The following is a 54,135-nucleotide window of genomic DNA, read 5'->3' as shown; positions in this document are numbered from 1 at the left end:
TTTCCCCCATGGCCTCGTACTCCACGGCGTTGCGCGCTGAGCGCCGGAACTCAGCCCGTTGGGGAACACACGACCCGATGGCCCGGAGGGTGGTGGTCTCCAACCACGCGTCCCTCAGCTGCTCCTCGCGCAGGAGGCGCCACAGACCCGAGGAGTCGAGTAGGTAATGGATCACGCGCCACCCTGCTTGTCCTCGACGCGGCGCTGCTGCCAGCTCTCGTAGTCCCACTGCTGGGCGGCGAGGAAGTGCTTCGCTACGAGCGCGGCCCGCTCATGGCGTTCGGCGTACTCGCGAAGGGCGGCATTGACCACATCTTTCTTGGTGCCACCACCGGCGACACGCATGGCCTTCTCCAGCGCATCGTCATCAAGGTCGATCGTCGTCACGCTCATACTGGACTCCTTTATTCAAGGGCAATATCTAGTATATATATCCATGGGGGACGCCTGTCATCGGCGCGTTGGCCGACCCGGAGACGGTGGCCTGGTCAGGCAGGGGAGCGTGAGCGCTGCCGGGAATGGCGGTCAGCCGTCGGCAGGCCGTCCGGGAGGGTTGGCTGCACCGGGTCGCCGTGACGGTGTGCCGTGATGAGCGGGGGCGGATCCTCGTCCACCGGCGGTCGCAGCAGTTGTCGCGCTTCCCCGGGCTCCGCGACGTCGTGGTCGGTGGCGCGGTGAACGTCGGCGAGTCCTATGACCCCGATCCCGACGAGGTCGCCCGGCACGGCCGGCTGACCGAGCCGGAGCTGCGGTCGGCCCTGCCAGTGTGGCGTTTCACCCCCGACAGCCACGAGGCCTACAGCCGGTATCTCGCCTTCCGGACCGCGCGGTCCTGACAAGCGCCGATCGCGCGAGCGGGCGCACACATTCCGATATAGGCATACGATGGTTCCATGGCACGAGCCGCGACGACCTCGGACGCGTTCAACGCGATCGCCGAACCGCAGCGCCGGGAGATCCTGGTGCTGCTGCGGTTCGGTGAGCGACCGGTGACCGACCTGGCGCGGGACCTCGGGATGACCCAACCGCAGGCGTCCAAGCACCTGCGGGTCCTGAGGGAGGTAGGGCTGGTGCGGGTCCGCGGGGCGGGCAGGCAGCGGCTGTACGGCCTGGACGCCCGCGGGCTGCGGCCGTTGCACGAGTGGCTGGGCGGCTTCGAGCGGTTCTGGAGCGAGAGTTTCGACCGGCTGGACGAGTACGTGCAGGAGTTGCGGCAGGCGACGCAGGAGGGACCACACGATGGCGACGACCAGTAGCGGCGGCGAGGCCGCGCTCCCGACCGCGGACCGCGAGATCGTGATCTCCCGGACGATCAGCGCACCGCGGGAGGTGGTGTTCGAGGCGTTCACCCGGGTCCGGCACCTGTCGCGGTGGTGGGGACCGGAAGGGTTCACGACCACCACGCGGGCCTTCGAGTTCCGCGTCGGCGGGGCCTGGGACTTCGTGATGCACGGGCCGGACGGAACCGACTACCAGGAGTGGATCACCTGGCGGGAGATCGTCCCGCCGGAGCGGATCGCGCTGCTGCACGGCGAGTCCCGCGACGACCCGAACGCCTTCGAGTCGGTCCTGACCTTCGAGCCGGCCGGCGAGCGGACCCGGATCGTGATGCGCACGCTGTTTCCGAGCAAGGATCTCCGCGACGAGGCCGTGGAGAAGTACCACGCGATCGAGGGCGGCGAGCAGACCCTGCGCAACCTGGCGGCCTACGTCGCCGACCTCACCGGGAGCGACGCCGACGGGGACGAGACCGTCCCGAAGGGAGCGGAGAGCTGATGGCCGGGAAGGTGTTCTTCAGTGTGACGATGTCGCTGGACGGCTTCATGGCGCCCGAGGCCGTACCCGTCGAGTACGTGTTCTCGCCCGAAGGCCACCACGACCCGAGGGCCCAGCGCTGGTTGGCGAAGTGGTCGGAGCTGCAGGCGTGGCTGTTCCCGCAGCGCTGGTTCCGGGAGAACCTCAAGCTCGGCGAGGGCGGCGAGGAAGGCCTCGACAACGACATCGCACGGTCCACGTACGAGCGCACCGGCGCGAGCGTCATGGGCAGGCGGATGTTCGACGCCGGCGAGCTGGCCTGGCCTGAGGAGGCGCCGTTCCACACCCCGGTGTTCGTCGTCACCCACACCGGGCGCGATCCGTGGGAGCGGCCGGGCGGCACCACCTTCCACTTCGTCGACGACGGCATCGAGAGCGCGCTGCTCCGGGCCCGCGAGGCCGCCGGCGACCGGGACGTGCGCATCGCCGGCGGCGCCGAGACGATCCAGCAGTACCTGGGCAGCGGACTGATCGACGAGTTCTCGATCACCCTCGCACCCGTCCTGTTCGGCACCGGCATCCGCCTGTTCGACCACGTGGACCCCGACCGCCTCACCCTCGACCAGACCCGCTCGGACGGCTCGTCCCGGGTGACGCACCTGACGTACACCGTCGCGAAACGCCGGCCGGCGGCGACTGCCTAGGATCACCGCCATGGCGCTGCGACCTGTTCAGGTGAACATCAAGGCTGTTGACGCGTTGGCGGTCGGCCGGTTCTGGGCACAGGCGCTCGGGTGGACCGCTTACCGTCCCGGTGTGACCACCTACGTCGGCCCCGCGGGCGGCCTCGTGTGGCCGGACCCGGTCGCCTTGGGTATCGACGTCGTCCCCGTCCCGGAACTCAAATCGGCGACGAAGAACCGGGTCCACCTCGATCTCGCCACCACCTCCGCGGCCCACCAGACGGAGTTGGTCGCACGTCTGAAGGCCACCGGCGCGACGCCCGTCGACGTGGGCCAGGGCGAGGTGCCGTGGACGGTCCTCGCCGACCCCGAGGGCAACGAGTTCTGCGTGCTGGAGCCGCGGGAGGTCTACCGGGGCACCGGGCCGATCGCCGCCGTGGTCGTGGACTGTGCGGATCCGCGGGCCATGGCCCGGTTCTGGGGCGAGGCCACGGACTGGACCCCGCGCGAGGTGACCGACGATCTGGCGGTGTTGCGGTCCGCCGAGGCGGTCGGCCCCCATCTTGAGTTCCTCCGTACGCCCGACGCGAAGACCGTGCCGGACCGCGTCCATCTCGACCTGCTGCCGTACCCGGGTGACGACAAGACCGCGGAGGTGGACCGGCTGCGTGCCCTCGGCGCCACCGACCTCGACCTCGGCCAGGGGGACGTCCCGTGGACGTGCCTGTCCGATCCGGAGGGCCACGAGTTCTGCGTCCTCGCCCCGTCCTGACGCGGAGCCCCGACGACATCCGCGGGGCATTGTCAGTGCCGTGTGCGACGCTCGGCGCACGGGGTTCTTCGGCGATCTGGCGCTTGCTGAGGAACCGGCCGTCGAGCCTTCTTCAGCCATGCGGGCGACCGTAGGGGGAGCGGGGTTCGGCCGGCCACACGCTATCTCCGGTCACCGGCCTCCTCCCGTCAGCCACTCCTCCAGCACCGCGAAGTCCCCTTCGGTGAGCCCCACTTGGTGATCCACTCGGTGAAGGAGAGCCCGTTCGGGGTGACGGGCCGCCACCCAGGCCCGGTCGGTGTCGGGGATCTCGTCGTCGACCCAGACGAACGGCCGTCCGGCCGCCCAGGAGACGAGGGAGCGGGTCTTCCAGTGCAGGCCGGACCGCTCCTCGTCGTCCGAGTCCGGCCAGTCCACGAGCGGCAACCGGGGCAGTCCGAGCCAGGGCGCCAGGACGGTGTTGGCATCGACACCCCAGGTCGTGGCCCACACCAGTTCACAGCCGAGCGACGTCAGACGCGCACCGAGCGCTGGGTCCACGCGCGCCAGCAGCGGATGACCGGTGACGGCCCCGGGCAGCGAATGACCGGTGACGGGCCCGGTCGGCGGAAAGGCCGGTTCGTACAGCGGATACGGCCCCGCCGCCCCGAACGGCAGCAATGTCCCGTCGACGTCCAGAAAGAGAAGCACCCTCAGCCCTCAGCCCTCAGCCCTCGGCCTCAGCCCTCGAACCCGCCCTGCGCGAGGATCTCGTCGATACGGGCCCGGTGCGCCGCCTCCCAGTCGTCGAGCGTCTCGGCCGCCTCCTTCGCCAGCTTGACGCGGGCACCGGCGAGGACGTCGGCCCGCCGCGCGGCGGGGACCGCCACCACCCCCTCCTCGTCGGCGACCACCACGTCCCCGGCCTCGACCCGCACCCCGCCGCACCGCACGCCCCCGCCCAGCGGCGCCACGGCGTTCTTCGCGCCCGGGATCGGGATGACCCCCCGCGCGAAGACGGGGAAACGGGCCTCCCGCACCTCGGCCAGGTCGCGGATCAGCCCGTCGAGGACGAACCCGGCAACCCCCCGCCGTTGCGCGACCGCACACACGTTCCCGCCGGCCAGGGCGTGGTCGAGGTCTCCCGACTCGACCACGATCACCGAGCCGGCCGGCGCCCGGTGGATCGCCGCGTGCAGCATGAGGTTGTCGCCGGGAGGGCACCGTACGGTGAACGCGGGCCCCGCCACCCTCGGCACCGGCCCCCACAACGGCCGTATCCCGATGTCCATGACCCGGTCGCGGCCGAGCAGATCGGCCAGAGTGGTCGTGGGAATGTCCGCAAACTCGGTGGTCTCGATCATGCCCCGGACGTTACCGTGCGGGGCATGACTGCCGGGTCGGCCTTGTGCCGTGAGCGAGTTGGGTGCCCGGCCTCTGAATGAGGCCAGGGCGGGCCAGGAGCCCGCCCCTTTCTCTCCGCCTTCGCCTCCATGAAGACCAGCGAGAGAGAGAAGAGAGAGTGCCCCACCCCGTCCAGGACTTCAACCAGCGGATCATCGACGAGTTCCGCGCGCACCACGGCCGGGTCGGCGGCCCCTTCGAGGGCGGCCGCCTGATCCTCCTCACGACCACCGGCGCCCGCACCGGCACCCCGCACACCACTCCCGTCGGCTACCTCCCCGACGGCGGCGACCGCATCCTCGTGATCGCCTCGGCGGGCGGCTCGCCCCGCCACCCCGACTGGTACCGCAACCTCGTCGCGCACCCCCAGGTCACCGTGGAGAGCGGGGTGTTCACCTACAAGGCGAAGGCGGTCGTCCTGGCCGGCGAGGAACGGGACCGAGCCTTCGCGCGGGCCGTGGAGGCGGACCGCGGCTGGGCCGAGTACCAGGAGAAGACCGACCGGGTCCTCCCCGTGGTCGCCCTGCACGAGATCGCCCGCCCGGGCCCGCCGAACATCAACGCCTCCTCACCGGGCGAGGCCATCAAGCTCGTCCACGACGTCTTCCGCCGCGAACTGGCCCTCATCCGAAAGGAATTGGCGGCAGGCGGCGGCACCTCCACGCTCGGCGCCCAACTCCGCGTCAACTGCCTGACGTTCTGCCAGGGCCTGCACAACCACCACACCGGTGAGGACATGGCGATGTTCCCGTTCCTGGCCGACCGCCACCCGGAGGCCGCCCCGGCCCTCGACCGGCTGCGCGCCGAGCACGAACACATCGCCGCGCTGGTCGAGGAGTTGCGGCAGACCCTATCCGGCACGGACCTCGACTCCGTCCGCACGGAGGTCGACCGCCTGACGACCGAGCTGGAGGCCCATCTGACGTACGAGGAGGACCAGTTGATCCCACTGCTGGCACACCCCTGACCTGATCGCGGGCGGCCGCCACGCTCTCCCGGGCGGCCGCCACCGCGCTAGAACGGCAGCGGCCGCCCGTGCACCACCACCAGCCGTGACACCGCCCGGGTCAGCACGACATACAGCCGGTGCAGCCCCCGTTCCTCCGCCTCCGCGATCGCGGCCGGCTCGACGGCCACGACATGGTCGTACTCAAGGCCCTTGACCACACTTGCCGGTACGACGCTCACCCGCGCTCCCAGCTCGTCCGGCCCCGCGGCGGCGATCCCGGCCGCGTCGAGGGCCTGCCGTACGCGTGCCACGTCGGCGTCGGCCGCGACGACCCCCACGGACCCTTCGTGCGCGAGCGAGTCCCGTACGGCGTCCACGACCGCGTCCGGCAAGGCGTCCGACGAGGTGGGCCGGATGGCCAACTCCCCGTCCCCGCGCAGCGAACGCCCCTCCGGCACCTCCACATCCAGGTGCCCGAGCAGCCGGTTGGCGAGCCCTACGACGGCCTGCGGCACCCGGAACCCGATGGTCAGCAGCACGACGGCAGCGTCCGGCTTGCCGAGGTGCCGCAGGACGGTCTCCCACGAGCGGGCCGCCCAGGGCGTGGTCCCCTGCGCCAGGTCACCGAGCACGGTGACCGACCCGAACCGGGCCCGGCGGGCGATCGCCCGGCACTCCATCGGCGACAGATCCTGCGCCTCGTCGACGACGAGATGGCCGTACCCCTCAGGATGCTCCACCAACCCGGCGGCCTCGTCGAGCAGCACCAGATCGGCCGCCGACCACCGCGCCGACTTCCATGACCGCGGCGGCCTGGCCCACAGCAGGTTCTTCTGCTCCTCGGCATCGAGAACCCCGTCGGCAGCCGTCTCCAGTTCCCCCCGATCACCCAGCAGTTCGGCTACCACCTCCTCGGGACGCACCTTGGGCCACACGGCGTCGAGGAACGCCCCGATCACCCGCGACCGCGAAACCCGCTGCACCCAGGCGCCGTTCTGCGGCCCGGCCCGCCGCTCGGCCTGCAACTGCACGCTCCGCACCACCCGGCTGCGCACCCGCTCCCGCCCGATCCCGTAGGGCGGTTCCTCCTCCCGTACGTCCGCCACGATCCGCGCGAGTTCACCGGCCCCGACCCGCCAGCTGTACGAACCGTCCCTGATCTCCAGGGAGTTGATCTCCCTGGAGTTGATCTGTGCGGTCGACACACGTGCGTACAGCGCCCGGCGCAGCACCTCCGCCATCCGGGGATCGTGCTTGAGGACGGCGGTGGCGTGGGCGTCGGTGGCGGTGACCGGATGGCGGGCGATCTCGTCCTGGAGCGTGGACTGCCGCACCCCGCTCTCGCCGAGCGCGGGCAGCACCTGGGAGATGTAGGACAGGAAGGTCCGGTTGGGCCCCAGGACGAGGAGCCCGCCGCGTCGCATGCGCTGCGGGTGGGTGTAGAGGAGGTAGGCGGCCCGGTGCAGCCCGACGGCGGTCTTGCCGGTCCCGGGGGCGCCCTGGACGCACACGGAAACGGCGAGGTCGCTTCGTACGAGATCGTCCTGCTCGGGCTGGATGGTCGCGGCGATGTCCCGCATGGGCCCGACGCGGGGCCGTTCGATCTCCCGGGCGACGATGGCGCTTGGCCCCGACTCCCCTTTGCCCAGGTGCTCGTCCTCCAGCCCGCTGAGGTCGGCGGAGTCCCCCTTGCTGCCCGCCGCCCACCCGAACCGCCGCCGCACGGCGACCCCCTGGGGATCGCGGGCGCTCGCCTGGTAGAAGGCGCGGGAGACGGGCGCACGCCAGTCGACGACGAGGGGCGGGGCGGCCGGATGCTCGGTGATCCGCAGCCGGCCCAGGTGATAGGCCTGCCCGGCATGGTCGCCGCGGTCGAACTCCAGCTTCCCGAAGAACAGGGGCCCTTCGGGAAGCTCCCGCATCTCCTTGGCCTGACTTCGCAACCGATACCCGAGGACTTCGGCATCGGCCCCGGAGGCGGAGACGTCCTCCCCTACGACGACCTGCTCCTGCGCCCCGTCGACCATGGCGGCCAGGGCGGTACGGCAACGGTCGTGGTGGACGCGCTCGAGATGCAGGGACTCTTTCAGGGCGAGACGGGGAGCGGGATCGGCTGACGTCATGGGGACGAGCGTACGCGAGAAAACGTGACCGAGTTAAATTTTTTACGCGCTCTCACTCACGCGAGCCACGGCAACCCGTCCGCCAGGACCCGAAACGCCCGCTCAGCCGCGGCCACGGCGTCCCCGCGTACCTCCTCGACCGGCTCCCCCTTGGCGATCCGCCCCCAGTTCTCCATCGCGAGAATCCGCCGCACGGCGATGATCTGCCCAGCGGCCAGCCGCGCGTCGAGATCACCCCCGAGCACCTCGGCGAGCGCGGCCTCCTGCCGTTCCAGGTGCCCGTGGGCCCGGGCGACGAGAGCGGGGGTGCCGTAGAGCAGCGAGTGAAAGGCGAGAACGTCCGGGTGATCACTGAGCCCGGTGACGGGATCCTCCCGCTCCAGCCCGTCGAGGAAGTGCCGCCGCAGGGCCACGAGCGGCGCCTCGTCCGACTGCTCCACAACCCGCGCGGCCTCGTCCTCGTGATCGGCGATCCGGTGGAGGACGAGGTCCTCCTTGGCCGGGAAGTACCGGAAGAGGGTGGGCTTGGAGATCTCCGCGGCGGCAGCGATCTCGGCGACGGAGACGGCATCGAAGCCCTTCTCCAGGAACAGGCGGACGGCGATCTCGGACACGTTCGCGTACATCTGCTGCTTCTTGCGCTCGCGGAGGCCGGGGGCGGTCATGGGGTGAGCCTACGCACCACGCCGGTCACAGCGCTGGGCCCGGTGAGCCGGACCGACCGGGCACCAAGCTGCCCGTTGGTGCTGGATGCCCGAGCGGCCAGGTCTCAGCCGTAGGCGTGAAGGCCGTGCGCAGCCCACGTCTCCGCGAGATGCCACCGGACAAGCGCCGCCATGATCTGCGAGTAATTCGGCACGGCGTCCAGCCCCAGAGGCTCGGCGGCGTTCGCCAGCGCTCTCCGCAACGTCCGCCCGGCCCGGGGAAGGCCCGCCCAGTCGAACCCCGCGCCCTCGCACAGGGACAGGGAAACCCGGATGACGTCGGTGAACACGGACTGCGCCTTCTTGAAGTCCCGGATCCGCGGCAGGTCCTCTTCCCATCCAAACGAGCCGCCCGGACAGACCCGCTCCACGGCCTCGCACCACGCTCGGATCATGCGGCGTTCCTGGGCCGCCGGATAGCGCATCAGGTAAAGATGGGTCGCCAGGTCGTACAGGGGATCGCCCAGCATCGCCAGCTCCCAGTCGATGGCCCAGAGTCGGCCCCGTTCGTCGACGACGAGGTTCTTGCGGTGCAGATCGGCGTGCAGCAGACAAAAGGGGCGGTCCTTCAGCCCGGACACATACTTTCTGAGCCGGTCGAACGAGTCTCCGTCCACGCCCAACTCACTGAAAAGCCCGCCGAACCGCGCGGAGTTCCTCTTGAAGACCTGCTCCTCACTGAACGTGATGAGACGCTCCATGAAACCCCCGCAGTCGCCGTCCTCCGAACGGTCCTTGTTCTCGCAACGCCGTTGCACGGGCAGTATGTACGGGGTGATCCCCGCCATCTCCCGGAACAGTCCGACGAGCTGGTCGAAGACCGCGTCGGGTACTCGTCGATTCAACAAGGGGTGCTGCCGGACCGTCCGGCCCTCGATGAAGCTCTGCAGCCCCACGCCGCTCACGTCGATGATGTCGGGGATGCAACTGACGTGCCCCTGCAGGGCGCGCAGCAGCTCCTCCTCCGACGCGAAGCACCTGCGGTCAAACCAGAGGATCTCGGCGCGCGGCTCCCGGACCTTGACCGCCCCCGTCCCGCCCGGCAGCCGCAACACATAGGTCTCGTGGTGATAGCCCTTCAGCGGACCCTTGATGACCTCGCCGACGTCAGACATCTCATCGGCGCGCCGCCTCGCCGACGAAACGAGCTGCGGAGCCACGGGCATCTCTCTCCCCCACCTCACCGAGCAATGGAGCGTACGCCTCAATCACAACCTCCGCCCCCGCACGTTGGGACGGATCCATGTCATACCCGATGAACCGGACACCCATCCCCCGCGCCGCCCCGACGTCAGCGTCCGTGTCTCCGATCATCACAGCGTCCGCCGGCTGAAGGCCCAGGCTCCGCAGGGCCCGCCGAAGGACGTCGGGATGCGGTTTCATCAGGCCGGGGTCGGTGGTGCGGCCGTGGACGGCCCTGAAGTGCCGGCGCAGCCCGTGAAGCTCCAGATAACGGTCGGCCACGCGCGGCGAGTTGTTGGTGACAACAGCCAGGCGCAGCCCGCGCCCGGCCAGACCGCTGACGAAGTCCGTTGTGTCCGGCGACGGCGGCTCCGCGATCAGCGCGGCGGCCATCTCGCCCTCGGTCAGGCGCCGTTCCAGTCGCGTCACCAGGTCCTGGAGGTCTCCGTCCTTGACGCCGAGGGCGTGCAGATCCGTCTCCCACCGGACACGGTGCATGGCGCGCAGCACCAAGTGCGGATCCTTGCTGGTCCGTTCGGCCTCCGACAGCAGATCCACGAGGCCGGAGTCGGAGACGATACGGCGGAGTGCGTCGGCCACGCTCCTGGAGGAGCCCTGGGGGAACAGCCGGCAGAGCGGACCGTCGAAGTCGAAGAGGACACAGCGAGCTCGGGCGAGGAGTGCCCGCGCGGCGGCTACCAAGGCGTCACCACCGTCCAGGTCAGCGAGGCCGTGACCACTCCGCCCAGCCTGACGCTCACCGCTCCTCCGACCCGGCGCCCGCTCTTGCGCAAGTCCTTCCATCCGCGCCCTTCCTCTCCTTGCCCGCAGGCATGCGCCACTCGGCGCTCCGACTCGTGCCACTGCCGTAGCGCCGCCCCGACCGTGGGCAGATCTGCCGGGGACTCCCCGAGATCCAGCGCTTCCCTGGCCAGCCGAACAGCGCGGCACACCTTGTCGGCGGCGACGGCGAAGTCCTGATCGGTGGGCCGGGTTGGCAGCTTGAGCGCGGCCCGCATCACGTCGGGGAACACCGACTGGACGTGCTCGAAGGCCAGGTAGACGGGCAGGTCCTTCTCCAGGCCCTCGGTCGCCTCCGGGTGCCTGGGCCGCATCGCCCGCAACCACTCGTTGATCATGGCGTCCCGCTCCGCGTCGATGTAGCCCATACGGACCAGATGGGTCGCCAGGTCGTGCAGCGGGTCACCGTACATTGCGGACTCCCAGTCGATGACCACGGGCCGCGTCCCGTCCTTCCGCGGTGAGAGCACGATGTTGCCCGGGTGGACATCCGTGTGCAGGAGGCTGAAAGGACGCGGGGTGAGGCCGGGTGTGATGGCCAGGAACCGCTCCGCGGCATCCTCCGGAACACCGACCGCGTCGAACAGCGTGCCGAAGCGAGCCAGATTGGCCCCGTACACCGCGTCGTTGGTGAACTGAACCTGGCACCGCAAGAAGCCCTGACTGTCCCAGTCGCGGGGCCAGTAGGCCGGCAACTGCGGGAGTTCGTCCTTGGACACATCGGCGAGGGCCGCGAAGACGTCTGCCAGCTTCGACATCAGGGGCGTGCCGTAGGTCCCTCCCTTCGGCACCTCCTTCTCCAGCAGACGCCCCGGCACATAGCTGCTCAAGGTCCAGGGGCCGGTGTCCACGAGACAGCGGGGCACGTCCGGCAGCCGGGAGTTCACGGCACGCAGGACCTCGGCCTCACGAGGCCAGATCCGCGGGATCGATTCGATCGCATCCCTCTTAGGGGTGCGGAACACGCCCAGGAGGCTGACGGGCCACTTCCCCAGCAAGAGGGCCAGCGGCAGCCGGAGTTCCCTGATGCGGGTCGTGTTGTGGTAACCCTCGCCCACGAACCCGTCCTCGGCCGCGTGGCGAATCTGGGCGAAGAGCCGCACCAGCGACTGGTGGGCCCGGTGGAGCAGTTGGAGCGCCATGGCGGCAGAGGTTAGCCCTCCAAAAGGAGCCACATCACACGATGTCAGCATATGGACACCGGGCCTCCGTCACCCGCGCCCCGACCTCACTCGGTGAGGAAGTCCCACGCCGACTCGAACCACATGCGCCAGTTGTCGACCTTCTCGGAGGCCTGCGACTGCGGGTCGTGGTCTTTGACGTCGTAGGTGAGCGGGGCGCCGACACCCAGCACGTCGATCGCGTCCACGGGATCGTCGTGCCCCTCCAAGTAGATCGGGCGCTTGACCGACACATACGGCGCGGACAGCATCGCCGAGCCGTTCACCAGATACAGCTTGAGCAGCGGGGGGAACCTCACGTAGCGGATCTCGAGACTCACGGACGGCACCAGCTTCGCGACCCTGAGGTCATGGAGCTTCTGCTTGATCGAGGTCGTACTGCTACGCATGGTGACCAGGTGGCGTTCCCACACCGCCGGCTTGTCGACGTCGTCCACGGCGGTCGGATACGGCGGGTGCTGCAGGTCCGCGACAGGCAGCAGCATGCGCAGGGCGATCCGCTGGAGCTCCGGACGCTCGCCGAGTCGGATCTGCTCGTCCTGGCGACGGATCTGGAAGGCCAGCGACTCGGAACTGAGAGTGAAGACGTCGAGGGTGACCTCGGGCTGCTTGAAGGCATCGTCCATGAGCTCGCCCAACGTGACCCTTCGCCCCCCGGCGGACGAGATAGGCGCCTGACTCTTGAGCACCTTGATCACTCTGGTCCCGCTGCCCTGCCGTGAGGAGATCCACCCCTCACCGGCCAGCTCCCGCAGCACCTTCTGCACGGTGTCTCGCGACACGTCGAACTGTTCCGACAACTCACGCTGTGACGGCAGCCGCGAGTCGAGGGCGTACGTCCCGTCGAGCAGACGGTTCAGCAGTTCGCCTCTGACTCGCTGATAGGTCGCCCCGCCTTCACCCTCACTCCGCTCATCACCCACGTCTTCGTTCACGCCGCGATGGTACTCCCATCAGCCCAGAAGCAACCCGCTTCCAGTCAGACAAGCAATCCTATTGGACTGGAGGTTAAGCGATCAGTCCAGTTGGGAAGTAACTGGTCAGGCAGGCAAGCCAATTGGACGGGAAGTTGTAGGGATGGCGCAGGTGAAAGGAGTGATGAGCATGGCAACGACCTCCGGTGCGAACCGCTCAGCCCTTGAGCAGCCGTACCACCTCCAGCAAGGAGTACACGATGTTCTCGGCACCCGCCTCGCGCAGCTCCTTCTCCTTCCTGTCGTTGCGCGCGTAGCCGAGGAAGGCGACACCGGCTCGCCGGGCCGCCTCGACGTCCGGAGGCGAGTCGCCGAGCATCAGCGCGTCCGAGGGGTCCGCGCGGAACGCGGTCAGCGCCTGCTGGAGACAGTGCGGATGCGGCTTGAGCAGACCCGGGTCCCGGGTGCGTCCATACACATGCGCGAAGCGGTCGTCCAGCTTCCGTCCCTTCAGGTACTTCCATACGGCCTGCGCGGAGTTGTTGGTGGTGATCGCCAGCTGCGCTCCGTACGCCCGCCAGCTCTGGATCAGCGGATCGGCGTGGGCCGTGGGCATGGCGGACGCGATCGCATCGAGCTCCTCCGCGGTGAGCCGCCCCTCCAGTTCGGCCGTCAGGTCGCTGCCCGGACGCCGGCGTCCGACCGCCCGCAACACGTCCCAGGGGTCGGTCGCCTGCCGCTCTTCGGGGGTCAGCAACCGCTGCTCTCCCAGGCCTTCGAGCCATTCGACGAGTCTGGCGGCCACGCCGTCCGCCGCGTGGCCCGCGAACACACGGCAGACCGGACCGTCGAAGTCGAAGAGTACATAACGCGCGCGGGTGATCAGGTCCTGGAGGTTCTCCGTGTGCGATGTCACCGACTCAGTCTGCGTCACGACGGGCGGACGCCGTGGCTAACTGAGGGTGAGATCCGTGGTGATGGTCTCCCACAAGGCGTCGAACCACTTCTGCGACTGCTCCACGAACGCGGCGTCACGCTGCCCGGTGCTCGTCTCGAAGGAGAAGAGGAGGGAGTGGGAGCCGAGGACGTCGTACATGTCGAGGGTTCCGCTGTCGGAGGTCTCCTCGCGGCGACTGAGCATGTAGTAGGCGATCAGCGCTTCCGTGCCGTTGAGGAGATACAGCTTCACCGGCGGGGTGAAGGGCAGGGCACGGAAGGTGACGCGGACGTCGATACCGTGGGAGGAGCGCAGGCTCAGGAGGTTGTGCCTCAGGACGTGCCCCTGGGCGTTGCGCTGGGCAAGCCAGCGCCCGTGGACCGGATCGTCGTCGCCGCGGCCCTCGACCGGGACCGGAAATGCAAGGTCGATGTCGCGCGAGGGCAGCAGGATGCGGAGATCGATCGACTCCGGGCGGATACGCCCTTCATGGATCTGGCGGAGCGGCTCCCCCAAGGCGAGCATCAGCGTCTCGGCGGTGAGGCAGGTGACGTCGACGCGGACGTTCCGGGCCGAAAACGCCTCCGTCAGCCGCGGCGCCAGCCCCACCATCGTGGGCTGAGGCTCGTTCTGATTCCGCGTCGGCTGCGCGATCCGCGGCGGACTCCCCTTGCTCACATTGCTGAGAAGACCGTCCTCCTGGAGGGCGCGCAGCGCCTCGCGCACCCTGCCCCGCTCCACCCCGAACTCCTCGGAGAGCTCGGCCTGGGTGGGCAGCCGGTCCCCCGCCCTGAGGTGGCCCCCGCGGATGCGCTCCCGCAGGATGTCGGCGATCTCCTGGGGCGAGAGCCTTCTGCTGCCGTTCACCGCGGCGTTCTCCTGAGTCACGTCCAAACGCTACAACTCCGACCCACCCGGACGGAGTTGTCCGGACGTTCCAAATTGGCCCAGTTGCCCGGTCGAGGAGGCACTGCCGTGCCCGTGATCGCCTTCTTGCTCTCCGTCTTCGTCGTGACCGTCGACCAGCTCACCCAGTGGCGGTACGGTCCGGTCGGCATCGTCGCGCTGATCCTGCTGGTCGTCGGGATCCGGACACGCAACCACACCTGCAGCACCATAGGCGCGGTGGCACTCGCCCTGCTCGTCACGAGGCCCGCGCTGTGACCCGGTCAGTCCGTCAGCGAGAGGTCGCTGCTGATGGTCTCCCACAGCGCGTTGAACCACAGGTGCGACTGCTCGACGAAGGTGGTGTCGCGCAGCCCGGCGCCCTGCCTGAAGGCGAACAGCATGGACTGCGTGCCTTCCGCGTCGTACATCTCCAGATGCTCGTGGTCGATCTCGGCCTCGCGCCGCGTGAGCGTGTAGTACGCGAAGAGCGCCTCCGTGCCGTTGAGCAGGTACAGCTTCATCGGCGGGGTGAAGGGCAGCGCGCGGAACGTGACGCGGACGTCGATGCCGTGCGTGGAACGCAGGGCCAGCAGGTTGTGTCTGAGTACCTGGCCCTGGGCGTTGCGCTGGGCCAGCCAACGGTGCTGCAGCCGGCCGTCCGCCGAGTCGCCCACCGGGACCGGAAAAGCGATGTTGATGTCCCGACTCGGCAGCAGGACGCGGACGTCGACCTTGGCCGGCGTCAGCACTCCGGCATGAATCCGGCGCAGCGGCTCCCCGATGGCGAGGGTGAGGGAGGCCGAGGTCAGGCACAGGGCGTCGATCTCGACGTGCGGTGCCGCGAAAGCGTCCGCGACACGGCTGGGCAGAGCCGCGGTTGTGGGCAGCGGCGAACCCTCGGAACCGTTCAGAGCCCTGCTGAGGCCCGAGTCCGGTGCGACTGTCGCGGGGCTTCCCTTGGACACGTTGGTGAGCAGTTGCTCCGCCTGCAGGGTACGCAACGCCTGACGCACGGCGCCGCGCTCGACGCCGAACTCGAGAGCCAGCGCCTTCTGAGTGGGCATGCGCTGGCCCGGCCTGAGCACGCCGGACCTGATCCGCCCGCGCAGTTCATCGGCCACTTCACGGTGCGACCACTGCGGCCTCTCTGCCCTCTTCCACCGGTTGAGGGGGGAGTCTTCCTTGTCCACATCGAAAGATTACAACTCTCGACCATCTCTGGGCAGTTGTTCAGAAGATGGCAACCAAGCACTTCCAACTACCCTTGAGTTGGAGTAAGTTGGTTACCAACTTACTCAACATGGCTACACCTTCCGGTAGTTGGCTGTTTTGGCACCTCGGCATCTCATAGCGGCGGAGCCCGCTCCACTGCTGGGAAGGATGGACCTCATGCCTCTCGTCACCCTCGCCGTGGCAGCCCTCGCCATCGGATTCGAGCAGCTCATCCAGTGGAAGTACGGCGCGATGGGCATCATCGCCTTCGTCGCCCTGTCCATCGGACTCAAGGCCAAGAACACCGTGATCAGCGGCCTGGGAGCGGTGATTCTCGTGATGCTGCTCGCCCCGTCGGGCTGATCCCAGTCCGGCTGGCCGGACTCCCTTCCGGAGGGGAGCCGGGAGCCCGGCCAGTCTGCACCAACCGCACAGCCACAACTGAACACCGACAACTGAAGAGCCTCACCAGTACAGCCACAACTGAAGAGCACAGCTACGGATGAACAGTCAGCCACCGTCGGCAAAGGAGACTTCGGATCAGCTCCGGGCACCAAAGCCGCCTGGACGTACGCAGCAGGGCGTCGGCCCCCGGCCGACGCCCTCTTGTTCTTCCCGCACACGCACGTCCGGGGCCGGTCAGGTGTCGCAGGACACGCACACCCCGCTCCAGGGAGGCGACCCCGTCCGTGCGCCTGCCTCGACCGCGGCGCGCCGCTCGGTCCGGCCGTAGAGATGTGAGGGGTGACGCAGGAGGTGAGGTCGCGGCTCAGGTACCTGCTGACCACGCGCGGCGAGTCGCGGTCACGATCGCCAACCGGGTCGGTTTCTCGTTCTCCGTCTCCGCTGCCACCGACTCAGCCTGCGCCGTATCCGAAGTCACCAGGAGAGTGTCAGCCCGGTCATGATGGTTTCCCGGAGGACGCCCTCACATCAGCAGATCGTCCACCTGCGCCTCCCCCTCCCGGTACCGACGTGCGATCTCCGCGCTGCAGTCGTCCGCGGTGCGCTGCAGTCGCTGTCGGCGGCGGGAGACCTGCTGCTCGTACCGCACGAGCCGCCCCATCGCGGTGTTCAGTTCCAGGTCGGTGCGCGCGTCCAGGTCGGACAGCTCGACCTCGGCCAGCATCTCGGCGGCCAGCAGCCGGTACTCCTCGCTGTACGGCGTGCCCAGCGTGACGTGGCGGGCGGAGGAGCGGTACCGGGCGGGCGCGTCGGTCAAGATCTCCGAGAGCCGGTCGACGACGGACGCGGCCCCCGCCGGGGACCGGCGCGCCAGTTCGGCCCGCAGGATGTCGATACGGCCCTGCAGCAGCCGCCGTACATAGCTGAGGTCGGCCTCGTCGCGCTGGGCGTCCCGGCGTAGCGTACGCAGCTCGGGCAGGCTCGGCGCGGTCAGGTCGTGCTTGGGCGGGTCCGGGGGCAGCTGCGGGCTGTCCATGCGCTGCACGGGCGGCCGGTGACACTCCGGATCGCCCGCGCGCGTCAACGGAACAGACCCCGAAGGCTGCCTGGTACTCGATGTGCTCATGGGCGTAGACCGTCCCCTCGACCGGCGTGTGGAAGCATCGTGCCACCCCAAGTGGCCGCTATGTGACCGAGTGCCCCCGAACGGCCCCAGATGGGGGCTTAAGGATCAAAAAAAGAGCAGGTGCGGGGCACCTTCGGCGGCCCGGCATGATGGTCATATGCGTGCAGTGGTGCAGAGAGTGGACGGCGCGAGCGTCGTCGTCGAAGGCGAGACGGTCGGGGCGATCGAGGGCGAGGGGCTGTGTGTCCTCGTCGGCGTGACCCATGAGGACACCAAGGAGAAGGCGGCCCAACTGGCCCGGAAACTCTGGTCGATCCGCATGCTGCGGGACGAGAGGTCATGCAGCGACATCAACGCCCCGCTGCTCGTCATCAGCCAGTTCACCCTGTACGGCGACGCCCGCAAGGGCCGTCGACCCACCTGGAACGCGGCCGCCCCCGGCGAGGTGGCCGAGCCCCTCGTCGACGAGGTCGTCGCTCAGCTGCGGGCGCTCGGTGCGACGGTGAAGACGGGTCGGTTCGGCGCGCAGATGCGGGTGTCATTGATGAACGACGGGCCGTTCACCGTCCTGCTGGAGTTGTAGGGAGGGTGGTTATAAGTCGCCTCCAAGTGGAGATAAGTACTGTGTAGTTGGCTGCCAACTTCAGCAAGTTGGCGGAGCCCTTCTCCCTGTCAGCCCAGGTGAGCGAGGTACATGGTTCCCCGGCAGCCGGCTCGCGGGGCTCGTAGCAGCGGGCTCCGGCGACTTGAGCGACCCCGGCCGGATGTTGATCCGGCCGGGGTCGCAGTCGTGCTTTCCGTACGGCGGACGGCGGAGCTCCGACTCCTGCATCCTCCTGCCCCAAATCCCGTACTCCTGCTCCGTGTTGGACGACCACGCCACCGGGCATCTCTCCGAGCACGGGCCATGCGGCTGCTACCGCCTCGTCCGTGGTTTGCCTCTCACCTGGGCTGACGAGATCGATGAGATGAAGGGAGAAGCGGCATGGAACATCACCCGCCTTCAGAACAGACCCCTGGTGGATCGTCTACGCCGCCTACGCCGCGGCCGTGGACCGGCGGCACCGGTGTCACGCGGCTTCCGATGCCGAACGCGATAGCAGCAGTGATCATCGCTGTCGCCGCGCTCGCCGGGGGCATCACCGTGCTGCTGGTGATGCCGGATGTACTGGAGGCGCTCGGCAGCGCCGTGACGATCACCGGTTCGGGCTTCACGCTGGCGGCGAAGGTCGCCGTCCCGCGCTGACCCCGGCTTGCCTACGGCTCCACGACGACTTCCTGGGCCGCGGCCGTCGTGTCGGCGACGAGGCGCGCGTCCAGCGGGACGTTGCGCTTGACCAGAGCGAGCGCGACCGGGCCGAGCTCGTGGTGCCGTACGGACGTCGTCACGAAACCGATCTTGCGGCCGTCGGGCCCCTCGTCCGCGAGCCGGATGTCGGTGCCCGCGGGCGGCAGGTGCACCTCGCTGCCGTCCAGGTGCAGGAAGACCAGGCGCCGCGGCGGCTTGCCGAGGTTCTGGACCCGGGCCACGGTCTCCTGGCCGCGGTAGCAGCCCTTCTGGAGGTGCACCGCGCTGCCGATCCAGCCCAGCTCGTGCGGGATGGTGCGGTGGTCGGTCTCGAAGCCCAGGCGGGGGCGGTGGTGCTCGACGCGCAGCGCCTCGTAGGCGAGCAGACCGACCGCGGGGCCGGACTTCTCCGCGAACGACTCCAGGTCCGCGCGGGGCAGGAACAGATCACGGCCGTACGGCGTCTCGCGTACGACGACCCCTTCCGGCACCTCGGCGATGGAACCGGCGGGAAGGTGGACGATCGCGAACTCGTCGGTGCGGTCGGCGACGTCGACCCGGTAGAAGAACTTCATCGACTCCAGGTAGGCGATCAGTGCCTCCTGGGTGCCGGGTTCGACGTGCGCCCACACCGTCGTGCCGTCGTCGACGAGATACAGCGCGTGCTCGATGTGGCCGTGCGCGGAGAGGATCAGCGCCTCGGTGGCCTGGCCCGTGGGGAGGTCGCTGACGTGCTGGGTGAGCAGCAGGTGCAGCCAGCTCAGGCGGTCGTCGCCGGTGACGGACACGACCCCGCGGTGCGAGAGGTCGACGAATCCGGTGCCGCCGGCGAGGGCGCGCTGTTCGCGGAACAGGTCGCCGTAGTGCGCGGCGACGCCTTCGTCCACGCCCTCGGCGGGGACGGCGCCGGGCAGGGACAGCAGGGGGCTCTTCATACGCATAAGCCTACGACTCGGTAGTTGAAGCCTTGAGAGAGCAGTCCTTGCAGCGGCCGAAGATCGCGAAGTGCTTCATGTCGGTCTCGAAGCCGAACTCCTGCCGGAGCTTCGCGGTGAAGTCGGCGGCCACCTTGATGTCCGCCTCGATGACGTTCTCGCAGTCGCGGCAGACCAGGTGGATGTGGTGATGGCGGTCGGCGAGGTGGTACGTCGGGGCCCCGTGCCCGAGATGGGCGTGGCTGACCAGGCCGAGCTCCTCCAGGAGCTCCAGGGTCCGGTAGACCGTGGAAATGTTGACCCCCGACGCCGTCTTCTTCACTTCCGTGAGGATGGCGTCGGGGGTCGCGTGCTCCAGGGTGTCCACGGCTTCGAGGACAAGCTGGCGCTGCGGCGTCAGCCGGTAGCCGCGCTGCCTCAGGTCGCTCTTCCAGTCGGTGCTCACCACACCCGGAAGTCTAGGACCTCTGGGTGCGGGACCTGCTGGAAGTGCGGGACCTGCTTGTGGTGCTGGACCTGCTTGGGGTGCGGGACCTACTTGAAGAAGGCGATCCCGTCGTCCGGCATGTCGTCGGGCAGGGCCTTGGCCCAGCGCTCGACGTCCTCCGGGGTGACGACCTTCTTCAGGTGGGCCGACATGTAGGGGCGCAGCTCGACCTCGGGGGTCTGCTTCTCGCCGACCCACATGAGGTCGCTCTTGACGTAGCCGTAGAGCCGCTTGCCACCGCTGTACGGCCCCGAGGCGGCCGTACGCGCGACGGCGTCGGTCACCAGGTCGATCTGCGGCTTCTGGGCGGCCATCTCGCCGTACCAGATCTCGACGACGCCGTCGTCTCGGACCATCGTCACCTCGACCTTGCGGTCGGCGTCGATGCGCCAGAAGCCGTGCTCGGACTCCAGCGGGCGGACCTTGTTGCCGTCGTTGTCCAGCACCCAGGTGTGGGAGTCGTACTCCAGGAAGTCCCGGCCGTCGTGGCCGAAGGTCACCTCCTGGCCGAAGTTGCACTTCTCCGAGCCGGGGAAGTCGTGCACGCCCGCGCCCGCCCAGTTGCCGAGCAGGAAGGCGAGCGGGACGAGGTCCTTGTGGAGGTCGGACGGGATCTCGATCATGAGTGGCGGTTCCTAGAGGGGGGTCAGCGCTGGCCCTGGTACAGCTTCTTCACGGTCAGACCGGCGAAGGCGAGAACGCCGACGCAGACCAGGACCAGCAGGGCTTCGAAGAAGATCTCCACGGGGTGCTCCTCGGATGAGCGGGGTGCGGTGCATGTACACAGGGCCGGGCCCCAGCTTACGCGGCCGGGGCCCGGGGGGCCGTGCGGGTCTCCTCAGCCCAGGAGCTGGCTCTGGAGGGCCACCGTCTGCTGGAAGGGGACGGGGTTGACGGTGCCCCTGCGGGACTGGACGACCAGGGCGAGTACGTCGCCGGCGCCGAGGTAGGCGTGGCGGGCCTACTCCTTGCCGTACGGCTTCGACTCGACGTAGACGGACGCGGTGATGTCGGGGATTCGGGCCGCGTCCGGGAACGCCTCGTCGGAGACGGAGTCGGGGGCGTCGCGCAGTTCGTAGCCGGGGCTGCCGTACGGGGCGATGTCCTCGCCGAACAGATCGTCCACGACGGCCGCGGTGTCGAACTGGAGCAGATAGATCCGGGTTGCGGGTGCCGTCGGGGGTGGTCCAGCCGCGGGCCGCGATGTGCCGCAGACCGTTCTCGGAGAGCTTCGTCCCGAGCTCGTCGCGGTCCTCCTTCTCGGCGTACTCCGGGAGCAGGTCCTTCGTCGGCAGCCAGCCGTCGGTACCGCTGAGCGCCTTGTCGAGGGTCGCCCCCCTGGGCGCGGGCAGCACGAGCGCCCGCAGATCGGCGTAGTGGCTGCCGGCCTTGTTCTCCTTGGCGAGCGGCCCCGGGCTCCCGGACGGCAACGGCGCCTTCGTCAACACCGGATAGACCCACCGCCCGTCCGACACGGTCCCCAGCCCCGGCACGTCCGTCCGCTCCATCCCGGCGATCCCGTACGCACTCCCGGCCCCGAACGCGGCGAAGGTGAGGAGGGCGGCGGTCCAGCGGAGCGTTGCTCGAAGGACTCGGCGGGTCTTGGGGGCGGGGTCTGGGGTGAGAGCGGGGTCTGGGGTGAGAGCGGGATCCGGGGCGGCTGCGGGCTCGGGCATGTGCGCGGCCTCGGGCGCGTGTGTGGGTTGCGGCTCGGGTGCGGGCTGTGGCTCGGGGGCGGGTGCGGCTTGCGGCGCGGGCGGGAGCACCGACGCCGAGGCGGGCGCGGCCACCGGGACCGGCGCGGGCTCGGACCGGAGCGGCGTCGCGGCCTCGGGCGCGGGTGCGGGTGCGGGCTCGGAGGCAGGCACGGCTTGCGGCGCGGGCGGGAGCACCGACGCCGAGGCGGGCGCAGGCGCCGGGACCGGCGCGGGCTCGGACCGGAGCGGCGTCGCGGCCTCGGGCGCGGGTGCGGGCTGCGGCTCGGAGGCAGGCACGGCTGGCGGCGCAGGCGCAAGCACCGACGCCGAGGCAGGCGCGGCCACCGGAACCGGCGCGGTCTCGGACCGGAGCGCCGCCGCGGGCTGCCGCTCGGACGTGGGCGGCTGAGAGCCCTGGTGCTCGGTCTGGTCCGTCCTACCGGGAACGGCCGTCTTCGGCGCCGCGCTGTAGGACTCGGCGACCGACGCCTGCTCGGTCTCGGCGCGCGGAACGGTCGCCTCGGGCTTCTCTTCCGTCTGCTCGGTCATACCGACTCCCCCGGTTCCGCGATGCGGTCGAGTTGTTCGCGCAGGAGCATCGCGATCGCTGTCTGCTGCATGGGCTTGGGGCTGTCCGCGGTGAGACCGACCAGGACGTTGCCCTGCTGGGCCCCGCAGAACATCGAGTCCAGCTTCTCGTCCTTGTCCGTGGGCAACAGGAAGCAGCGGGCGTCCTTGTGGCCCTCGATCCGGGGCCCCGCACGCAGGACGTCGCCGAGTGCGTCGAGGAACTCGTTCTGGTACTTGGTGATCCCGCGCGCCGCCGCCTTGTTGTCCAGCTGCGCGAGCTCGATGGTCACCGTGGAGGCCTTGTCCGTGTAGACGGAGGAGAGCTGGTCGGTGCTCAGGTAGCTGCGCATCGCGATACCCGTGAGCCGTTGCTTGTCGATCTGCTTCTCCAGCGCCTTGCGCTGACTACGGGGCAGCCCGGTCAGCGACTGCTTGCGCAGGGCCGTGGCCTCGGCACCGCTGAGCTGGGCGTCGTACCCGTACTCCCCGATGTCCGGCCCCCGGCTCCACCCGTCGGCGCCGTACGGCACGAGCATCGACGCCAGCCCCTTCGGCGCGGCCGCCTTCTCCTGGTCGGCGCCGCCCTTCGGGAACGTCCACACGGGCGCGCCCGCGTCACGGTCGGCGCCCTCGACGGTGATCACGGTGTAGCCGACCCCCGCGACGACCGCCACGGCCAGCACCGCGGACCCGATCACCACGGCGATACGGCCACGGCGCGCCGGCTTCTCGGCAGGCGCGGGAGTCACGGGTTCGCCGGCGACCGTGAGCTCCGCGGGGCCGACCTCGCCCACCTGCTGGTTCTCGCTCTCGTTCACAGCTTCTTCACCTGCCGCTCGGCCAGGTCCATGATCTTCGCCTTCGGGATCGGCTTGGTGTCCCAGACGAAGACCTTCATGACGATGTCCCCCCGCTGGGCGATGGCCGTGGCGTTGTACTGCGCCAGATAACCGGGCTTGGTGTCCGGCTTGGTGTGGACGTAGGCCATGCCGTTGTCGCTGCCCGGGACCGCCCAGCTCCTGGTGCCGCCCTCGGCGTCCTCGTAGTCGTTCTCGCCGTCGGCCATGTAGGAGGCCTGCAACTCCTGCTCCTGCCGGTACTGGATCAGGCGGATCTCGACACCGTAGGTACTGCCGACCTTCCAGCCCGTGTCAGCCGCGCGGCGGAACTCGCCGGAGACGAGTTCGCTGAACGCCCCGGCCGGCTTCTCGTACGTCTCCGCCATGTCGGCCAGCGTCATCCAGCCGTCGATGCCGGCCCACTCGGCGGCCTTGGCTCCGCTCGGCTTCTTCAGCAGCAGCTTGCGCAGGTCGCCGTCGGTCTTCACGCGGCGGTCCTGGGCCGCGGACAGCGGTTCGGGTGCCGGGCCCTTGGCCTGGACGAGCGTCGGCTGGGAGAGCGAGGACAGCTTCGTCGGCTCGCGGTCGGCCTGGATCAGGTAACCGGTACAGCTGCCGGCGACGACACCGAGCACGGCGGCGCCGGCGATCAGCATCGTGGTCCGTCCACGGCGGCGCGGCGACCGGCCCACCACCGGCGGGTCCGCCGCCAGGGCCGGTACCCCTGTTTCTTCTGCTACTTCGGGCACTTGCAAGACATCCCTCACACCCAACCTGAAGCGCGCATGCCATATACACGCGCACAGGTGACTCGTGATCGACGGCCGGAGTTGTAGCCGCGCTGGTTACGATTCGGCCATGGCGAAGAAGCTCGTGATCAAGGTGACCGCAGGGGCCGACGCCCCCGAGCGCTGTTCGCAGGCGTTCACCGTGGCGGCGGTGGCCGTGGCCAGCGGGGTGGACGTCTCGCTGTGGCTGACCGGGGAGTCGGCGTGGTTCGCGCTGCCGGGGCGGGCCGCCGAGTTCGAACTGCCGCACGCCGCCCCGCTGCCCGACCTGCTCGACTCGATCCTCGCGGGCGGCCGGCTCACCCTGTGCACCCAGTGCGCGGCCCGCCGGGACATCACGGAGAAGGACGTCATCGAGGGCGTACGGATCGCGGGGGCGCAGGTCTTCGTGCAGGAGGCGCTGGCCGACGGGACGCAGGCGCTCGTCTACTGAGTCCCGGGAGCGGCAGGCGGCAGGCGTCTGGATGCGTGCCCGTTCGTACTGCCGTGGAATACCGCCCGTTGGGCAGGGCACGAGAAGAACTCAGCGACAGCGCCCTCGTCCTGTCACAGGTGATCGACAATCTCGCGGTCCCCTGGCCCGACGGGGCTACTCTCACGCTCGACGGCCACCCGTCCGTCGACACCACCGCCGCTCTGGGGGAACCGACCGTATGCGCGCCCTGCGAATACTTCTGATCATCACCGTGATCCTCGGCGGGCTGTTCGTCGCCGCCGACCGTCTGGCGGTCCACTTCGCGGAGGGCGAGGTCGCGGACCGGCTGAAGACGCAGGAGGGGCTGACCACGACGCCGAGCGTGGACATCAAGGGCTTCCCGTTCCTGACCCAGGTGGCCGGCGGTGAGCTCGACGACGTCGAGGTCGGGATGAAGGACTACGCCGCGGACACCGGGACCAGCGGGGGCACGATCCGTATCGACGACCTGAACGCCGCCATGAAGGGCGTCGCGTTCTCCGGCGACTACAGTTCCGCCACCGCCACCGCGGCCGCCGGGACCGCGACCATCGCCTACGACCAGCTGCTGAAGGCCGCGGGGTCCGCGGAGGCCCGGCTTCCGCTCGGTGTCACCGCCAAGGTCGTCGGCCTCTCCGACGGCGGGAACGGCAAGATCAAGGTCGACATCAAGTTCAGCGCCCTGGAGAAGCCCGTCTCGGTGCTCAGCACCGTCAGCGTCGTCGACGGCGACACCGTGCGGGTGCACGCCGACTCGATCCCGAGCTTCGGGAACATCACCCTCGCCGATTCCGACTTCCGTTCGGTCGCCGACTTCGACCAGAAGATCGAGGGCCTGCCGGGCGGTATCAAGCTCGACCGGGTCGAAGCGGGTGCGAACGGTGTGGAGATCGCGGTGAAGGGTTCGGACGTCAAGCTGGCCGGGTAGGACGAGCCGGGCAGGACGAACGACAGGCCGGAGGCCGCGCGTCCGACAGGCGAGACGGTGACGTCCGTACCGTAGATGTGATGACGACTACACGCGCCCGGGAACCGTGGGACCACGGCCCGGGCGCCCTTCTGGTCCCACATCCCGGACGATCGCATCTCAGCATGCGACACACCGGTGACATGCCGGTATGTCCGTCCCTACGATCGACCACTATGAAGCGACAGGCGGATCTCACGAAGCGGCGGGCAGTAGACCTGTGCCGCGTCGCCGCCATGCTCTGTCGCCCCTTCTGAGCGGACGGCACCGACCTCCGCATCCCCCCTGCCCTGGACTCTCAGGCATCCGTGCGCCCCGCGCACCCTTCCGCACGCCCCGCCGCAACTGCCCCGGAGGAGAAAGAGCATGAGCCGCAGCGACGTCCTGGTCGATGCCGACTGGGTCGAGGCCAACCTCGACAACCCCGACATCGCGATCGTGGAGGTGGACGAGGACACGTCCGCCTACGAGAAGAACCACATCCGCAACGCGATCCGCATCGACTGGACCAAGGACCTGCAGGACCCGGTCCGCCGCGACTTCGTCGACCAGGAGGGCTTCGAGAAGCTCCTGTCGGCCAAGGGCATCGCCAACGACACCCTGGTGATCCTCTACGGCGGCAACAACAACTGGTTCGCGTCCTACGCCTACTGGTACTTCAAGCTGTACGGCCACGAGAACGTCAAGCTTCTCGACGGCGGCCGCAAGAAGTGGGAGCTGGACGCCCGCGAGCTGGTCGAGGAGGTCCCGGAGCGCCCCGAGACCACTTACACGGCCAAGCCGCAGAACAAGTCCATCCGCGCCTTCCGTGACGACGTCGTCGCCGCGATCGGCTCGCAGAACCTGGTGGACGTCCGGTCCCCCGACGAGTTCTCCGGCAAGCTGCTCGCCCCGGCCCACCTGCCGCAGGAGCAGTCGCAGCGTCCGGGCCACGTCCCGTCCGCGCGCAACATCCCGTGGTCGAAGAACGCCAACGACGACGGCACCTTCAAGTCGGACGACGAGCTCAAGGAGCTCTACGCCGACGAGCAGGTCGACCTCGCCAAGGACACCATCGCGTACTGCCGCATCGGTGAGCGCTCGGCCCTGACCTGGTTCGTGCTGCACGAGCTGCTCGGTGTCGAGAACGTCAAGAACTACGACGGCTCCTGGACCGAGTACGGCTCCCTGGTCGGCGTTCCGATCGAGCTCGGCGCCAACAAGTAAGACACCCCGTCCAACCCGACCGGCCTTCCTTCCGGTCAGACCCTTCTGAATCTGGAGAAAGACATGTGTGGAGCGAAGGCCGGCGGCCCCGACGCCTCGACGATCAAGCCCGGTGAGACCACGATCCAGGGCCAGGTGACGCGTGACGGCGAGCCTGTGGTGGGTTACGTCCGCCTCCTGGACTCGACCGGCGAGTTCACGGCGGAGGTCCCGACCTCCGCGACGGGCCAGTTCCGCTTCTACGCGGCCGAGGGCACCTGGACCGTCCGCGCCCTGGTTCCGGGCGCCACCGCCGACCGCACGGTCGTCGCCCAGCAGGGCGGCCTGGCCGAGGTCGCGATCGCCGTCTGAGGCAGCCGACCAGCTGATCGGCCGAAGGGCCGTACCCCGGATCACGGGGTACGGCCCTTCGGCCTTGCCGGGCCTACATTGGACGTATGTTGGCACGCCGACGTCATGTCTACTTCGCCATGATGGGCACCTGTATCGGGCTGTTCGTCCTGGCCTGGGGAGTCGTGCGGCTCTGGTCGATACCGGTGGCCGTGGGGATGTGCGTGGTCGCCATGGTGATCCCGCCGGTGGCCGCGATGGTCGCCAACCGGCGCGGACCCGACGACCGCTGGTGGGACGACCCCTCCGGCGACCCCAAGTCCGACGAGTGGTGGGACGAGCTGGACGGGAAGCGGCGGCGGCAGTAGGAAAGGCGGGCATGTCCTTCTCCGCGCGGCTGTCCACCGTGGTCCTCAAGGAGCCGACCTGTACGTCCCGCCGGTCTGGCCCACGCGCAAGCCAGGCGACCGGCAGATGATGCTGCACCTCGACGTCGAGGTGGACGATCCGGAGGCCGAGACCGCGCGGGCGGTGGCGCAGGGAGCGCGGCTCGCCGGGCACCAGCCCCAGGACGACATACGGGTGCTCTACGACCCGTCCGGGGCACCCGTTCTGCCCCTGGACCGAGACGCCCCCGCCGGCCTAGCCGATCGCCCGGCCCAGCACGTACACCGCCGGGGCCGACGCGGCCAGCGGCAGGGCCACGCCGGCCGTGAAGTGCACGAAGCGGGAGGGGTAGTCGTAGCTCGCGACCCGGTGGCCGATCAGCGCGCACACCGCCGCGCCCGCACCGAGCAGGGCGCCCTTCGCGCCGAGGCCCGTCATGCCGCCCACGGCGATGCCCGCGCCCGCCGCGGCGAGCAGCGAGACGACCACGGAGGCCGCGGTGGGCAGGGGCAGCGCGCGTGCCAGGACCGCCACGGCCACCGCGGCCGCGCCCACCGTCACCGCGTCCGGGTCCGCCGCGAGGTGGCCGGTGGCGACGATCGCCAGGGCCGCCGAGGCGACGGTCGCCATCAGGCCGTACATCCGCTCGTCGGGGTCGGCGTGCGAGCGGAGCTGCATGACCAGGCTGAGCAGGACCCAGACGCCGAGGGTGCCGAGGATCGCCGCGGGCGCGTTCTCCCGGCCGGCCGTCAGCACGGCCGCGTCCGCGACCAGCGCGCCGAGGAACGCCAGCGCGATGCCCTGCCGGGCGGGCCACATGCCGTTCAGCCGGAACCAGCCGGCCGCGGTGACGGCCTGGAGGACGACGAGCGGTACGAGGAGGGCGTACGACCCGACGGCCGCCGCACCGGAGAGCAGCAGGCCGAGCAGCGCGGTGAGCGCGGCGGGCTGGATGCCGGGTTCGATGATCGGGGACCGGCCTTCGAGCCGGGCACGCTGGGCGTCGGTGACGCGGGCGTTGCCGGCGACGGTGGCGGGGCCGTAGCCGGAGGTGTCGGCCCCGGGGGCGGCGGGTGCGGAAGCCGTCGGCGCGGGTCCGTAGGCGCCCGGACCGGGAGCACCTGCTGGGGAACCATAGGGGCCGGGCGAAGGTGCCGGGGAGCCGTACGCGCCGGGGCCCTGTCCGGGTGCGGCGGCCCCCTGCTGCCCCGCTCCGTATCCCTGGGCCTCCGCGTCGTACGTCTGCTGGGGCGGATACGCCGTCTCCGCGGCCCCCGCGGCCGGTGCCTGGACCTGGGTGTCCCAGGTCTGGCCCTGCCACTGCTGGGTGTACTGCTGCTGGGCGGCCTGCGGGTCGTCGTACTCCTGCTGGGCCGGCCAGCCCTGCTGCGAGTACGGGTCGTAACCCTCGTACGGCTGGTTCGTCATCGTCACCCTCCTGCGAACGGCGGAAGCACCTCGACCGTGCCGCCGTCGGCCAGCCGTACCGTCTCATGTCCGCGGGTGCCCACGGGGTCACCGTCGACGAGGAACGAGCATCGCCGCAGGACGCGCACGAGTTCACCGGGGTGTCGCTCGCGCGCCGCGTCCAGCGCCTCGGCGAGGGTGGCCGCGTCGAACGGCTCCTCGGCGATCCCGGCCGCGGCCTTCGCGGCGGCCCAGTAGCGCACCGTGACCTTTGGCATCCGCTTCCTCAATCGATCGGTGGTGTACGGGGCCAGGCTAGCCGCCCGCTGTGACAGCCCAGTCCCCGATACGGCCCAGCAGCTCGTCGCCGACCGCGTGCTCGGCGTGGCCCATGGGCTCGATCCACAGCTCGCCGTGGTCGCCGGCGGCCTCGGCGAGCATCCGCGGGTGGTCGAGGGGGAAGTAGCCGTCGCGGTCGCCATGGACGATGAGCAGGGGGGTGGGGGCGATCCTCGGGACCGCCTCGACCGGGGAGAGCGGGACGGGGTCCCAGTCGCGGTGGTGGATGCGCGTACGGAATCCGTAGCGGCTGACCAGGCGGCCCGAGGGGCGGGTCACCAGCCAGTGGAGTCTGCGCATGGGGGCTGTGCCGCGGTAGTACCAGCGGGCCGGTGCGCTGACCGAGACCACCACGTCCGTGTGCGCGTCCGGGTGCGCGTCCGTGCGGCCTCCGGTCTCCCGCCGGTACAGCGCCGCGTGCCGCAGCACCACCGAACCGCCCATGGAGAAGCCGACGGTCGCCACGCGCGCGTGGCCGAGTTCGCGGGCCCACGCCACTGCGGCGGCCAGATCCAGCACCTCGCGGTCGCCGACCGTCGAGCGCCCGCCGGAGGCTCCGTGGCCGCGGAAGGAGAACGTGACCACGCCGCCGTACCGCGTGAACGCCTCCACCACCCGGCGAACATGAGGGCGATCCACGTCGCCGGTGAAACCATGCGCGATCACGAACACCAGGTCACGCGCGGGTGGCCGGGAGGCGTCGTATACGAAGGAGGGCGGATCGTATACGGAATCGATCGTCACGCCGTCGTCGGTGTGCAGAAACGTCCGTATAGGTGCAGGTCTGCGCGTCTCAGAGTGCGGACTGACGGTGGAACGCACCACACGACCTGCCGGATCAATGCTCATGTGGGCTATTCTCGTCGGAACAGGACTCGGGCAATGCAGCCCCCGGGTCCTTTTGTGCTTTCGGATACCCCTGTATACGAAAGCCATGACCTCGCGGGACCGAGGAGGAACCAGACATATGAGTTCTCTGCTGCTCCTGACCAATGCCCTCCAGCCGTCGACGGAGGTGCTTCCGGCCCTCGGCCTGCTCCTGCACAACGTGCGCGTGGCTCCGGCGGAAGGCCCCGCACTCGTCGACACCCCCGGTGCCGACGTCATCCTCATCGACGGACGCCGCGACCTGCCCCAGGTCCGCAGCCTGTGCCAGCTGCTGCGCTCGACCGGGCCCGGCTGTCCGCTCATCCTCGTCGTGACCGAGGGCGGCCTGGCCGCCGTCACCGCCGACTGGGGCATCGACGACGTGCTCCTCGACACCGCCGGTCCGGCCGAGGTCGAGGCGCGGCTGCGGCTCGCCATGGGCCGGCAGCAGATCGTCAGCGACGACTCCCCCATGGAGATCCGCAACGGCGACCTGTCGGTGGACGAGGCGACCTACTCCGCCAAACTCAAGGGCCGGGTCCTCGACCTCACCTTCAAGGAGTTCGAGCTCCTGAAGTACCTCGCCCAGCACCCGGGCCGCGTCTTCACGCGCGCGCAGCTGCTCCAGGAGGTCTGGGGCTACGACTACTTCGGCGGCACCCGGACGGTCGACGTGCACGTACGACGGCTGCGCGCGAAGCTCGGCCCCGAGCACGAGTCGCTGATCGGAACCGTCCGGAACGTCGGTTATCGATTCGTTACGCCCGAGAAGGGCGACCGGGTCAGCGACGAGGCGAAGGCCAAGGCGGACCGGGCAAAGACGGAGGATGTGGACGAGAGCGTCGCCCTTGAGGACGTAGAGGCGTAGCGGGCCCCGCGCATGGGCATGGCTTCGGCACCGACGTACTCCCGCATGCCGCTCGGCGGGAGTACAGGGACCTCCTTCACGCCCTGCCCAGAGCGGGTTTATCCGCGTAGACTCCGCGCGTGGCCAAGGTAACCAGGGATGACGTGGCGCGGTTGGCGGGAACGTCCACCGCCGTAGTCAGCTATGTCATCAACAACGGACCCCGGCCGGTCGCCCCGGCCACGCGCGAGCGTGTCCTCGCCGCGATCAAGGAGCTGGGGTACCGGCCCGACCGGGTCGCCCAGGCGATGGCGTCCCGGCGCACCGATCTCATAGGCCTGATCGTGCCGGACGCGCGCCAGCCGTTCTTCGCGGAGATGGCGCACGCGGTCGAACAGGCCGCGTCCGAGCGCGGCAAGATGGTGCTCGTCGGGAACTCCGACTACATCGGCGAACGCGAGGTCCACTACCTGCGGGCGTTCCTCGGGATGCGGGTCTCCGGGCTGATCCTGGTCTCGCACGCGCTGAACGACAACGCCGCCGCCGAGATCGACGCGTGGGACGCCCGGGTCGTGCTGCTGCACGAGCGGCCCGAGGCGATCGACGACGTGGCCGTCGTCCTCGACGACCTCACCGGGGCCAAGACCGCCGTCGAGCACCTGCTGGGCCATGGCTACCCCTACGTCGCCTGTATGGGCGGTACGGCCGACACCCCCTCCGTCGGCGACCCGGTCTCCGACCACGTCGAGGGCTGGCGCCAGGCCATGGAGGAGGCCGGGCTGCCGACCGAGGGACGGCTCTTCGAGGCGCCGTACAACCGCTACGACGCGTACCAGGTGGCGCTCGGGGTGCTCGCCGGGCCCGATCGGCCGCCCGCCATCTTCTGCTCCACCGACGACCAGGCCATCGGCCTGCTGCGGGCCGCGCGCGAGCTGCGCATCGACGTGCCGGGGGAACTGGCGGTCATCGGGTTCGACGACATCAAGGAAGCCGCGCTCGCCGATCCGCCGATGACGACCATGGCGTCGGACCGGTCGGCGATGGCCCGGGCCGCGGTGGATCTGGTGCTCGACGACGGGCTCCGGGTCGCGGGGTCCCGGCGGGAGCGGCTGAAGGTGTTCCCGTCGAAGCTGGTCGTGCGGCGCTCCTGCGGCTGCGAGTGAGTTCCTGAAGACCGTCTGAGAACATCCGGCCGGAGGCCAGCGGCGGCTTTATATCGGGCATACGAGGTTCTGCCGGGCTTCTCAGCAAGCACTCAGGAAGCTCTCATGGTCGCGGGACAAGCTTTTTGTCATGACCGAGAGCTTCCGCCGCGACGGCGAGTACGAGCAGTACGACAACCCCCACCAGGGCGCCCAGCAGCAGCACGCTTCGTCGCCCGTGAACCCCGAGTGGCCGCCCCCGCCGGCCCAGCCGCCCGCGGCGCCCCCGCAGCCGGTCGTCGAGCCGGCCACCGTGTGGCCGGGACACCAGCAGCCTCAGGCGCAGCCCGCCGCCTTCGCCTCCGGGGGCGCCGGCTCCTACGGCGGCGACGGCAACGGCGGCGGAACCGCTCTCCTCACCGCGGAGCCCGGCGCACCCGCCCCCGCTCCGAAGCGGCGCACCCGCGGCCCCCTCGCCCTCCTCGCCGCCGTCGCGATCGTCGCCGCGGCGATAGGAGGCGGCACCGCCTACGGCATCCAGGAGCTGACCGGCAACGACACCGTCGCCTCCAGCAGCACCAGCACCAACGTGGTGCCGTCCTCCGCGAAGGGCACGGTCGCCGGGGTCGCCAAGGCGGTCAGCCCGAGCATCGTCGAGATCAACGCCACCTCGAACGCCGGGGAGTCCACCGGATCCGGTGTGATCATCACCAGCGACGGCGAGATCATCACCAACAACCATGTCGTCTCCGGCGCCTCCACCATCAAGGTGAGCACCAGCGACGGCAAGTCCTACACCGCGAAGGTCGTCGGCACCGACAGCAAGAAGGACCTCGCCCTCATCAAGCTGGAGAACGCCTCCGGTCTGACCCCGGCCACCCTCGGCAACTCCGCCGGCGTCCAGGTCGGCGACCAGGTCGTGGCGATCGGCTCCCCCGAGGGCCTGACCGGCACCGTGACCAGCGGTATCGTCTCCGCCCTCAACCGGGACGTCACCGTCTCCACGGACGAGGGCCAGAGCCAGGGCCAGGGGCAGGGCGGAGGCGGCCAGTGGCCGTTCGAGTTCGGCGGGCAGCAGTTCAACGGCGACACCGGCTCCTCGACGACGACGTACAAGGCGATCCAGACCGACGCGTCCTTGAACCCGGGCAACTCCGGCGGCGCGCTGATCGACATGAACGGCAACATCATCGGCATCAACTCGGCGATGTACTCGGCCACTTCGGACTCGTCCACGGCCGGAAGCGCGGGTCTCGGCTTCTCCATCCCGATCAACACCGTCAAGTCCGACCTGGCCACGCTGCGGGCCGGCGGCTCCGACAGCTGACCCCCCGACCCTCGCGAGGAGTACGTCATGATCAAGCAGGTTTCGCACACGGTGGCCGGTACCGACCCGGCCGGAATCGCCCTGGCCCTCGACGTGGCGTACGCACTGCACGCCCCGGCACCCCGGGCGCCCGAGGTGGCGTCCCCGGCGGTGGCCCGGCGCGGGGCGGCCGCCGCCCGCGGCCGCCGCCGTACCGTACGCGGCTGACCCCCCGCACAGCACGTCCTTCAGCGCCGGCGGGGAACCGTGCGAGGCTGAAAGCGCTCACTCCCTTCAGTCCCCCGTTCTCCGACCGCACCCGAGGAATCCCCAGCCATGAGCCCCGCCGAAGGCGACCGTGACCCCCAGCGCATCCTGATCGTCGACGACGAGCCGGCGGTGCGCGAAGCACTCCAGCGCAGCCTCGCCTTCGAGGGCTACGACACCGAGGTCGCCGTGGACGGAGCCGACGCGCTCGACAAGGCGACCGCGTACCGGCCCGACCTGGTCGTCCTCGACATCCAGATGCCCCGCATGGACGGGCTCACGGCCGCCCGGCGCATCCGCGGCGCGGGCGACACCACCCCCATCCTGATGCTGACGGCCCGCGACACGGTCGGCGACCGGGTCACCGGGCTCGACGCGGGCGCCGACGACTACCTGGTCAAGCCGTTCGAGCTGGACGAGCTGTTCGCCCGGGTCCGTGCGCTGCTGCGGCGCAGCTCCTACGCGGCGGCGGCCGGGGCGGCGGCCGTCGACGACGAGGCGCTCACCTTCGCCGATCTGCGGATGGACCTCGCGACGCGTGAGGTCACCCGGGCGGGGCGGCCGGTGGAGCTGACCCGGACGGAGTTCACCCTGCTGGAGATGTTCATGGCCCACCCGCGCCAGGTGCTGACGCGTGAGCAGATCCTGAAGGCGGTGTGGGGCTTCGACTTCGAGCCCTCATCCAACTCCCTGGACGTCTACGTCATGTACCTGCGTCGCAAGACGGAGGCGGGCGGTGAGCCGCGGCTCGTGCACACGGTGCGGGGCGTGGGCTACGTGCTGCGGCAGGGTGGCGCGGAGTGAAGAGGCTCCGACGGCGGTACCGCTCCCTTCCGATCCGGTCGCGGCTGGCGCTGCTGGTGGCGGCGGCGGTGGCGTTCGCGGTGGCGGCGGTTTCGGTGACGTGCTGGTTCATCGTGCAGGGGAAGCTGTACGACCAGGTCGACGGTGACCTGAAGGAGATGGCGAGCAGGCCCGGCACGGTCCAGTCGCTGATCGCGAGGTGCACGCAGACTCCGGAGAAGATCACGCAGGTCTTCCCCGGCCGGAACAACTACGTCCAGGCGATCAAGACGGAGGGCGCCCCCTGCGTCGACCCGAACTCCCCGGGCACGGTCGAGGTGACCGGCGCCGACAAGACCGTCATCGAGAGCGCGAACGACAGCACGATCTACTTCCGCAACGGCACCGACACGAACGGCAACTCCGTGCGGGTGCTGACCCGGTACCTGGGCGTCGACACGAACGACTCCCGGGGTGTCGCCCTGCTTCTCGCGACCCCCCTCAAGGGCACCCAGTCCACCCTCAACGAACTCGCCCTCATCCTCCTGCTCGTCTCCGGCATCGGAGTCCTCGGTGCCGGTGCCGCGGGTCTCTTCGTGGCCCGGGCCGGTCTCCGTCCCGTCGACAAGCTCACCGAGGCCGTCGAGCACGTGGCCCGGACGGAGGACCTCGGCATCCGCATCCCCGTCGAGGAGGACGCCGAGGACGAGGTCGCCCGGCTGTCCCGGTCCTTCAACTCGATGACGAGCTCCCTCGCCAACTCCCGCGAGCTCCAGCAGCAGCTCATCGCCGACGCGGGGCACGAGCTGCGCACCCCGCTCACCTCCCTGCGCACCAACATCGAACTCCTCACCCGCAGCGAGGAGACCGGCCGCCCCCTCCCCGAGGCCGACCGCAAGGCGCTGCTCGCCTCGGTGAAGGCACAGATGACCGAACTGGCGGCCCTGATAGGAGACTTGCAGGAGCTGTCCCGCTCGGAGGGCCAGCGCGGCGAACGGGTGCAGGTCGTCTCGCTGGAGGACACCGTCGAGGCGGCCCTGCGCCGGGCACGGCTGCGCGGACCCGAGCTGACCATCAACGCCTCGCTGGAGCCCTGGTACACCCGCGGGGAACCGGCCGCTCTGGAGCGCGCGGTGGTCAACGTCCTGGACAACGCGGTGAAGTTCAGCCCCGGGGCCGGCACCGTCGAGGTGCGGCTCAGCGACGGTGTGCTGACCGTCCGGGACCACGGCCCCGGCATCCCCGACGAGGAACTCCCGTACGTCTTCGACCGCTTCTGGCGCTCCCCCAGCGCCCGCGCCCTGCCCGGTTCCGGGCTCGGCCTGTCCATCGTGGCCCGCACGGTCCAGCAGTCCGGCGGCGAGGTCACCCTCGGTCACGCCGAGGGCGGCGGCACCATCGCGACCGTACGACTGCCGGGGGCGCCGACTCCGCCACCGGAGGCTCCCGCCGTCGCACTGTGACCGCGAAGCTGTCGATGTCCTGTCAACCCTCACGCGTTCTCGACCCTACTCACGGGTTCTCTGCCAGCTTCCTGAGTCGTCGAACAGGTGCCCCACGCATCTGTCCTCAGCACTCAGGAGTGAAGAACCCCCCATGCGTTCGTTTCGTACATCGACTCTGAAGAAGAGCCTCCTCGCCGCCGCGTCCGCGGCCCTCGCCGTCACCGGTCTGCTGGCCGGCGCGGGGGCCGCGCAGGCCGCCGGTCCCGGCGGGGCCCAGAACGTCCGGGGCGTCGACCCCGGGAACACCGACGTCATGCTGGACCGGCTGTGCGGCCAGGAATCCAGCCTCACCGGCGTCTACGGCGCGCTCAACGTCGACACCGGCGAGTTCAAGACGCGGGACGAGTACCTGCGGGACATCGTCGGGCTGTGGGTGCCCGCCGGGCCGTGGGAGCTGTTCCGCGGCTGGTGCGGGTACGCGCAGGCCTCGACCTGGTCCGTGAAGGGCGAGCCCGTCCGCACCTCCGAGTGGACCGGCAACCACGGCACGACCGAGGACAAGGTGACCTTCGTCAGCGGGTACAGCACCAAGACCTTCGCCAAGAAGAGCGTCGGCGCCAGCATCAGCCTCTCGCTGGCCAAGAGCATCTTCTCGGGCACCCTGGGCGGCAGCGCCGGCTACGAGTGGGGCTGGGAGAAGACCTCGTCCTTCGAGCGGCGCAGCGAGAAGTCCATACCGCCGTGCACCCAGGTGGCGACGACCTGGACGCCGTACCAGCGGGTGGTCCGCGTGAACCCGGTGTTCTACGTCGAGGACTACCAGTGGAACAAGGGCGACGGGGACGTCACCGCGCACACCTGGCGTGGCCGGGACGCGAGCTGGAAGACGATCTACTCGTACGGCTACTACATCGACGGCATCTCAGACAAGCTCCTGCCGAACGGTCAGCCGGACGGCCGTGAGGACAAGTGGCAGGAGAACCTCGACCCGAAGTCCTGCGCCAAGTAGGCGAATTCAGGCGGCAACCTTCCGTGCGGGAGCGGCGACTGCTCTGCGGTCCCTGCCCCCGCACGGAACGGATTCCCCCCATGACCCAGCATCGCCGACGCCGAACCACCTCTCTCGCCCTCGGTGTTCCGCTCGTCCTGACGGCCGCCGGAGGGCTCGTTCACGGCTTCCTGCCCGGCGCCCAGTCCCAGGCCTCCGCCGCCACCACCGCCGCCCCCGCCTGGGCCACCGCCACCGCGGACGGCTTCGCCTCCGTCGACGCGCTGGGCCAGAACGGCACCTACGGCGGCCAGGACGGTCGGCTCGTCACCGTGAAGACGCTCGCCGACCTGGAGAAATACGCGACGGCCGCCGAACCGTACGTCATCGTCGTCGCCGCGACGATCACCATGGACCCGGTCGGGAAAGAGATCAAGGTCCAGAGCAACAAGACCATCATCGGGTCCGGGACCTCCGGGCAGATCGTCGGCGGCGGCTTCTTCCTGGGCGCCGGCGTGCACAACGTCATCATCCGGAACCTGACCATCCGGGACGCCTACCAAGGTGTCTGGAACGACAAGGAACACGACTTCGACGCCATCCAGATGGACGGCGCCCACCACGTGTGGATCGACCACAACGACCTGCGGCACATGGCCGACGGGCTCATCGACGTCCGCAAGGACAGCACCTATGTGACCGTCTCCTGGAACAAACTCAGCCAGGACAACAAGGCGTTCGGCATCGGCTGGACGGAGAACGTCGTCACCGACATCACCATCCACCACAACTGGGTGCGGGAGACGGAGCAGCGCAACCCGTCCACCGACAACGCGGCCCACGCCCACCTCTACAACAACTTCCTTGAGGACGTGGCCGGGACGGACATCAGCTCCTCCTACGGCAACTACTCGCGGGGCGCGACCAGGATGGTCCTGGAGAACTCCTGGTTCCAGGGCTTCAAGAACCCCGTCATCAAGGACAGCACCGCGAGCATCGTGCAGAAGGGCAACACCTTCGTGGGCACGAGCGGCCGGAACGAGAGCGGGGGGACCGCCTTCGATCCGAAGACGTACTACGCCTACACGCTCGACAGGACGGCCGACGTGCCCGCGCTGCTCAAGTCCGGTGCCGGGCCACGCGGTTCCCTCGGTACGACGACGACCGCCACCACCAAGGCGGCGGCCACGACGCTCACCGTCGCCAAGGACGGCAGCGGCCAGTACTCGACCGTGCAGGCCGCGGTGAACGCCGTACCGTCGGGCAACTCCTCGCGGGTGGTGATCTCCGTGAAGCCGGGGACGTACCGCGAACTGGTCAAGGTGCCGTCCAACAAGCCGCACGTGACCATCCAGGGCACGGGTTCCAGCCGCGGTGACACGGTGATCGTCTACAACAACGCGTCCGGGACGCCCAAGCCCGACGGCTCGGGCACGTACGGCACCGGCGGCAGCGCCACCGTCGCCGTCGAGGCCGACGACTTCCAGGCCCGCAACCTGACCATCTCCAACGACTTCGACGAGGCCGGCCACCAGGACATCGCCAACCAGGCCGTTGCCCTGCGCACCGCCGCCGACAAGGTGTTCCTCGACGGGGTCATCGTCAGCGGCGACCAGGACACCCTGCTGGTGGACACCGCGGCCAAGGAGAAGCTGGGCCGTGTCTACATGAAGAACTCCTATGTCGTCGGCAACGTCGACTTCATCTTCGGCCGGGCCACCGCCGTGATCGACAAGTCCGTCATCACGCTGAAGAAGCGCTGGAACGGCACCTCGGCCGGCTACGTCACCGCGCCCAGCACCGCCGCGAACCGCAAGGGCATCCTCATCGCCAACTCGACGGTCAACGGGGACGTCTCCTCCGCGAGCTTCTACCTGGGCCGCCCCTGGCACGCCGGCGGCGACACGACCCTCGACCCGCAGACCACCGTCCGCAACACGTCGTTGAGCGCCGCGGTCAAGTCCACGCCGTGGACCGACATGAGCGGCTTCTCCTGGAAGGACGACCGGTTCGCGGAGTACAGGAACACCGGCGCGGGCTCGGGTGCGGCCTCCTCCGACCGGCCGCAGCTGACCGACGCGCAGGCCACCGGCGAGGAGGTCGCGGACTGGCTGGGCGACTGGACGCCGAGCGCGGCCTGATCTGCCCGGCTCCTCTGTCAGTGCCTCGACCTAGGCTGGTTGTCCGGATCGAGCAGGACTGACGGGGGAGCGGAAAAGTGATGCGTATCGAGAGGCATCGGGTCGGCGAGGCAGCCGTTTCGGCGGTGCGGAAGGACTTCGCGAACAGGATCGGTTCGCAGGTCCACTCCATGTCCAAGGCCGGCCCGGTGACGGCGTGGGAGTGGTGGCTGATCGCCCAGGAGTTCGTCGAGTACCTCGGCGCGCTCTCGGTGGAGACCCCCGACCTCCACTCCCCCGAGGCCAAGGCGGTCCTGGAGGACGCCGCCGAGGCGGCCGCCGGCGCGGTGGCGTACGCGGCGTACTTCCCGCGCGACCACTTCGAGGTCTTCCTCACCTACCCCGACTGGGGCCTGGTGTACGACCGCGAGCCCGGCGGCACCCCGGAGCCGGTCACGGCCGCCAAGTGGCTGGACGCCTTCTGCCTGGCGATCCTCGTCGAGAAGGCCCAATGGCACGGCGAGGCCTTCCACTTCGCGCGCGAGGTGCCCCAGCAGGGCCGCTCCGGACGCCCCGACACCGAACTGATCAACGGCTTCATGGCGTACGTCATCGGCGACACCGGCGACGACGACGCCGACTGTCCGCCCTCGCGGGAACAGAAGCTCAGCGCGCTCGACGCGGCGCTCGACCGGGTCCGGGCACTGGAGAAGGAGACCGGTGAGCGGCTCGCCGACCAGCCGTACGGCATCGGGCTGAAGGCGCTGCGCGCGCTGACCGCGGGCGACCGGGAGGGGTTCGGCGAGGCGGTCGTCCGCCTGCTGAGGCCGCTGACCGGCACCCCCGGACCGGGAGCGCGGCCGGGCAGTCTCCTCCCCCTCCTGCCGATCGCCCTGACGGCGCTGGCGCACCGCGACGAGGGCTGGCCGCCGGCCGTCGACAGCGACTATCTGCCGGACGCGCTGGTCACCGGGTTCAGGGCCACCCCGCCGCGGGTGGGGCCCTACGGCCGGGACCGCCGCCCGGACGCGGTGGCCGAACTCGCCGCGGGCGTGGTCGAGTTCGGGCGGGCCCTGGAGCCGCGCCCCCTGGACCCGGACAGCGAGGAGCAGTTCGAGCGGTACACCCGCGACGCCGTCACCCCGGTGCCGGGCAAGTCGCTCACCACCTTCGAGCTGGCCTACGCCGTCACCTATCAGGAGCTCCTCTTCCGCACCCGGGCCTCGCACACGCCCGACGCGAGCGACGCCCAGCTGCGGAACCTGCGGCTGGCCGCGGAGCTGGGGGCCGCGCTGTTCCGTACGACGCTGGCGGAGCCCGGCACCGACGTGCCGGTGACGATCGACGGCCGGACGGTCACGTACCCCGCCTGCCGGGACGAGGACGCCGGGCCGGGGGCGTGGCACCGGGCAGTGCACCTCGCGCTGATCACGGGCCGGCGGGAGCATCTGGCGCCGCTGGTCCTGGCGGGGCCGGAGCGGGTCGGCCAGGACCGCTCCGTGTCGGCCTCCTACCGGCGGGCCCTGCACGCCTATCTGCGCGGCGCGGACCCCGGACCGGCCACGGACCAGGCCCTGCGGGACGCCGGGAAGACCCGCGACCAGGGGTTCCTGCCGCCGCCCGCGGTGCTCTTCTCCCAGTTCGTCGAGGGCGACGAGGAGAGCTTCAACCTGGCTCTCCTGGACGCGCTCACGGCCCACCGCGACTACTACGCGATCGCCGACCGCCCTTCCGACCCCGACGCCGCCCTCAGCCTCGAGATCCTGGCCCTCGGCTGCCACGCGCGCCGGCGGGGCTGGGAGATCAGGGTGCGGTCGCCGTATCTGCCGGCGCGGATCGTGGGGGCGGCCGAGCCGTTCTGACGTGTACAGCCTGCGCGTCAGCGTCTGAGGGTCATCGTGTCGTCGGGCGGCTTCCTGAGGATCATCGTGTCCTCCGGGAGCGGGCCCAGCAGGCGGGCGTAGGCGCCCCGGCGGGCCATCAGTTCCGCGTGGGTGCCCGCTTCCACCAGGCGTCCGCCGTCGACGACCAGGATCCGGTCCGCGTCCGGGGCCAGGCTCAGATCGTGGGTGATCATGATGGTCGTACGGCCGGACATCAGGCGGCGCAAAGGCTGTACGACCTGGCGGGCGGCGACCGAGTCGAGGCCGGCGGTGGGTTCGTCGAGGACGAGGACGGGCGCGGCCCGGAGCATCGCGCGGGCGATGGTGATCCGCTTGAGCTGGCCGCCGGACAGGGCCGCCGTGCCGGGGGCGATCTCGGTGTCGTAGCCCTCGGGAAGAGCGGCGACGAAGTCGTGGGCCGCGGCCGCGCGGGCCGCGTGTTCGATCTCCGCGTCGCTCGCGCCCGGCCGGCCCGTGCCGATGTTCTCGCGGATCGTGCCGTTGAGGATCAGCGTCTCCTGCGGAAGCAGGGCGATCTGCTCGCGCAGGAACTCCAGGCCCAGGTGCGGGAGCGGGACGCCGTCCAGGGTGATCACGCCCGCGCAGGGGTCGTAGAAGCGGGTGATCAGCTTGGACAGGGTGGACTTGCCGGCGCCGCTCGGGCCCGTGATGATCACCAGCTCGCCGGGGGCGGCGGAGAAGGACACGTCGGTGAGGGAGTCGCGGTGCGCGGTCGGGTAGCGGAAGCGCACGCCGTGGAAGCCGACCCAGCCGTGGACCGGCCAGTCGGGGACGGGTTCTGCCGGGTCGCCGACCGACGGTTCGGCGTCCAGGATCTCGGTCAGGCGCTGGGCGCCCGCGGTGGCGGCCGTGAGGGTCAGACCCAGTTGCCCGAGGTTGCGGACCGGCGGGTACAGGTAGCCGATGAAGGCGGCGAAGGCGAGCAGTTGACCGAGGGTCATGCGGTCGGCGGAGATCTCCCAGACGCCCAGGCCGATCACGGCCAGCACGCACAGCGTCTCGACGACCTCGACGAACTGCTCGTACATCTCGCTCAGCCGGGCGCCGCGCACGGACGCCCGCATCCAGGCGCGGGCCTCGCGGTCCAGGCGCCGCTCCTCGTCGCGGCGGCGGTTGTAGGCCTGTGTGAGGACGACGTTGCCGAGCGACTCCGCCACCACGGAGGTGATCGCGCCGTCCGCGACCCGCTCGTCCTGCGAGGCCTGCCTGATCCGGCCGGAGAAGCGGCGGGCGGCGCACAGGAACAGGGGCGCGAGGACGAAGGTGGCGAGGGCCAGGTCCCAGCGCAGGTACAGGGCGGCGGCGGAGTAGAAGACGGCCGAGAAGGCGGCGGCGACCGTGCCGACGACACCGGAGACGACCATCTGCTCGATGGCCTCGACATCACCGGTGAGGCGTTCGACCAGGTCTCCCTGGCGGTGCTTCTGGAAGAAGTGCGGGGGCAGGTCCTGGAGGTGCCGGAAGACCTTCGCGCGCAACCGCAGCACGAATCTCTCCGCGGTCCAGGTGGCGAGGGAGTTGCCGAGGTAGCCGACGAGCGCGCCGAGTGCGGCCACGCCCAGCCAGGCGCCGGCCGGGCCCCAGAAGGCGCTGAGCGAACCGGCCTTCAGGGCGGTGTCGGTGAGCTCCGCGAACAGCAGGATCGCGGCCGTCTCGGCGAGCGCGGACATCACCACGCACGCGACGATCGCCGTCAGCCATCTGCGGTCGCCGCGGGTCAGCGGCCAGAAACGGCGGAAGGCCTCGCGGACTTCCCTCATGACGACTCCCTCTCAGGTACGGCGGCCCCGGGCGGCGGGGACGGCCGAGGCGGGGCCGCCGGCGCGAGACACGCTCGCCGACCGGTGACCCCGCCTCGTGGCGTGCTGTCTCAGCCCTGGTGGGCGACGGGGCGGCGCTTCGGCGTGTGCTTCTTCGGCTGCGCCTTCTTCGGGGCCGGGGCGGGCTTGCGGGTCTTCTTCACCGGGGCGATCTTGTGGAAGCTCATGTCTGCATCCTTCTCCGTCATGATTCTGCAACAGTTCCTCTACCGATCTGCTGCAATTACTTATGAATGAATTCGCTTTACTTCAGTGAATTCCGTGTCAGCCCTTGGGGGCGACGGGGCGGCGCTTCGGCGTGCGCTTCTTCGACTGCGCCTTCTTCGGAGCCGGGGCGGGCTTGCAGGCCTTCTTCACCGGGGCGATCTTGTGGAAGCTCATCAAGTTCTCCTTTGCGTTTGCGTGGTTCGCTCTCGACATGGAAAACACTACGGCATTCCTGCGACCGAAAAGGCCATTCCGCCTTAGACCTCAATAAGACTGGATGTGTATCGCCTGAGAATCGAAAGGCTGACACAGAATTTATGGGCGGACATCTACGGACCGACCGCCAGCCCGGAGCCCTCGACACGCACCCGGATGCCGTCCTTCACCACGCGCACGTCCCGCAGGCGCAGCTCGCCGCTCGGTGGCTCGGGCAGCCGGAAGCCGAGGGAGAGGCGGTCGGCGAGGACCGGGCGGGTCAGGCGGGAGAGCGCGCCCAGGAGCGCCGGGTCCAGGCCCAGGCGGTCCAGGAGTTCGGGGTGGGCCAGGGCGAGGTCGAGGAGGTTCAGGCGCATGACCTGTCGTACGAACTCCGGGCGGCCGGTCAGGCGGGACAGGGCGGTGTCGGAGCGCTGCGCCTCGCGCACGGTGGCGTCGGGCACGCCCAGCGCCCGCACCAAGGACGGGACCGCCAGCACGGCCCGGGCCCTGCGCGTCTGTCGGGCCAGGGCCGCGGCGGACCCGGGCGTCAGGTGCAGGCCCTCCGAGGCGCGGCTGCCCGGCCGGTAGGTCGCCAGGTCCCCGATGTCCAGGCGCATCCCGCCGATCCGGGTGTCGACACCCCGCTCCCCGTCGCGCGCCACGCGCACGTCGGCCCGCAGCCGCAGATCGTGCCCGGCGACCGGGAGCGTGCCGCGCACCGCGACCCGGTCACGGCCGGCTCCCCTGAACGTCACCTGGGACGCGCCGAGTTCGCGGTTCATGTCGGCGAAGGAGAGCAGGGCGTCACCGTGCAGCTCGGGAACGCGCGCCCCGCGCACGGAGGTCGGGCCGTCGCCGAGGAGCCGTATGTCCTGGGCGGTGGCCGACACCGCGGCCAGCGTGACCCGGTCGGCGGCCACGTCCGGGACGGTCACCTTCACCGAGTCCAGTCGCCCGCCCATGAGTTGGGGCAGGAAGGGGAAGCCGCCGATCTCCACCTCGGGCGCCGCGGTCAGCCGCAGCCGGTCCTTGAGGGTGTCCGCGGCCCGGTGCTCGGCGTAGAGGACGGCCCAGCGGTCGGCGAGGGTGAGGAAGGCGGCCAGGACCAGCAGGGCGGCGACCGTCTTCAGCGCGAAGGGCAGGCCCGTGAAGCGGCCCCGCCGACGCCTCCGCCCGGTGCGGCGGTGGGTGGTCGGCGGGGCCGGGGGTGCTTCGTACGGGACGTCGTACGGGTGGGGATGCGTGGGTATGGGGTGGGGGGAACGCATCGATCCATCCGATCATGCGCACGCCCCCCACCCGCAACCCGCTCCGGGCCGGTGCGACTCAGCTCACGATCTACTGAACGACCGTGATCCGGTTCGCGGCCGGCGGCGCGATCGGGCCGGCCGCCGACGAGTTGGCCGTCAGGTAGTCCACGAGCGCGGCGAGGTCGTCGCCGCCCACGAGGTCGTTGGTGCCCTGGCCCAGCGTGGTGAAGCCGTCGCCGCCGCCCGCGAGGAAGCTGTTGGTCGCGACGCGGTAGGTGGCCGCCAGGTCGACGGCCGTGCCGTTCAGCTTCACGGAGCCGAGGACAATGCGGTCCGCGCCGGTCTTCGTCAGGTCCAGCGTGTAGGTGAGGTTCGCCGACGGCTGCAGGATCTTCGGCGAGGCCGCGTTCGACCCGCTCACCTGCTCCTGGAGCACCCTGATCAGCTGGGCCCCGGTGAAGTCCTGGAGGTTCACGGTGTTGGAGAACGGCTGCACGGTGAAGCCCTCGGCGTACGTCACCACCCCGTCCCCTTCGGTCCCCTTGGCCGCGTAGGTCAGGCCGGCCCGGACCCCGCCCGGGTTCATCAGCGCGAGGTCGGTCCCGGCGTCGAGCGACTTCCCGTACGCGAGCTGCGCGTCGGCGATCAGGTCGCCCATCGGGGACTCGGTGCCGGTGTTCGGGACGTCGGCGGAGATGTAGCCGATCGCGCGGTTGCCGATGGGTGCCGCGAGGGTGTTCCACTTGCCGATCAGCTCGGTCATGTCCGGCGCCTTGGGGACGGTCCGGGTGACCACGTGGTTCGCCGACTTCACGGCGGTGCGGGCGATGTCGCCGGTGAAGCGGTCGTACGTCAGCGTCGTGTCCGTGTAGAGACGGCCGAAGGACGCGGCCGAGGTGACCATGCGGGGCCTGCCCGAGGGGTCGGGGATCGTGCAGACGTACGCCGCGTGGGTGTGGCCGGTGACCAACGCGTCCACGGACGGCGAGATGTTCTTGGCGATGTCGACGATCGGGCCGGAGATGCCGTCACCGGCGCCCGGGGAGTCGCAGTTGTAGTTGTACGAGCCCGAGGCGGGCTGCCCGCCCTCGTGGATGAGGGCCACGATCGACTTCACGCCCTGCTTCTGCAGCACCTTGGCGTACTTGTTGATCGTCTCGACCTCGTCCTTGAACTTCAGGCCCTTCACGCCCTCCGCGGAGACGACACCCGGGGTGTCCTCCAGGGTGACGCCGATGAAACCGACCTTGACGTCCTTCTTCTTCCACACCCAGTACGGCTTGAGGATCGGCCTGCCGGTCTTCTCGTCCAGGACGTTGGCCGCCAGGTACGGGAAGTCGGCGCCCTCGAACTCCTGGTCCGTGTAGCAGCCGGCAGTCGGGTGGCAGCCGCCGTTCTGCAGCCGGGCCAGTTCCCTCGCGCCCTCGTCGAACTCGTGGTTGCCGACGCTGGTCACATCGAGGTCGAGCTTGTTCAGCGCCTCGATGGTGGGCTCGTCGTGGAAGAGACCCGAGATCAGCGGCGAGGCACCGACCATGTCACCGCCCGCCGCGGTGATGGAGTACGGGTTCCCCTTGCGCGCCTCGCGCAGATGGGTCGCGAGGTACTCGACGCCCCCCGCGTCGATCGTCTTCGTCGTCCCGTCCGCCTGGAGCTCGGTGACCCGGCCGGAGGAGCCGGACGGCGGCTCCAGGTTGCCGTGCAGGTCGTTGAAGGACAGCAGCTGGACGTCCTGGTAGCGGCTCGGCAGCGGCTTGCCGTGCTGGTTGTCGTGCGCTCCCGCGGGCAGCGCGGCGGCGAGGGCACCGACGGTGGCGAGACCGGCGGCCGCGGCGACCAGACGGTACGTACGACGTCTGCGGCGCACCGTGTCCGACCGGTGCGGCTGGGATATGGCTGGCATACGCCCCCCTGGGCTTGTTACTGACTGGTGAGGAAGTGGCCCCGTTCGGGCGCAGCCTAGGGTCAACGCGCGTAGCGCGACAGGGGTTTCGCGGTTACATCCTGGTTGCTTCTTTGCCGCCGCTTTGCCCGTACCTCCCCTTACCCTCGTAGCCATGACCAGCGACGACATCGCACGCCCCGGCATCTCCCGCTCCATCGAGACCGTTTCGGCGCTCTCGCCGGACCAGACCGAGGCGGTCCTCGGGCTCCTCGCCGAGGCCGCGCACCAAGACGGGCAGCAAGCGGTGTCCGAACAGGGCCGGTTGCAGCTGCGGGGCGGGGCCCGCGAGGGCGTGTCCCACCTGCTCCTCTCCGTCGGCGACGAGCTGGCCGGTTACGCCCAGCTGGAGGACACCGACCCGGTGGAGGCGCCGGCCGCGGAACTGGTCGTCCACCCCTCTCACCGCGGCCACGGCCACGGCCGCGCCCTGGGCTCGGCGCTGCTCGCCGCCTCCGGCAAACGGCTGCGGGTGTGGGCCCACGGCGGCCACAGCGCCGCCCGCCATCTCGCCCAGGTCCTGGGCCTGACCCTCTTCCGTGAGCTACGGCAGATGCGGCGCCCCCTGACCGGCCTGGAGCTGCCCGACCCGGTGCTCCCGGCGGACGTGACGGTCCGCGCCTTCGTGCCCGGCGAGGACGACACCGCCTGGCTCGCGGTGAACGCGGCCGCGTTCGCCCACCACCCCGAGCAGGGCTCCCTGACCCAGCGCGACCTCGACGACCGCAAGTCCCAGTCCTGGTTCGACCCCCAGGGCTTCTTCCTGGCGTTCCGGGACGGCGAACTGGTCGGCTTCCACTGGACCAAGGTGCACGCGGCCGAACAGCTCGGCGAGGTGTACGTCCTCGGCGTCCGCCCCGGCACCCAGGGCGGCGGCCTCGGCAAGGCCCTCACCACGATCGGCCTGCGCCACCTCGCCGCCCAGGGGCTGCCGACCGCGATGCTCTACGTCGACGCCGACAACAAGGCGGCCGTCTCGGTCTACGAACGGCTCGGCTTCAGCACGTACGAGACGGACCTGATGTACCGCACGGAGACGTGAGGACCGATGGAACTGAGCGAGCTCGTCGCCCTGGTCCTCGCCGACCTGTCGGCCGGGACCTCCGCCGCCCCGAAGGTGTCGTACACCCCCCTCGACGAGGGCCGGGTGGAGGTGCTGCTCCGGGACGACGACGGTATGGGCATCGGCTTCGGGGTCGACCCGGCCCGCTCCGAGGCCGAGGTGCTGTGCACGCTCGCCGACCGGATTCCCGACGCCTACGTCGAGTTGTACGCCGTCGGCCTGCCGGTCGTCCCCGGCACCCCGCGCCCCGCCCGGGCCGACGTGGTGGACGGAACCGCGGTCTGGACGGACCCGGCGGGCGGCCCGTGGTCCTGCCCGGTGGGCCGGTACGGCGACGCCGGGAGGGCGGAACGCCGGGCCTGATCCGACACACCGCCCGCCGTTCCCGTCAGGACGCGGGACGGAGTCTGAGGCCGCGCACCGGTTCCACCGTGCAGGCCGCCGCCGACAGCACCGCGGCCGCCAGCAGCACGGCCCACCGCATGTGCGCCGCCTGCCAGTTCGGGTCTCCCACCGCGACGAACAGGTCCCAGCGGGTGGGGAGCAGGAGAGGGGCGAGGAGGCCGAGGGTCAGGAAGCCGGCCGCCACCGAGGGGCCGGGTTCGGGTTCGTCGGTGAAGCGGACCGCCACCGCCGCGGCGGCCACCGCGAGGACGGCCGTCGCCGCGGCCTCCAGGGTGACCGCGCCGACCGGGGGGCGGGCCGGTGCGGGGACGAGGGCCAGTGCCGCCGTCCACCACAGCGCGGCGACCGGCGCGACCAGCGCGACCCGCAGCCCGCTGCGGACCCAGCGCCGGGTGGGGACCGGGGTGGTGAGCCCGCGCGCCGGGTCGTCCAGGAGGAAGGCCAGGCCCAGGGCGAAGACGAGGGCGGCGGCCCGGAGCAGGGTGAGGCCGAGCCAGGCGTCGGGCGTGGCGGACAGCAGCCGTGGCAGACCCACGATCAGCAGCCCCACGACCGCTCCGGCACCGACCGCCCGCCACGGCACGGTCCGTGCCACGGCCGCCACCAGCGCCCCGCGGGCGCCCCCGTCACTCCTCCGCACAGTCCTTCGCCCCCTTCGGCACCTCGGTCCCCAGCACCCGCGCCACCCGGGCCGTCGAGACCCCCGACGCGGTCAGCTCGGCCCAGTGCCGCTTGACGGAAGCGGTCACCTCGCCGCGCGGGCGGTGCAGCAACTCCCTTACGACATCCGTCTGTCCGGCCGTCATGGACAGCCCGCTGGTCGGGGCGAGGACGTACGCCGACCCGGTCACGCTGTCGTCGAGGCGGACGTTCGCGAGGTCAGCCATCGGGTGCGGGTCCCCGCCCAGGGCCAGCCACATCGCCGTGACCACCCGGCCGTCGCACAGCTCGCCGCCCTTCGACTCGTCACCGGCGACCAGCACATAGGCGACGCCGACCGCGAACTCGGGAACACGGTTGCCGCCCCACCGCGTGCCGACGGTGACCTGGTACGGCGTGGTGAGCGGATCGATCGCCGAGTCGCCGCCCAGGCCGTATCGGGCCTCGACCCGCTGCCGTACGAGAAGGGGCTGCCGGGCGGCCGTACCGCCGGCCAGGGACTGGACGCGGTCCACGACCCCCGCCCAGTCGCCCGCCCGGCCGGTCCACTCGGGGAAGGCGCAGTACGTCGAGCCTCCCCCAGTCTCGGCTTCGCTCGACCGGGGGGACCCCCATCGCCGCACGCACGACTGGTCCCGCTGCGGGGTGACCGAGGCCTGTTCGCGGGCCGCGGTCAACTCCGGTGACACGCCCCCGGACTGGCCCACCGCGCCGCCCAGCGTCAGCGCGAGCGCGCCCGCCGCACCGACCTTCAGGGACAGTGTCCGGCCGCCGCTCGCCAGGACCGCGGCGAGGGCGAGCAGCAGGATCAGCCCGGTCAGGTACAGCGCGTGCCAGGCCGCCGGGCGGCCGATGAGGTTTGAGGGGAGGACCGTTTTGCCGCCGTCCTCGCCCACGATCGGGGGCAGCCACCGGGTCCACTCCGCGTCGCTGGTGCCCGCGGAGACGAACACGCTGAGGACGAAGAGCCCGATCACGCCGACCGGCGCCGCGAACGTGGACGGGACCAGCCGGGCGAGCAGCACCCCGAACGCGCCGCACAGCAGCACGTACAGGGGGCCGACGGCCAGTTCGGCCGGTGATCCGTGGCCCACCGCACCCGCCCTGAGGGCCTGCCGGGTGAACTCGCCGAGCACGACCAGCGCGGTGACGGCGGCGAACGGCACCACCGACAGCACGTGTGCGACCGTCCGCCGCCACGGCTCCATGACCAGCACGTCGAACTGCCGGTCGGTACCGCGCTTGCGGGAGCGCAGGGTGCACCGGTTGACGCACACGAACAGGGCGATCCCCAGCAGCAGGGGCCCGGGCTGGGTGGCGCGGTCGGCGTCCTGGAGGGCGGGGAAGGCGTCCATGCCGTCCTGCTGGTGGAACAGCGTCCAGGCGGTGTAGCCGACGTACAGCACGAGGGTCACCAGCACCGGGATGTACCGGAGCAGGTCACGCGCCTCGAAACGGGCGAGGGCGAACACGGCGGCCCAGGAACGTCGTTGATCGTCTTCGGGTACGGCGGTGGACTCGGCCACCGTCTTCGTCGCCAGGCTCATGCGGTCGCCACCTCCGCGTCCACGTCGTCCAGGGTGAGCAGGTAGCCGTCCTCCAGGGTGGGTTCGAGGAGATCGGCACCGGCGGGCGGATCGCCGACGTTGCGGAAGGAGCCGGTGCCGGTGCGCCAGCCCGCCTTGGCGCCCGGGGCGCGTTCCGTGCTGCTCCACACCCGGCCGGCCGCGCGGTCGGTCAGTTCGGCGGGGGTGCCCTCGAAGAGGATGCGGCCGCGGGCCATGACGAGGACGCGGTGGCAGAGCATGGCCACGTCCTCCGTCTGATGGGTGGACAGGAGCACGGTCCGCCCCTCCCCCGCCTGTGCGATCAACTCCCGGAACCGCATGCGCTGTTCGGGGTCGAGGCCGACGGTCGGCTCGTCGAGGACCAGGAAGCCGGGGTCGCCGACGAGGGCGGCGGCCAGCGCGACCCGCTGCCGCATCCCGCCGGACAGCTTCTTGATGCGCTTGGCGCGTACGTCCCCGAGGTCGACCTCCTCCAGCACCCGCCGCACCTCGCGGTGGCGTGCGGTGCGGTCGCTGAGCTCCTTGAGGATCGCCACGTAGTCGACGAACTCGAAGGCGCTGAAGTCCGGTTGGAAGCCCGGGCTCTGCGGCAGATAGCCGAGCGAGCGCCGGACCTCCTGCCGGCCGTGCGAGCTGCCCGGGTCATGACCGAGGACGGTGAAGGAACCCCGGTCGGCGGGCACGGCCGTGGCGAGCACCCTCAACAGGGTCGTCTTCCCGGCTCCGTTGGGCCCGAGCAGCCCGGTCACGCCCGGCGTGAGCCGCAGCGACACGTCGTCGAGGGCGCGGGTGCCGCCGTAGCGGAGATGAAGCCCGGTGGCGGAGACGGTGGCGGTCATTCGGCGCTCCCGTTGAAGAGGTCGAAGCGGTCACGGAGAAGGAGGAGCAGCCCGGCGGCCGAGCGCGGCGACGGCTCCGGCGACGCCCTGCCCGGCCGCGGTGAACGGCGCGAGCGGATCGGCGGCCGTCTGCTGCTCGGCATGCGCGGCCAGCAGTACGGCGATCCAGGCGCCGCCGACCAGGGACGGCGCGAGGACCGGGCCGAGCCTCGGGGTGAGGGCGAGGCCGGCCGCGGTGAGGGCGAGCGCGGGCAGCAGCCAGGCCAGGGCGCGCAGGCCGTACCCGGGCAGGGCGAGGGTGGCGAGTCCGTTGAGGCCGAGGCCCGCGACCAGCACGGCGAGCGTGCGGATCATCAGCAGCCGGAAGCCGTGCAGGGGCGCGACGACCGTCATCTCGTAGGTCGGGTCGAGCGCCGGGCCGTAGGACAGCGCCACGCCGGCCAGCGGCAGCAGCGGGGCGAGGGCGAGGAACAGGGTCGGCGAGTCGGTCGTGTGCACCGCGCCGACGGTCGCCAGCAGCAGGAACACCACGGCCGCCAGCCAGGAGCGCCTGAGCACCGGCGTGGCCGCGAGCAGCCGCGCGGTGTGGTCGGCGATCCCGGCCCGGGTCAGCAGCGACTCGAACCACCCCGTCCGGGGCGCGTCCAGCTCGGCGTCCAGCCGCTCCCACCCGGCGTCCAGCGCCACCGGGTCGGTGACACCGGCCAGCAGCCCCCGGCACTGTGCGCAGGCGGCGAGATGGGTGTCGGCGGACCAGAGCAGGGGGGCGGCCAACTCGCCCCGGGCATAAGCCCGCAGATCCTCTTCGGCCACATGCCAGGTCATGCCGCCACCTCCTCGACTCGTCCCTGTACCGGAGCACCGTGCGCCCCGGGCCCCGTTCGCCTCCGCGGTCGTCCGTCGCCACTCACGCGAGGGCCTCCCTCAGCTGCTTGCGGGCTCGCATCGCCCGGGTCTTGACCGTGCCGGGCGGGATGCCCAGGAGGACGGCGGCCTCGCGGGTGGTGAGGCCGTCGATGACCGTCGCCTGGAGCACCGCCCGCAGCTCCGGCGACAGCCGGACGAGGGCGCCCGCGAGGTCCCCGTGCTCCACCCCCGCGAGCACGCGTTCCTCCGCGGACACCTCGTCCCGGTGCCGCAGGTGGGACAGTGCCTGCCTGAGCCGCCCCCGCGCCCCGTCACCGCGCAGCGCGTCGATGAGCCGCCGCGAGCCGATCCGCCACAGCCATCCGGCCACATCGCCTTCCTCGCGGTAGCGCGCGGTCCCCCGCCACACCGCGAGGAACGTCTCCTGTACGACGTCGTCGACCACGCCCGCGTCCGCGCACCGTCCCCGCAGCCGGGCGAGCAGCCAGGGCGCGTACCGCCGGTACAGCTCCTCGAAGGCACGCCGGTCGCCGTCCGCCGCGATGGCCCGCAGCAGATCCCCGTCGCTTCTCGTTTCCCTCACGCCCCTTCATCGGACGACCCCCGCCGACCGGTTCACATGGCTCCGAAGAAACCACGCTTGACTTTCACGACCACCATCCACCACCCTTTCACTACTCAATTAGTGAAAGGGTGGTTGTCCGCGTGGTCGACTACCGCATCGACCGGCGCTCCGGCGTCGCCACCTACGTGCAGATCGTCCAGCAGACCAAGCAGGCCCTGCGACTGGGCCTCCTCGAACCCGGCGACAAGCTGCCCACGGCCCGCGAGGTCGTGGAGGCCACCGCCATCAACCCGAACACCGTGCTCAAGGCGTACCGCGAACTGGAGCGCGAGGGCCTCGTCGAGGCCCGCCGCGGTCTCGGCACCTTCGTCCGCCGCACCCTCGGCGCCGGTGTCCAGGCCGCCGACACCCCCCTGCGCGCCGAGCTCGACGACTGGGCCGCGCGCGCCCGGTCGGCAGGACTCGGCCGCGAGGACGTCGACGCGCTCTTCACCGCCGTACTCGACGAGCACTTCCCGAAGGGGGACCAGTGAGTTCCACCAGCACCACCCCGGCCGTCGCCCTGGAGGCGTCCGGCCTGGGCAAGCGGTACGGCAGACGGCCCGCCGCCCTCGACGGCTGCTCCTTCCGGCTGCCCACGGGCCGCATCAGCGCACTGGTCGGCCCCAACGGCGCCGGCAAGTCCACGCTCCTCGCCATCGCCGCCGGCCTGCTGCGACCCACCTCCGGCACGCTCACCGTCCTCGGCGGAGCACCCGGCGCGGCCCGCGACCGGACCGCCTACCTCGCCCAGAACAAGCCGCTGTACCCCCAGCTGACCGTTGCCGAGACCCTGCGCATGGGCGCCGAGCTCAACCCGGCCCGCTGGGACGCCGCCTGCGCCGCCCGGATCGTCGCGCGGGGCGACCTCGACCCGAAGTCCCGCATCCGCGGACTCTCCGGCGGCCAGCGCACCCGGGTCGCGCTCGCCCTCGCGCTCGGCAAGCGGCCCGAACTGATGCTCCTCGACGAGCCGATGGCCGACCTCGACCCGCTCGCGCGGCACGAACTGATGGGCACCCTGATGGCCGACGCCGCCGAACACGGCACCACCGTGCTGATGTCCTCGCACATCGTCGCCGAACTCGCCGACGCCTGCGACCACCTGCTGCTCCTGGGCGGCGGCCGGGTCCGGCTCGGCGGCGGCATCGACGACCTGCTCACCGCGCACACCCTGGTGACCGGCCGCGGCACCCCCGCCGACCTGGCCCAGCACACCGTGATCGAGTCCCGTACCGCGGGTCGCGGCCTGACCGCCCTGATCCGCCGCGACGGCCCCGTCGGCGAGGGCTGGGCGGTCGAGGAGCCCTCACTGGAGGAACTGCTGCTCGCCCATCTCCGCGCACCCGATGCCCCGGCCCTGCTCACCCCGGGCACCACCGCGACCGCCGAGGCGGTGACCGCATGAGCACCGCGACCCTGCGAGAGACTCCCGCCGCCTCCACGGTGACGACGGTACCGCGCGGCCTGGTCCGCACCGTCCTGCGCCTGCACCGCGGCGCCCTGTGGATCTGGCTCGCCTTCGTGGCCGGCACCACGGGTTTCCTGCTCTGGCTCCTCGGCCCCGGCGCCGACACCGCGCAGCGCGCGCTCGAGACCTACGGCTACTCCGGGCTCATCATGGCCACGGGCTCGGCGGACGAGTACAGCGACCAGTTCTACAACGCCGACACGCTGCTCACCGTGGCCTCCTTCGCCATCGCCCTGTTCGCCGGCGGCCCGCTGATCGCCCGTGAACTGGAGAGCGGCACCGCACAGCTCGCCTGGACCCAGTCGGTCTCCCCGGCCCGCTGGCTCGCCGTGAAGCTCGCCGTACCGGCCGCCTTCATCGTCGTGGGAACGGGCCTGCTCGCCCTGCTGTACCACCAGGTGTGGTCCGCCCACAGCAACCTGCTGATCGCCGGCATCGAACCCCGCGCCCTCTACTTCTCCCTCGGCCCGGCAACCGTCGCCGCCCCGCTGCTCGGACTCGCCCTCGGCACCCTGATCGGCCTCGCGGTCCGCCGCACCCTGCCGGCGCTGGCCTTCAGCGGGTTCGCGTACTTCCTCGTCTACGCCTTCCGCGGCAACCACTGGCCCTTCCAGGGCCGCTACCAGCAGCCGGAGCTGTACTCCCGCAGCCGGGCGTTCACCTCCGCCGGCGCCGAGATCCGCGATCCCGGGTGCTACGACGACAAGGCCTGCCTCGCGAAGCACGACGTCGTCCGCTTCACCCGCGAGTACCTGCCGTCCTCCGACTACTGGCCCCGCCAGCTCCTGGAGACCGGCGTCCTGCTCGCCCTCACCGCCGTGGCCGTCGCCCTCGCGTTCGCTCTCCTGCGCCGGCGGGCCGCC

60 protein-coding genes and 3 pseudogenes (2 of these 63 cut by a window edge) are annotated in these 54,135 nt (G+C 70.7%); 32 read left to right on the top strand and 31 right to left on the bottom strand.

Going from position 1 to position 54,135, the window contains the following annotated elements:
- Positions 1–175 carry the start of a PIN domain-containing protein gene (locus RKD20_RS24000; protein ID WP_424879507.1) on the bottom strand. Its footprint begins 245 nt before the window's first position, so the window shows 175 of its 420 coding nt (coding positions 1–175); it begins with the start codon at positions 173–175; the stop codon falls past the left edge of the window.
- On the bottom strand, positions 172–393 hold the full coding sequence (locus RKD20_RS23995; RefSeq protein ID WP_424879506.1) for a type II toxin-antitoxin system VapB family antitoxin: 222 nt from the start codon (positions 391–393) through the stop codon (positions 172–174). The genes RKD20_RS24000 and RKD20_RS23995 overlap by 4 nt, the downstream gene beginning before the upstream one ends.
- Positions 394–518: 125 nt before the next feature.
- Between RKD20_RS23995 and RKD20_RS23990 the strand changes: the two genes are divergently transcribed.
- Genes RKD20_RS23990 through RKD20_RS23970 form a run of 5 tightly spaced genes read left to right on the top strand, consistent with a single transcriptional unit; the run spans position 519 to position 3,210 of the window.
- Entirely contained in the window at positions 519–836 is a 318-nt protein-coding gene (locus RKD20_RS23990; protein ID WP_424879505.1) for a hypothetical protein, read from the top strand.
- Between the two features lie 57 nt (positions 837–893).
- Positions 894–1,256 (top strand): ArsR/SmtB family transcription factor, encoded by a 363-nt coding sequence (locus RKD20_RS23985; RefSeq protein WP_020122986.1) that lies wholly within the window; start codon positions 894–896, stop codon positions 1,254–1,256.
- Positions 1,240–1,776, top strand: a complete 537-nt coding sequence (locus RKD20_RS23980; protein ID WP_424879504.1) for an SRPBCC family protein — start codon at positions 1,240–1,242, stop codon at positions 1,774–1,776. The genes RKD20_RS23985 and RKD20_RS23980 overlap by 17 nt, the downstream gene beginning before the upstream one ends.
- Positions 1,776–2,459, top strand: coding sequence for a dihydrofolate reductase family protein (locus RKD20_RS23975; RefSeq protein WP_424879503.1), 684 nt, complete (start codon positions 1,776–1,778; stop codon positions 2,457–2,459). The genes RKD20_RS23980 and RKD20_RS23975 overlap by 1 nt, the downstream gene beginning before the upstream one ends.
- A 10-nt stretch (positions 2,460–2,469) precedes the next feature.
- Positions 2,470–3,210 carry a VOC family protein gene (locus tag RKD20_RS23970; protein ID WP_424879502.1) on the top strand — a complete coding sequence of 247 codons (741 nt, stop codon included), beginning with the start codon at positions 2,470–2,472 and terminating at the stop codon, positions 3,208–3,210.
- A 171-nt stretch (positions 3,211–3,381) separates the two neighbouring features.
- Here RKD20_RS23970 and RKD20_RS23965 read toward each other — a convergent pair whose 3' ends face one another.
- Together RKD20_RS23965 and RKD20_RS23960 are read right to left on the bottom strand one after the other, a co-directional pair.
- Positions 3,382–3,900 carry an HAD domain-containing protein gene (locus RKD20_RS23965; RefSeq protein WP_424879501.1) on the bottom strand — a complete coding sequence of 173 codons (519 nt, stop codon included), beginning with the start codon at positions 3,898–3,900 and terminating at the stop codon, positions 3,382–3,384.
- Between the two features lie 29 nt (positions 3,901–3,929).
- Positions 3,930–4,553: an RraA family protein gene (locus RKD20_RS23960; protein ID WP_424879500.1), complete on the bottom strand. Its 624-nt coding sequence runs from the start codon at positions 4,551–4,553 to the stop codon at positions 3,930–3,932.
- 158 nt (positions 4,554–4,711) lie between these two features.
- On the opposite strand from RKD20_RS23960, the gene RKD20_RS23955 reads away from it, so the two are divergent.
- Positions 4,712–5,560 (top strand): nitroreductase/quinone reductase family protein, encoded by an 849-nt coding sequence (locus RKD20_RS23955; RefSeq protein WP_424879499.1) that lies wholly within the window; start codon positions 4,712–4,714, stop codon positions 5,558–5,560.
- Between the two features lie 47 nt (positions 5,561–5,607).
- Here the strand turns inward: RKD20_RS23955 and RKD20_RS23950 are convergent, their stop codons facing one another.
- The 8 genes from RKD20_RS23950 to RKD20_RS23915 all read right to left on the bottom strand — a co-directional run bounded on the left by RKD20_RS23950 (position 5,608) and on the right by RKD20_RS23915 (position 14,278).
- A complete protein-coding gene (locus RKD20_RS23950; protein WP_424879498.1) occupies positions 5,608–7,665 on the bottom strand; it encodes a HelD family protein in 2,058 nt (685 codons plus the stop codon).
- Between the two features lie 56 nt (positions 7,666–7,721).
- Complete coding sequence (locus tag RKD20_RS23945; protein WP_424879497.1) at positions 7,722–8,330, bottom strand: TetR family transcriptional regulator; 609 nt, start codon at positions 8,328–8,330, stop codon at positions 7,722–7,724.
- Between the two features lie 104 nt (positions 8,331–8,434).
- Positions 8,435–9,484, bottom strand: coding sequence for a phosphotransferase (locus RKD20_RS23940; RefSeq protein WP_424879496.1), 1,050 nt, complete (start codon positions 9,482–9,484; stop codon positions 8,435–8,437).
- Position 9,485: 1 nt separating this feature from the next.
- Positions 9,486–10,253 (bottom strand): HAD family hydrolase, encoded by a 768-nt coding sequence (locus RKD20_RS23935; protein ID WP_424879495.1) that lies wholly within the window; start codon positions 10,251–10,253, stop codon positions 9,486–9,488.
- The gene (locus RKD20_RS23930; protein WP_424879494.1) at positions 10,247–11,494 is read right to left on the bottom strand and encodes a phosphotransferase family protein; all 1,248 of its coding nucleotides are present in this window, start codon (positions 11,492–11,494) and stop codon (positions 10,247–10,249) included. Before RKD20_RS23930 ends, RKD20_RS23935 begins: the two co-directional genes overlap by 7 nt.
- A gap of 86 nt (positions 11,495–11,580) precedes the next feature.
- A complete protein-coding gene (locus RKD20_RS23925) occupies positions 11,581–12,468 on the bottom strand; it encodes a GntR family transcriptional regulator (RefSeq protein ID WP_424879493.1) in 888 nt (295 codons plus the stop codon).
- 196 nt (positions 12,469–12,664) lie between these two features.
- The gene (locus RKD20_RS23920; RefSeq protein WP_424879492.1) at positions 12,665–13,363 is read right to left on the bottom strand and encodes an HAD family hydrolase; all 699 of its coding nucleotides are present in this window, start codon (positions 13,361–13,363) and stop codon (positions 12,665–12,667) included.
- Positions 13,364–13,399: 36 nt separating this feature from the next.
- Positions 13,400–14,278 (bottom strand): GntR family transcriptional regulator, encoded by an 879-nt coding sequence (locus RKD20_RS23915; RefSeq protein WP_424879491.1) that lies wholly within the window; start codon positions 14,276–14,278, stop codon positions 13,400–13,402.
- 81 nt (positions 14,279–14,359) lie between these two features.
- Here RKD20_RS23915 and RKD20_RS23910 point away from each other — a divergent pair, with 81 nt between their 5' ends.
- The gene (locus RKD20_RS23910; protein WP_424879490.1) at positions 14,360–14,548 is read left to right on the top strand and encodes a hypothetical protein; all 189 of its coding nucleotides are present in this window, start codon (positions 14,360–14,362) and stop codon (positions 14,546–14,548) included.
- Positions 14,549–14,553: 5 nt separating this feature from the next.
- Here RKD20_RS23910 and RKD20_RS23905 read toward each other — a convergent pair whose 3' ends face one another.
- Entirely contained in the window at positions 14,554–15,393 is an 840-nt protein-coding gene (locus RKD20_RS23905) for a GntR family transcriptional regulator (RefSeq protein ID WP_424883301.1), read from the bottom strand.
- Between the two features lie 268 nt (positions 15,394–15,661).
- Between RKD20_RS23905 and RKD20_RS23900 the strand changes: the two genes are divergently transcribed.
- Entirely contained in the window at positions 15,662–15,847 is a 186-nt protein-coding gene (locus tag RKD20_RS23900; protein WP_424879489.1) for a hypothetical protein, read from the top strand.
- Between the two features lie 565 nt (positions 15,848–16,412).
- Here the strand turns inward: RKD20_RS23900 and RKD20_RS23895 are convergent.
- Positions 16,413–17,015 carry an aerial mycelium formation protein gene (locus RKD20_RS23895; RefSeq protein ID WP_424879488.1) on the bottom strand — a complete coding sequence of 201 codons (603 nt, stop codon included), beginning with the start codon at positions 17,013–17,015 and terminating at the stop codon, positions 16,413–16,415.
- Between the two features lie 157 nt (positions 17,016–17,172).
- On the opposite strand from RKD20_RS23895, the gene dtd reads away from it, so the two are divergent.
- Both dtd and RKD20_RS23885 read left to right on the top strand, forming a co-directional pair.
- Positions 17,173–17,598: a D-aminoacyl-tRNA deacylase gene (gene dtd, locus RKD20_RS23890; protein ID WP_424879487.1), complete on the top strand. Its 426-nt coding sequence runs from the start codon at positions 17,173–17,175 to the stop codon at positions 17,596–17,598.
- 501 nt (positions 17,599–18,099) lie between these two features.
- A complete protein-coding gene (locus RKD20_RS23885; protein ID WP_424879486.1) occupies positions 18,100–18,261 on the top strand; it encodes a hypothetical protein in 162 nt (53 codons plus the stop codon).
- Positions 18,262–18,272: 11 nt separating this feature from the next.
- On the opposite strand, the gene RKD20_RS23880 is transcribed toward RKD20_RS23885, so the two are convergent.
- The 4 genes and pseudogenes from RKD20_RS23880 to RKD20_RS23865 form a co-directional block, all read right to left on the bottom strand.
- Entirely contained in the window at positions 18,273–19,238 is a 966-nt protein-coding gene (locus tag RKD20_RS23880) for a YgfZ/GcvT domain-containing protein (protein ID WP_424879485.1), read from the bottom strand.
- Positions 19,239–19,248: 10 nt separating this feature from the next.
- A complete protein-coding gene (locus RKD20_RS23875; protein ID WP_007382988.1) occupies positions 19,249–19,686 on the bottom strand; it encodes a Fur family transcriptional regulator in 438 nt (145 codons plus the stop codon).
- A gap of 86 nt (positions 19,687–19,772) precedes the next feature.
- Entirely contained in the window at positions 19,773–20,348 is a 576-nt protein-coding gene (locus tag RKD20_RS23870) for an FABP family protein (RefSeq protein WP_424879484.1), read from the bottom strand.
- Between the two features lie 215 nt (positions 20,349–20,563).
- A pseudogene (locus RKD20_RS23865) lies at positions 20,564–21,401 on the bottom strand (hypothetical protein).
- Between RKD20_RS23865 and RKD20_RS23860 the strand changes: the two are divergent.
- A complete protein-coding gene (locus RKD20_RS23860; RefSeq protein WP_424883505.1) occupies positions 21,364–21,831 on the top strand; it encodes a hypothetical protein in 468 nt (155 codons plus the stop codon). The pseudogene RKD20_RS23865 and the gene RKD20_RS23860 overlap by 38 nt on opposite strands.
- Positions 21,832–21,967: 136 nt before the next feature.
- Here RKD20_RS23860 and RKD20_RS23855 read toward each other — a convergent pair whose 3' ends face one another.
- Together RKD20_RS23855 and RKD20_RS23850 are read right to left on the bottom strand one after the other, a co-directional pair.
- Positions 21,968–22,810 carry a hypothetical protein gene (locus tag RKD20_RS23855; RefSeq protein ID WP_424879483.1) on the bottom strand — a complete coding sequence of 281 codons (843 nt, stop codon included), beginning with the start codon at positions 22,808–22,810 and terminating at the stop codon, positions 21,968–21,970.
- Positions 22,807–23,487: a hypothetical protein gene (locus tag RKD20_RS23850; RefSeq protein ID WP_424883300.1), complete on the bottom strand. Its 681-nt coding sequence runs from the start codon at positions 23,485–23,487 to the stop codon at positions 22,807–22,809. The genes RKD20_RS23855 and RKD20_RS23850 overlap by 4 nt, the downstream gene beginning before the upstream one ends.
- A 202-nt stretch (positions 23,488–23,689) precedes the next feature.
- Here RKD20_RS23850 and RKD20_RS23845 point away from each other — a divergent pair, with 202 nt between their 5' ends.
- From RKD20_RS23845 to RKD20_RS23815, 7 genes and pseudogenes are all read left to right on the top strand, one after another.
- Complete coding sequence (locus RKD20_RS23845) at positions 23,690–24,052, top strand: DsrE family protein (protein ID WP_123990152.1); 363 nt, start codon at positions 23,690–23,692, stop codon at positions 24,050–24,052.
- Between the two features lie 35 nt (positions 24,053–24,087).
- A complete protein-coding gene (locus RKD20_RS23840; RefSeq protein ID WP_424879482.1) occupies positions 24,088–24,297 on the top strand; it encodes a hypothetical protein in 210 nt (69 codons plus the stop codon).
- Positions 24,273–25,001, top strand: a complete 729-nt coding sequence (locus tag RKD20_RS23835; RefSeq protein WP_424879481.1) for a DUF2993 domain-containing protein — start codon at positions 24,273–24,275, stop codon at positions 24,999–25,001. Before RKD20_RS23840 ends, RKD20_RS23835 begins: the two co-directional genes overlap by 25 nt.
- A 405-nt stretch (positions 25,002–25,406) precedes the next feature.
- Complete coding sequence (locus RKD20_RS23830) at positions 25,407–26,246, top strand: sulfurtransferase (RefSeq protein WP_424879480.1); 840 nt, start codon at positions 25,407–25,409, stop codon at positions 26,244–26,246.
- A gap of 63 nt (positions 26,247–26,309) precedes the next feature.
- On the top strand, positions 26,310–26,597 hold the full coding sequence (locus RKD20_RS23825) for a DUF1416 domain-containing protein (protein WP_020122955.1): 288 nt from the start codon (positions 26,310–26,312) through the stop codon (positions 26,595–26,597).
- An 86-nt stretch (positions 26,598–26,683) separates the two neighbouring features.
- The gene (locus RKD20_RS23820; RefSeq protein ID WP_020122954.1) at positions 26,684–26,944 is read left to right on the top strand and encodes a DUF3099 domain-containing protein; all 261 of its coding nucleotides are present in this window, start codon (positions 26,684–26,686) and stop codon (positions 26,942–26,944) included.
- A 106-nt stretch (positions 26,945–27,050) separates the two neighbouring features.
- Positions 27,051–27,125 (top strand): annotated as a pseudogene (locus tag RKD20_RS23815) (VOC family protein); the annotation flags it as partial.
- A 93-nt stretch (positions 27,126–27,218) separates the two neighbouring features.
- Here RKD20_RS23815 and RKD20_RS23810 read toward each other — a convergent pair.
- From RKD20_RS23810 to RKD20_RS23800, 3 genes are read right to left on the bottom strand one after another with little or no spacing between them, the layout of a single operon-like run.
- Complete coding sequence (locus RKD20_RS23810) at positions 27,219–28,391, bottom strand: hypothetical protein (RefSeq protein ID WP_424879479.1); 1,173 nt, start codon at positions 28,389–28,391, stop codon at positions 27,219–27,221.
- Positions 28,392–28,393: 2 nt separating this feature from the next.
- Positions 28,394–28,648 carry a MoaD/ThiS family protein gene (locus RKD20_RS23805; protein ID WP_007382997.1) on the bottom strand — a complete coding sequence of 85 codons (255 nt, stop codon included), beginning with the start codon at positions 28,646–28,648 and terminating at the stop codon, positions 28,394–28,396.
- A gap of 37 nt (positions 28,649–28,685) precedes the next feature.
- Positions 28,686–29,558 (bottom strand): alpha/beta hydrolase, encoded by an 873-nt coding sequence (locus tag RKD20_RS23800; RefSeq protein ID WP_424879478.1) that lies wholly within the window; start codon positions 29,556–29,558, stop codon positions 28,686–28,688.
- A 118-nt stretch (positions 29,559–29,676) separates the two neighbouring features.
- Here RKD20_RS23800 and RKD20_RS23795 point away from each other — a divergent pair, with 118 nt between their 5' ends.
- The 9 genes from RKD20_RS23795 (at position 29,677) to RKD20_RS23755 (ending at position 40,336) form a co-directional block, all read left to right on the top strand.
- Positions 29,677–30,444 carry a winged helix-turn-helix transcriptional regulator gene (locus RKD20_RS23795; RefSeq protein ID WP_424879477.1) on the top strand — a complete coding sequence of 256 codons (768 nt, stop codon included), beginning with the start codon at positions 29,677–29,679 and terminating at the stop codon, positions 30,442–30,444.
- Positions 30,445–30,563: 119 nt separating this feature from the next.
- Positions 30,564–31,586 (top strand): LacI family DNA-binding transcriptional regulator, encoded by a 1,023-nt coding sequence (locus RKD20_RS23790; RefSeq protein ID WP_424879476.1) that lies wholly within the window; start codon positions 30,564–30,566, stop codon positions 31,584–31,586.
- A gap of 130 nt (positions 31,587–31,716) precedes the next feature.
- Positions 31,717–32,892, top strand: coding sequence for a S1C family serine protease (locus RKD20_RS23785; RefSeq protein ID WP_424879475.1), 1,176 nt, complete (start codon positions 31,717–31,719; stop codon positions 32,890–32,892).
- Between the two features lie 27 nt (positions 32,893–32,919).
- Positions 32,920–33,099 (top strand): hypothetical protein, encoded by a 180-nt coding sequence (locus RKD20_RS23780; protein WP_424879474.1) that lies wholly within the window; start codon positions 32,920–32,922, stop codon positions 33,097–33,099.
- 108 nt (positions 33,100–33,207) lie between these two features.
- Complete coding sequence (locus RKD20_RS23775; RefSeq protein ID WP_020122947.1) at positions 33,208–33,942, top strand: response regulator transcription factor; 735 nt, start codon at positions 33,208–33,210, stop codon at positions 33,940–33,942.
- Entirely contained in the window at positions 33,939–35,384 is a 1,446-nt protein-coding gene (locus RKD20_RS23770; protein WP_424879473.1) for a HAMP domain-containing sensor histidine kinase, read from the top strand. Before RKD20_RS23775 ends, RKD20_RS23770 begins: the two co-directional genes overlap by 4 nt.
- Before the next feature lie 133 nt (positions 35,385–35,517).
- A complete protein-coding gene (locus RKD20_RS23765) occupies positions 35,518–36,375 on the top strand; it encodes a hypothetical protein (protein ID WP_424879472.1) in 858 nt (285 codons plus the stop codon).
- A gap of 80 nt (positions 36,376–36,455) precedes the next feature.
- Positions 36,456–38,495: a pectinesterase family protein gene (locus tag RKD20_RS23760; protein WP_424879471.1), complete on the top strand. Its 2,040-nt coding sequence runs from the start codon at positions 36,456–36,458 to the stop codon at positions 38,493–38,495.
- Between the two features lie 80 nt (positions 38,496–38,575).
- Positions 38,576–40,336 (top strand): immunity 49 family protein, encoded by a 1,761-nt coding sequence (locus RKD20_RS23755; protein ID WP_424879470.1) that lies wholly within the window; start codon positions 38,576–38,578, stop codon positions 40,334–40,336.
- A 17-nt stretch (positions 40,337–40,353) separates the two neighbouring features.
- Here RKD20_RS23755 and RKD20_RS23750 read toward each other — a convergent pair whose 3' ends face one another.
- The 3 genes from RKD20_RS23750 to RKD20_RS23740 all read right to left on the bottom strand — a co-directional run bounded on the left by RKD20_RS23750 (position 40,354) and on the right by RKD20_RS23740 (position 45,756).
- Positions 40,354–42,138, bottom strand: a complete 1,785-nt coding sequence (locus RKD20_RS23750; RefSeq protein WP_424879469.1) for an ABC transporter ATP-binding protein — start codon at positions 42,136–42,138, stop codon at positions 40,354–40,356.
- A 596-nt stretch (positions 42,139–42,734) separates the two neighbouring features.
- Positions 42,735–43,871, bottom strand: a complete 1,137-nt coding sequence (locus RKD20_RS23745; RefSeq protein ID WP_424879468.1) for a DUF2993 domain-containing protein — start codon at positions 43,869–43,871, stop codon at positions 42,735–42,737.
- Between the two features lie 70 nt (positions 43,872–43,941).
- Positions 43,942–45,756 carry a bifunctional metallophosphatase/5'-nucleotidase gene (locus tag RKD20_RS23740; RefSeq protein ID WP_424879467.1) on the bottom strand — a complete coding sequence of 605 codons (1,815 nt, stop codon included), beginning with the start codon at positions 45,754–45,756 and terminating at the stop codon, positions 43,942–43,944.
- A 154-nt stretch (positions 45,757–45,910) separates the two neighbouring features.
- Here RKD20_RS23740 and mshD point away from each other — a divergent pair, with 154 nt between their 5' ends.
- Both mshD and RKD20_RS23730 read left to right on the top strand, forming a co-directional pair.
- Positions 45,911–46,837 (top strand): mycothiol synthase, encoded by a 927-nt coding sequence (gene mshD / locus RKD20_RS23735; RefSeq protein ID WP_424879466.1) that lies wholly within the window; start codon positions 45,911–45,913, stop codon positions 46,835–46,837.
- 6 nt (positions 46,838–46,843) lie between these two features.
- A complete protein-coding gene (locus tag RKD20_RS23730; RefSeq protein ID WP_424879465.1) occupies positions 46,844–47,221 on the top strand; it encodes a hypothetical protein in 378 nt (125 codons plus the stop codon).
- Positions 47,222–47,246: 25 nt separating this feature from the next.
- Here the strand turns inward: RKD20_RS23730 and RKD20_RS23725 are convergent, their stop codons facing one another.
- The 5 genes and pseudogenes from RKD20_RS23725 to RKD20_RS23705 form a co-directional block, all read right to left on the bottom strand.
- A complete protein-coding gene (locus RKD20_RS23725; protein WP_424879464.1) occupies positions 47,247–47,903 on the bottom strand; it encodes an ABC transporter in 657 nt (218 codons plus the stop codon).
- On the bottom strand, positions 47,890–49,470 hold the full coding sequence (locus RKD20_RS23720; RefSeq protein ID WP_424879463.1) for an ABC transporter permease: 1,581 nt from the start codon (positions 49,468–49,470) through the stop codon (positions 47,890–47,892). The genes RKD20_RS23725 and RKD20_RS23720 overlap by 14 nt, the downstream gene beginning before the upstream one ends.
- Positions 49,467–50,330, bottom strand: coding sequence for an ABC transporter ATP-binding protein (locus tag RKD20_RS23715; protein ID WP_424879462.1), 864 nt, complete (start codon positions 50,328–50,330; stop codon positions 49,467–49,469). The genes RKD20_RS23720 and RKD20_RS23715 overlap by 4 nt, the downstream gene beginning before the upstream one ends.
- Positions 50,327–51,155, bottom strand: a pseudogene (locus RKD20_RS23710) (zf-HC2 domain-containing protein). The gene RKD20_RS23715 and the pseudogene RKD20_RS23710 overlap by 4 nt, the downstream one beginning before the upstream one ends.
- Before the next feature lie 82 nt (positions 51,156–51,237).
- Entirely contained in the window at positions 51,238–51,780 is a 543-nt protein-coding gene (locus tag RKD20_RS23705) for an RNA polymerase sigma factor (protein WP_007383017.1), read from the bottom strand.
- Positions 51,781–51,902: 122 nt separating this feature from the next.
- Between RKD20_RS23705 and RKD20_RS23700 the strand changes: the two genes are divergently transcribed.
- The 3 genes in view from RKD20_RS23700 to RKD20_RS23690 are tightly spaced (each overlapping or abutting the next) and all read left to right on the top strand, a layout consistent with a single transcriptional unit that may run on beyond the window.
- The gene (locus RKD20_RS23700) at positions 51,903–52,295 is read left to right on the top strand and encodes a GntR family transcriptional regulator (RefSeq protein WP_424879461.1); all 393 of its coding nucleotides are present in this window, start codon (positions 51,903–51,905) and stop codon (positions 52,293–52,295) included.
- Positions 52,292–53,209 (top strand): ABC transporter ATP-binding protein, encoded by a 918-nt coding sequence (locus RKD20_RS23695; protein ID WP_424879460.1) that lies wholly within the window; start codon positions 52,292–52,294, stop codon positions 53,207–53,209. The genes RKD20_RS23700 and RKD20_RS23695 overlap by 4 nt, the downstream gene beginning before the upstream one ends.
- Positions 53,206–54,135: the 5' portion of a hypothetical protein gene (locus tag RKD20_RS23690; protein WP_424879459.1), read on the top strand. The gene runs 9 nt beyond the window's last position; only the first 930 of its 939 coding nucleotides appear in the window; the start codon lies at positions 53,206–53,208; its stop codon lies off the right edge, out of view. The genes RKD20_RS23695 and RKD20_RS23690 overlap by 4 nt, the downstream gene beginning before the upstream one ends.

Origin of the sequence: Streptomyces sp. SLBN-8D4, from assembly GCF_049739545.1 — a bacterium.
GTDB classification, from domain to species: Bacteria; Actinomycetota; Actinomycetes; order Streptomycetales; family Streptomycetaceae; genus Streptomyces; species Streptomyces canus_C.
The sequence above is the reverse complement of the archived record's forward strand: the minus strand, read 5'-3'. Positions and strand labels throughout refer to the sequence as shown.

Excerpts from the sequence above, each read along its gene's own strand:
- RKD20_RS23995 (WP_424879506.1), bottom strand. The coding sequence starts at position 393 with ATGAGCGTGACGACGATCGACCTTGATGACGATGCGCTGGAGAAGGCC.
- RKD20_RS23990 (WP_424879505.1), top strand. The coding sequence starts at position 519 with ATGGCGGTCAGCCGTCGGCAGGCCGTCCGGGAGGGTTGGCTGCACCGG.
- RKD20_RS23985 (WP_020122986.1), top strand. The coding sequence starts at position 894 with ATGGCACGAGCCGCGACGACCTCGGACGCGTTCAACGCGATCGCCGAA.
- RKD20_RS23980 (WP_424879504.1), top strand. The coding sequence starts at position 1,240 with ATGGCGACGACCAGTAGCGGCGGCGAGGCCGCGCTCCCGACCGCGGAC.
- RKD20_RS23975 (WP_424879503.1), top strand. The coding sequence starts at position 1,776 with ATGGCCGGGAAGGTGTTCTTCAGTGTGACGATGTCGCTGGACGGCTTC.
- RKD20_RS23970 (WP_424879502.1), top strand. The coding sequence starts at position 2,470 with ATGGCGCTGCGACCTGTTCAGGTGAACATCAAGGCTGTTGACGCGTTG.
- RKD20_RS23960 (WP_424879500.1), bottom strand. The coding sequence starts at position 4,553 with ATGATCGAGACCACCGAGTTTGCGGACATTCCCACGACCACTCTGGCC.
- RKD20_RS23950 (WP_424879498.1), bottom strand. The coding sequence starts at position 7,665 with ATGACGTCAGCCGATCCCGCTCCCCGTCTCGCCCTGAAAGAGTCCCTG.
- RKD20_RS23945 (WP_424879497.1), bottom strand. The coding sequence starts at position 8,330 with ATGACCGCCCCCGGCCTCCGCGAGCGCAAGAAGCAGCAGATGTACGCG.
- RKD20_RS23940 (WP_424879496.1), bottom strand. The coding sequence starts at position 9,484 with ATGTCTGACGTCGGCGAGGTCATCAAGGGTCCGCTGAAGGGCTATCAC.
- RKD20_RS23930 (WP_424879494.1), bottom strand. The coding sequence starts at position 11,494 with ATGGCGCTCCAACTGCTCCACCGGGCCCACCAGTCGCTGGTGCGGCTC.
- RKD20_RS23900 (WP_424879489.1), top strand. The coding sequence starts at position 15,662 with ATGCCTCTCGTCACCCTCGCCGTGGCAGCCCTCGCCATCGGATTCGAG.
- RKD20_RS23895 (WP_424879488.1), bottom strand. The coding sequence starts at position 17,015 with ATGAGCACATCGAGTACCAGGCAGCCTTCGGGGTCTGTTCCGTTGACG.
- dtd (WP_424879487.1), top strand. The coding sequence starts at position 17,173 with ATGCGTGCAGTGGTGCAGAGAGTGGACGGCGCGAGCGTCGTCGTCGAA.
- RKD20_RS23885 (WP_424879486.1), top strand. The coding sequence starts at position 18,100 with ATGCCGAACGCGATAGCAGCAGTGATCATCGCTGTCGCCGCGCTCGCC.
- RKD20_RS23880 (WP_424879485.1), bottom strand. The coding sequence starts at position 19,238 with ATGAAGAGCCCCCTGCTGTCCCTGCCCGGCGCCGTCCCCGCCGAGGGC.
- RKD20_RS23870 (WP_424879484.1), bottom strand. The coding sequence starts at position 20,348 with ATGATCGAGATCCCGTCCGACCTCCACAAGGACCTCGTCCCGCTCGCC.
- RKD20_RS23850 (WP_424883300.1), bottom strand. The coding sequence starts at position 23,487 with ATGCTGATCGCCGGCGCCGCCGTGCTCGGTGTCGTCGCCGGCAGCTGT.
- RKD20_RS23845 (WP_123990152.1), top strand. The coding sequence starts at position 23,690 with ATGGCGAAGAAGCTCGTGATCAAGGTGACCGCAGGGGCCGACGCCCCC.
- RKD20_RS23835 (WP_424879481.1), top strand. The coding sequence starts at position 24,273 with ATGCGCGCCCTGCGAATACTTCTGATCATCACCGTGATCCTCGGCGGG.
- RKD20_RS23830 (WP_424879480.1), top strand. The coding sequence starts at position 25,407 with ATGAGCCGCAGCGACGTCCTGGTCGATGCCGACTGGGTCGAGGCCAAC.
- RKD20_RS23825 (WP_020122955.1), top strand. The coding sequence starts at position 26,310 with ATGTGTGGAGCGAAGGCCGGCGGCCCCGACGCCTCGACGATCAAGCCC.
- RKD20_RS23820 (WP_020122954.1), top strand. The coding sequence starts at position 26,684 with ATGTTGGCACGCCGACGTCATGTCTACTTCGCCATGATGGGCACCTGT.
- RKD20_RS23810 (WP_424879479.1), bottom strand. The coding sequence starts at position 28,391 with ATGACGAACCAGCCGTACGAGGGTTACGACCCGTACTCGCAGCAGGGC.
- RKD20_RS23805 (WP_007382997.1), bottom strand. The coding sequence starts at position 28,648 with ATGCCAAAGGTCACGGTGCGCTACTGGGCCGCCGCGAAGGCCGCGGCC.
- RKD20_RS23800 (WP_424879478.1), bottom strand. The coding sequence starts at position 29,558 with ATGAGCATTGATCCGGCAGGTCGTGTGGTGCGTTCCACCGTCAGTCCG.
- RKD20_RS23795 (WP_424879477.1), top strand. The coding sequence starts at position 29,677 with ATGAGTTCTCTGCTGCTCCTGACCAATGCCCTCCAGCCGTCGACGGAG.
- RKD20_RS23785 (WP_424879475.1), top strand. The coding sequence starts at position 31,717 with ATGACCGAGAGCTTCCGCCGCGACGGCGAGTACGAGCAGTACGACAAC.
- RKD20_RS23780 (WP_424879474.1), top strand. The coding sequence starts at position 32,920 with ATGATCAAGCAGGTTTCGCACACGGTGGCCGGTACCGACCCGGCCGGA.
- RKD20_RS23775 (WP_020122947.1), top strand. The coding sequence starts at position 33,208 with ATGAGCCCCGCCGAAGGCGACCGTGACCCCCAGCGCATCCTGATCGTC.
- RKD20_RS23765 (WP_424879472.1), top strand. The coding sequence starts at position 35,518 with ATGCGTTCGTTTCGTACATCGACTCTGAAGAAGAGCCTCCTCGCCGCC.
- RKD20_RS23760 (WP_424879471.1), top strand. The coding sequence starts at position 36,456 with ATGACCCAGCATCGCCGACGCCGAACCACCTCTCTCGCCCTCGGTGTT.
- RKD20_RS23755 (WP_424879470.1), top strand. The coding sequence starts at position 38,576 with ATGCGTATCGAGAGGCATCGGGTCGGCGAGGCAGCCGTTTCGGCGGTG.
- RKD20_RS23750 (WP_424879469.1), bottom strand. The coding sequence starts at position 42,138 with ATGAGGGAAGTCCGCGAGGCCTTCCGCCGTTTCTGGCCGCTGACCCGC.
- RKD20_RS23745 (WP_424879468.1), bottom strand. The coding sequence starts at position 43,871 with ATGCGTTCCCCCCACCCCATACCCACGCATCCCCACCCGTACGACGTC.
- RKD20_RS23740 (WP_424879467.1), bottom strand. The coding sequence starts at position 45,756 with ATGCCAGCCATATCCCAGCCGCACCGGTCGGACACGGTGCGCCGCAGA.
- mshD (WP_424879466.1), top strand. The coding sequence starts at position 45,911 with ATGACCAGCGACGACATCGCACGCCCCGGCATCTCCCGCTCCATCGAG.
- RKD20_RS23730 (WP_424879465.1), top strand. The coding sequence starts at position 46,844 with ATGGAACTGAGCGAGCTCGTCGCCCTGGTCCTCGCCGACCTGTCGGCC.
- RKD20_RS23720 (WP_424879463.1), bottom strand. The coding sequence starts at position 49,470 with ATGAGCCTGGCGACGAAGACGGTGGCCGAGTCCACCGCCGTACCCGAA.
- RKD20_RS23715 (WP_424879462.1), bottom strand. The coding sequence starts at position 50,330 with ATGACCGCCACCGTCTCCGCCACCGGGCTTCATCTCCGCTACGGCGGC.